The 57,671-nt window shown below is 37.2% G+C and carries 53 protein-coding genes and 1 riboswitch (2 of these 54 cut by a window edge); of the genes, 48 read left to right on the top strand and 5 right to left on the bottom strand.

The annotated features are described in order from the left end of the window. The 18 genes from dxr to AC1M36_RS17965 form a co-directional block, all read left to right on the top strand. On the top strand, positions 1-895 hold the 3' portion of the coding sequence (dxr, locus tag AC1M36_RS18050; RefSeq protein ID WP_336451998.1) for a 1-deoxy-D-xylulose-5-phosphate reductoisomerase. The gene continues 248 nt to the left of window position 1, outside the view; only the last 895 of its 1,143 coding nucleotides appear in the window; the start codon falls outside the window, past its left edge; it ends in the stop codon at positions 893-895. Between the two features lie 17 nt (positions 896-912). Further along, positions 913-2,169, top strand: coding sequence for an RIP metalloprotease RseP (gene rseP / locus AC1M36_RS18045; RefSeq protein ID WP_336451997.1), 1,257 nt, complete (start codon positions 913-915; stop codon positions 2,167-2,169). Positions 2,170-2,321: 152 nt separating this feature from the next. After that, positions 2,322-4,022, top strand: coding sequence for a proline--tRNA ligase (locus AC1M36_RS18040; protein ID WP_479846086.1), 1,701 nt, complete (start codon positions 2,322-2,324; stop codon positions 4,020-4,022). A 125-nt stretch (positions 4,023-4,147) separates the two neighbouring features. Then, positions 4,148-8,449 carry a PolC-type DNA polymerase III gene (locus tag AC1M36_RS18035; protein WP_336451995.1) on the top strand — a complete coding sequence of 1,434 codons (4,302 nt, stop codon included), beginning with the start codon at positions 4,148-4,150 and terminating at the stop codon, positions 8,447-8,449. Between the two features lie 335 nt (positions 8,450-8,784). Next, on the top strand, positions 8,785-9,255 hold the full coding sequence (gene rimP, locus AC1M36_RS18030; RefSeq protein WP_336451994.1) for a ribosome maturation factor RimP: 471 nt from the start codon (positions 8,785-8,787) through the stop codon (positions 9,253-9,255). A gap of 17 nt (positions 9,256-9,272) precedes the next feature. Further along, complete coding sequence (gene nusA, locus AC1M36_RS18025; protein ID WP_017151264.1) at positions 9,273-10,373, top strand: transcription termination factor NusA; 1,101 nt, start codon at positions 9,273-9,275, stop codon at positions 10,371-10,373. Between the two features lie 11 nt (positions 10,374-10,384). Next, positions 10,385-10,657 carry an RNase P modulator RnpM gene (gene rnpM / locus AC1M36_RS18020; protein WP_017151265.1) on the top strand — a complete coding sequence of 91 codons (273 nt, stop codon included), beginning with the start codon at positions 10,385-10,387 and terminating at the stop codon, positions 10,655-10,657. Further along, a complete protein-coding gene (locus AC1M36_RS18015) occupies positions 10,658-10,969 on the top strand; it encodes a YlxQ family RNA-binding protein (RefSeq protein WP_336451993.1) in 312 nt (103 codons plus the stop codon). A 4-nt stretch (positions 10,970-10,973) separates the two neighbouring features. Next, positions 10,974-13,040, top strand: a complete 2,067-nt coding sequence (infB, locus tag AC1M36_RS18010; protein WP_336451992.1) for a translation initiation factor IF-2 — start codon at positions 10,974-10,976, stop codon at positions 13,038-13,040. Further along, entirely contained in the window at positions 13,037-13,318 is a 282-nt protein-coding gene (locus AC1M36_RS18005; protein WP_017151268.1) for a DUF503 domain-containing protein, read from the top strand. Before infB ends, AC1M36_RS18005 begins: the two co-directional genes overlap by 4 nt. Before the next feature lie 15 nt (positions 13,319-13,333). Continuing rightward, positions 13,334-13,690, top strand: coding sequence for a 30S ribosome-binding factor RbfA (rbfA, locus tag AC1M36_RS18000; protein ID WP_002173084.1), 357 nt, complete (start codon positions 13,334-13,336; stop codon positions 13,688-13,690). 232 nt (positions 13,691-13,922) lie between these two features. Next, complete coding sequence (truB, locus tag AC1M36_RS17995) at positions 13,923-14,846, top strand: tRNA pseudouridine(55) synthase TruB (RefSeq protein ID WP_336451991.1); 924 nt, start codon at positions 13,923-13,925, stop codon at positions 14,844-14,846. Positions 14,847-14,889: 43 nt separating this feature from the next. Beyond that, positions 14,890-15,861, top strand: a complete 972-nt coding sequence (gene ribF, locus AC1M36_RS17990) for a bifunctional riboflavin kinase/FAD synthetase (RefSeq protein WP_336451990.1) — start codon at positions 14,890-14,892, stop codon at positions 15,859-15,861. A 100-nt stretch (positions 15,862-15,961) separates the two neighbouring features. Further along, positions 15,962-16,231 (top strand): 30S ribosomal protein S15, encoded by a 270-nt coding sequence (gene rpsO / locus AC1M36_RS17985; RefSeq protein ID WP_001229392.1) that lies wholly within the window; start codon positions 15,962-15,964, stop codon positions 16,229-16,231. A gap of 160 nt (positions 16,232-16,391) precedes the next feature. Then, the gene (gene pnp / locus AC1M36_RS17980; RefSeq protein ID WP_336451989.1) at positions 16,392-18,545 is read left to right on the top strand and encodes a polyribonucleotide nucleotidyltransferase; all 2,154 of its coding nucleotides are present in this window, start codon (positions 16,392-16,394) and stop codon (positions 18,543-18,545) included. Between the two features lie 161 nt (positions 18,546-18,706). Next, positions 18,707-19,606 carry a polysaccharide deacetylase family protein gene (locus AC1M36_RS17975; RefSeq protein ID WP_336451988.1) on the top strand — a complete coding sequence of 300 codons (900 nt, stop codon included), beginning with the start codon at positions 18,707-18,709 and terminating at the stop codon, positions 19,604-19,606. A gap of 86 nt (positions 19,607-19,692) precedes the next feature. Continuing rightward, complete coding sequence (locus AC1M36_RS17970; RefSeq protein WP_336451987.1) at positions 19,693-20,931, top strand: M16 family metallopeptidase; 1,239 nt, start codon at positions 19,693-19,695, stop codon at positions 20,929-20,931. Between the two features lie 192 nt (positions 20,932-21,123). Then, positions 21,124-21,357 (top strand): YlmC/YmxH family sporulation protein, encoded by a 234-nt coding sequence (locus AC1M36_RS17965; protein WP_174101866.1) that lies wholly within the window; start codon positions 21,124-21,126, stop codon positions 21,355-21,357. Between the two features lie 50 nt (positions 21,358-21,407). On the opposite strand, the gene AC1M36_RS17960 is transcribed toward AC1M36_RS17965, so the two are convergent. The 5 genes from AC1M36_RS17960 to AC1M36_RS17940 all read right to left on the bottom strand — a co-directional run bounded on the left by AC1M36_RS17960 (position 21,408) and on the right by AC1M36_RS17940 (position 22,576). Further along, the gene (locus AC1M36_RS17960; RefSeq protein WP_336452211.1) at positions 21,408-21,848 is read right to left on the bottom strand and encodes a hypothetical protein; all 441 of its coding nucleotides are present in this window, start codon (positions 21,846-21,848) and stop codon (positions 21,408-21,410) included. A gap of 134 nt (positions 21,849-21,982) precedes the next feature. Beyond that, positions 21,983-22,108, bottom strand: a complete 126-nt coding sequence (locus AC1M36_RS17955) for a YjcZ family sporulation protein (RefSeq protein ID WP_431613210.1) — start codon at positions 22,106-22,108, stop codon at positions 21,983-21,985. A gap of 40 nt (positions 22,109-22,148) precedes the next feature. Next, the gene (locus tag AC1M36_RS17950; RefSeq protein WP_431613426.1) at positions 22,149-22,274 is read right to left on the bottom strand and encodes a YjcZ family sporulation protein; all 126 of its coding nucleotides are present in this window, start codon (positions 22,272-22,274) and stop codon (positions 22,149-22,151) included. A 25-nt stretch (positions 22,275-22,299) separates the two neighbouring features. Next, entirely contained in the window at positions 22,300-22,425 is a 126-nt protein-coding gene (locus AC1M36_RS17945) for a YjcZ family sporulation protein (protein ID WP_479846112.1), read from the bottom strand. A gap of 25 nt (positions 22,426-22,450) precedes the next feature. Further along, on the bottom strand, positions 22,451-22,576 hold the full coding sequence (locus tag AC1M36_RS17940) for a YjcZ family sporulation protein (protein WP_479846111.1): 126 nt from the start codon (positions 22,574-22,576) through the stop codon (positions 22,451-22,453). Positions 22,577-22,931: 355 nt separating this feature from the next. Here AC1M36_RS17940 and dpaA point away from each other — a divergent pair, with 355 nt between their 5' ends. From dpaA to miaB, 30 genes are all read left to right on the top strand, one after another. Continuing rightward, a complete protein-coding gene (gene dpaA, locus AC1M36_RS17935; RefSeq protein WP_336453191.1) occupies positions 22,932-23,834 on the top strand; it encodes a dipicolinic acid synthetase subunit A in 903 nt (300 codons plus the stop codon). Next, complete coding sequence (gene dpaB / locus AC1M36_RS17930) at positions 23,831-24,430, top strand: dipicolinate synthase subunit B (RefSeq protein ID WP_336453190.1); 600 nt, start codon at positions 23,831-23,833, stop codon at positions 24,428-24,430. Before dpaA ends, dpaB begins: the two co-directional genes overlap by 4 nt. Before the next feature lie 149 nt (positions 24,431-24,579). Next, positions 24,580-25,626 carry an aspartate-semialdehyde dehydrogenase gene (gene asd, locus AC1M36_RS17925; RefSeq protein ID WP_336453189.1) on the top strand — a complete coding sequence of 349 codons (1,047 nt, stop codon included), beginning with the start codon at positions 24,580-24,582 and terminating at the stop codon, positions 25,624-25,626. 23 nt (positions 25,627-25,649) lie between these two features. Further along, positions 25,650-26,882 carry an aspartate kinase gene (gene dapG, locus AC1M36_RS17920; RefSeq protein WP_336453188.1) on the top strand — a complete coding sequence of 411 codons (1,233 nt, stop codon included), beginning with the start codon at positions 25,650-25,652 and terminating at the stop codon, positions 26,880-26,882. Between the two features lie 11 nt (positions 26,883-26,893). Further along, complete coding sequence (gene dapA / locus AC1M36_RS17915; RefSeq protein ID WP_336453187.1) at positions 26,894-27,772, top strand: 4-hydroxy-tetrahydrodipicolinate synthase; 879 nt, start codon at positions 26,894-26,896, stop codon at positions 27,770-27,772. Positions 27,773-28,182: 410 nt separating this feature from the next. Beyond that, entirely contained in the window at positions 28,183-29,853 is a 1,671-nt protein-coding gene (locus tag AC1M36_RS17910) for a ribonuclease J (protein WP_336453186.1), read from the top strand. Positions 29,854-29,953: 100 nt separating this feature from the next. Beyond that, positions 29,954-30,703, top strand: a complete 750-nt coding sequence (locus tag AC1M36_RS17905) for a ClpP family protease (RefSeq protein ID WP_479846085.1) — start codon at positions 29,954-29,956, stop codon at positions 30,701-30,703. Continuing rightward, complete coding sequence (locus AC1M36_RS17900; RefSeq protein WP_336453184.1) at positions 30,700-30,903, top strand: YlzJ-like family protein; 204 nt, start codon at positions 30,700-30,702, stop codon at positions 30,901-30,903. The genes AC1M36_RS17905 and AC1M36_RS17900 overlap by 4 nt, the downstream gene beginning before the upstream one ends. Before the next feature lie 212 nt (positions 30,904-31,115). Then, positions 31,116-33,509, top strand: coding sequence for a DNA translocase FtsK (locus tag AC1M36_RS17895; RefSeq protein ID WP_336453183.1), 2,394 nt, complete (start codon positions 31,116-31,118; stop codon positions 33,507-33,509). 203 nt (positions 33,510-33,712) lie between these two features. Next, positions 33,713-33,814: riboswitch (purine riboswitch) on the top strand. A gap of 222 nt (positions 33,815-34,036) precedes the next feature. Next, a complete protein-coding gene (locus AC1M36_RS17890) occupies positions 34,037-34,762 on the top strand; it encodes a GntR family transcriptional regulator (RefSeq protein ID WP_336453182.1) in 726 nt (241 codons plus the stop codon). Positions 34,763-34,850: 88 nt separating this feature from the next. Beyond that, entirely contained in the window at positions 34,851-35,927 is a 1,077-nt protein-coding gene (locus tag AC1M36_RS17885; RefSeq protein ID WP_336453181.1) for a BMP family lipoprotein, read from the top strand. A gap of 108 nt (positions 35,928-36,035) precedes the next feature. Beyond that, on the top strand, positions 36,036-37,568 hold the full coding sequence (locus AC1M36_RS17880; RefSeq protein WP_336453180.1) for an ABC transporter ATP-binding protein: 1,533 nt from the start codon (positions 36,036-36,038) through the stop codon (positions 37,566-37,568). Beyond that, positions 37,561-38,619, top strand: a complete 1,059-nt coding sequence (locus AC1M36_RS17875; protein ID WP_336453179.1) for an ABC transporter permease — start codon at positions 37,561-37,563, stop codon at positions 38,617-38,619. Before AC1M36_RS17880 ends, AC1M36_RS17875 begins: the two co-directional genes overlap by 8 nt. Next, a complete protein-coding gene (locus AC1M36_RS17870; protein WP_336453178.1) occupies positions 38,620-39,579 on the top strand; it encodes an ABC transporter permease in 960 nt (319 codons plus the stop codon). Between the two features lie 201 nt (positions 39,580-39,780). After that, complete coding sequence (yfmF, locus tag AC1M36_RS17865) at positions 39,781-41,055, top strand: EF-P 5-aminopentanol modification-associated protein YfmF (protein WP_336453177.1); 1,275 nt, start codon at positions 39,781-39,783, stop codon at positions 41,053-41,055. Next, positions 41,056-42,342, top strand: coding sequence for an EF-P 5-aminopentanol modification-associated protein YfmH (gene yfmH / locus AC1M36_RS17860; protein ID WP_336453176.1), 1,287 nt, complete (start codon positions 41,056-41,058; stop codon positions 42,340-42,342). Positions 42,343-42,528: 186 nt separating this feature from the next. After that, complete coding sequence (gene ymfI, locus AC1M36_RS17855; protein WP_336453175.1) at positions 42,529-43,242, top strand: elongation factor P 5-aminopentanone reductase; 714 nt, start codon at positions 42,529-42,531, stop codon at positions 43,240-43,242. A gap of 81 nt (positions 43,243-43,323) precedes the next feature. Continuing rightward, positions 43,324-43,572: a DUF3243 domain-containing protein gene (locus AC1M36_RS17850; RefSeq protein WP_000114454.1), complete on the top strand. Its 249-nt coding sequence runs from the start codon at positions 43,324-43,326 to the stop codon at positions 43,570-43,572. A 137-nt stretch (positions 43,573-43,709) separates the two neighbouring features. Continuing rightward, on the top strand, positions 43,710-44,495 hold the full coding sequence (locus AC1M36_RS17845) for a DUF3388 domain-containing protein (protein ID WP_336453174.1): 786 nt from the start codon (positions 43,710-43,712) through the stop codon (positions 44,493-44,495). A gap of 21 nt (positions 44,496-44,516) precedes the next feature. Further along, a complete protein-coding gene (locus tag AC1M36_RS17840; RefSeq protein WP_336453173.1) occupies positions 44,517-45,434 on the top strand; it encodes a helix-turn-helix domain-containing protein in 918 nt (305 codons plus the stop codon). Positions 45,435-45,498: 64 nt separating this feature from the next. After that, the gene (gene pgsA, locus AC1M36_RS17835) at positions 45,499-46,077 is read left to right on the top strand and encodes a CDP-diacylglycerol--glycerol-3-phosphate 3-phosphatidyltransferase (protein ID WP_336453172.1); all 579 of its coding nucleotides are present in this window, start codon (positions 45,499-45,501) and stop codon (positions 46,075-46,077) included. A gap of 20 nt (positions 46,078-46,097) precedes the next feature. Continuing rightward, on the top strand, positions 46,098-47,336 hold the full coding sequence (locus AC1M36_RS17830; RefSeq protein WP_336453171.1) for a competence/damage-inducible protein A: 1,239 nt from the start codon (positions 46,098-46,100) through the stop codon (positions 47,334-47,336). A 143-nt stretch (positions 47,337-47,479) separates the two neighbouring features. Continuing rightward, positions 47,480-48,511 carry a recombinase RecA gene (gene recA / locus AC1M36_RS17825; RefSeq protein WP_336453170.1) on the top strand — a complete coding sequence of 344 codons (1,032 nt, stop codon included), beginning with the start codon at positions 47,480-47,482 and terminating at the stop codon, positions 48,509-48,511. 432 nt (positions 48,512-48,943) lie between these two features. Then, positions 48,944-50,506: a ribonuclease Y gene (rny, locus tag AC1M36_RS17820; protein WP_336453169.1), complete on the top strand. Its 1,563-nt coding sequence runs from the start codon at positions 48,944-48,946 to the stop codon at positions 50,504-50,506. A 392-nt stretch (positions 50,507-50,898) separates the two neighbouring features. Continuing rightward, complete coding sequence (locus tag AC1M36_RS17815) at positions 50,899-51,693, top strand: TIGR00282 family metallophosphoesterase (RefSeq protein WP_003199419.1); 795 nt, start codon at positions 50,899-50,901, stop codon at positions 51,691-51,693. Between the two features lie 148 nt (positions 51,694-51,841). Then, positions 51,842-52,102 carry a stage V sporulation protein SpoVS gene (gene spoVS, locus AC1M36_RS17810; RefSeq protein ID WP_000404341.1) on the top strand — a complete coding sequence of 87 codons (261 nt, stop codon included), beginning with the start codon at positions 51,842-51,844 and terminating at the stop codon, positions 52,100-52,102. 23 nt (positions 52,103-52,125) lie between these two features. After that, entirely contained in the window at positions 52,126-53,088 is a 963-nt protein-coding gene (locus AC1M36_RS17805; protein ID WP_479846110.1) for a dipeptidase, read from the top strand. A 259-nt stretch (positions 53,089-53,347) separates the two neighbouring features. Then, positions 53,348-55,105, top strand: coding sequence for a 2-oxoacid:acceptor oxidoreductase subunit alpha (locus tag AC1M36_RS17800; protein ID WP_336453168.1), 1,758 nt, complete (start codon positions 53,348-53,350; stop codon positions 55,103-55,105). Continuing rightward, a complete protein-coding gene (locus AC1M36_RS17795) occupies positions 55,092-55,958 on the top strand; it encodes a 2-oxoacid:ferredoxin oxidoreductase subunit beta (RefSeq protein WP_018764680.1) in 867 nt (288 codons plus the stop codon). The genes AC1M36_RS17800 and AC1M36_RS17795 overlap by 14 nt, the downstream gene beginning before the upstream one ends. 401 nt (positions 55,959-56,359) lie before the next feature. Beyond that, positions 56,360-57,671 carry the 5' portion of a tRNA (N6-isopentenyl adenosine(37)-C2)-methylthiotransferase MiaB gene (gene miaB, locus AC1M36_RS17790; protein WP_336453167.1) on the top strand. It continues 218 nt past the right edge of the window, so only the first 1,312 of its 1,530 coding nucleotides appear in the window; it begins with the start codon at positions 56,360-56,362; its stop codon lies beyond the right edge, outside the window.

Genomic DNA, 57,671 nt, shown 5'->3' with positions numbered 1-57,671 from the left:
GGTAGCTCTTCACCCAGATGCAGAAGTTGTAATCACTGCTGTTGTAGGTAGTGTAGGCTTGTTACCTACACTTCGTGCGATTGAGGCGAAAAAGACAATTGGAATTGCAAATAAAGAAACATTAGTAACTGCGGGACATATTATTATGGAAGCTGCGCACAAACATAATGTGTCGTTACTTCCAGTAGATAGTGAGCATTCGGCTATTTTTCAATGTTTGAATGGAGAAAATGAAAAACGCATCTCTCGTTTAGTTATCACTGCTTCAGGCGGGAGTTTCCGTGATAAAACGAGAGATGAATTGCATCATGTGACAGTAGAGGATGCGCTTCGTCATCCTAACTGGTCAATGGGTTCGAAAATTACAATTGATTCTGCTACAATGATGAATAAGGGGCTGGAAGTGATTGAAGCGCATTGGCTTTTCGGCATACCTTATGAGCAAATCGATGTTGTTTTACATAAAGAAAGCATTATTCATTCTATGGTTGAATTTGAAGATCGTAGTGTAATGGCGCAGCTCGGCTCACCAGATATGCGTGTACCAATTCAATATGCACTTACATATCCTGACAGATTACCACTTTTAGATACAAAACAGTTAAATTTGTGGGAAATCGGAACACTGCATTTTGAAAAAATGGATCAAGAACGTTTTCGTTGCCTCCGTTTTGCGTACGAAGCTGGAAAAATGGGCGGAAGCATGCCAGCAGTAATGAATGCGGCGAATGAAGTAGCTGTAGCAGCCTTTTTACAAAAGAAAATTGGTTTCTTAACAGTAGAAGACCTCATTGAAAAAGCAATGCACCATCACAATGTCATTGCACGTCCGAGCTTAGAGGAAATTCAGGAAATTGATGCAGCCACAAGACGGTTTGTGATGGAACAAATTTAGCAAAGGTGGTTATGGAATTGAATACAGCGATTGCCTTTATATTAATTTTCGGTGCACTCGTATTTTTCCATGAGCTAGGGCATCTATATTTCGCAAAAAGAGCAGGTATTTTATGCCGTGAGTTTGCAATTGGTTTTGGACCAAAAATATTTTCATTTGAAAAGAATGAAACAGTTTATACAGTTCGGCTACTGCCCCTTGGAGGCTATGTTAGAATGGCTGGCGAGGATGCCGAAACGGTTGAATTAAAACCAGGAAAAAAAGTTGGACTTGTGTTAAATGAAAACGAAGAGGTTATGAAATTAGTTTTAGACGGGCGCGAAAAGTATCCGAATGTTCGAGTGATTGAAGTAGAACAAGCTGATTTAGAAAATAATCTTACAATTTCTGGTTACGAAGAGTATGAAGAGGAATTGCAAACATTCCGTGTGAGTGAAAAAGCTCGTATTGTTTCAGCAGGAGAAGAAATACAAATCGCTCCGTTTAACAGGCAATTTGGTTCTAAAACGTTAGGACAGCGAGCATTAACAATCTTTGCAGGTCCTGCTATGAACTTCATTCTTGCATTTGTTATTTTTGTTATTATTGGATTGGTACAAGGTATTCCTGTGGACAAACCAATGATTGGGAAAGTAATGAAGGATAGTGTGGCAGAACAAGCAGGCTTGAAACAAGATGATATGATTCAAGCAATTGATGGAAAAGACACGAACACATGGAAAGATGTTGTAACGATTGTACGGGAACACCCAAATAAAGAAATTACGCTTCATGTAAAACGTGATAGCGAACAGTTTAATGTAAAAGTAACGCCATCAACTGATACAGAAGGTAAAGAAAAGGTTGGTAGAATTGGTGTATACTCTCCTGTAGAGAAATCTATTTTTGGTTCTATTAAATCAGGTTTTGAGCAGACGTATACATGGACAAAACTAATTTTTGATTCCTTAGTAAAATTAGTAACGGGTCAGTTTTCTATTAATGATTTATCAGGTCCAGTAGGAATTTATAATTTAACAGACCAAGTAGTAGATTATGGTGTCATTCGTGTTCTTAGCTTGGCAGCTGTTTTAAGCATAAACCTTGGTTTATTTAACTTATTACCGGTTCCCGCTCTTGATGGAGGACGCTTGTTCTTCTTCTTAATTGAAGCACTGCGAGGGAAACCAATTGACCGTCAAAAAGAAGGAATGGTTCACTTTATTGGTTTTGCGTTATTAATGTTACTTATGTTAGTTGTCACGTGGAATGACATTCGCAAGTTTTTCTTGTAAAATGAAGTGAAACTTGTAGTAAGTGTGAAATTCCCAATGTTTTTTGTGGAAAGTGAATGAAATGAATAGAGCTCTGAGAGTTGTAATCCCTCACCTGATCTGAGGTGGGGGGTTTTACTGCGTATGAGAGTAAAATAAAGAGGTGCGAATAGATGAAACAAAGTATGGTATTTAGTCCTACATTACGTGAAGTGCCAGCAGATGCTGAGATTAAAAGTCATCAATTGCTACTTCGTGCAGGATTTATGCGTCAAAATGCTTCTGGAATTTATAGTTTTTTACCACTTGGTCTAAAAGTATTGCATAAAGTGGAGCGTATCGTTCGAGAAGAAATGGAACGAGCAGGAGCTGTAGAATTATTAATGCCAGCATTACAAGCTGCTGAATTATGGCAAGAATCAGGTCGTTGGTACTCTTACGGTTCTGAGTTAATGCGTATGAAAGATCGTAATGATCGTGAGTTTGCGCTAGGAGCAACGCATGAAGAAGTTATTACAGACCTTGTACGTGATGAGATTAAATCTTATAAAAAGCTGCCGTTAACATTATATCAAATCCAAACAAAATTCCGTGACGAGCAAAGACCACGTTTTGGTTTATTACGCGGAAGAGAGTTTTTAATGAAAGATGCATATTCTTTCCATGCAACACAAGAAAGTTTAGATGAAGTTTATAGCCGTTTATATCAAGCATATTCTAATATTTTTGCTCGTTGTGGTTTGAATTTCCGTGCGGTTATTGCCGATTCTGGAGCAATGGGTGGTAAAGATACACATGAATTTATGGCATTATCTGATGTAGGGGAAGATACAATTGCGTATTCTGATACGTCTGATTATGCAGCGAATATTGAAATGGCTCCTGTTGTTGCTTCTTATACAAAGAGCGATGAAATAGAAAAAGAACTTGAAAAAGTAGCAACACCAGATCAAAAGGCAATTGAAGAAGTATCTACATTTTTAAACATTGAAGCATCACATTGTATTAAATCTATGATCTTTAAAGTAGATGAGAAGTTTGTTGTTGTACTTGTTCGTGGAGACCACGAAGTAAATGATGTAAAAGTGAAGAACGTATATGGTGCTTCAGTTGTTGAACTTGCTTCACATGAAGAGGTAAGAAGTCTATTAAATTGTGAAGTAGGTTCTTTAGGTCCAATTGGTGTAACAGGTGATGTTGAAGTTATTGCTGATCACGCTGTAGCAGCGGTTGTAAATGGTTGCTGTGGTGCAAATGAAGAAGGGTTCCATTATGTAAATGTAAATCCAGAGCGCGACTTTAAAGTAAGTCAATATACAGATTTACGTTTCATCCAAGAAGGAGATCAATCTCCAGATGGAAATGGGACAATTCGTTTTGCGCGTGGAATTGAAGTTGGACATATATTTAAATTAGGTACACGTTATAGCGAGGCAATGAATGCTACATTCTTAGATGAGAATGGAAAAACGAAGCCGCTTATCATGGGATGCTACGGCATTGGGGTATCTCGTACAGTTGCGGCAATTGCTGAACAGTTTAATGATGAAAGTGGTTTGGTTTGGCCAAAAGCTGTAGCTCCATTCCATGTACATGTGATTCCAGTAAATATGAAGTCTGATGCACAGCGAGAAGTGGGCGAAACGATCTACAGTTCATTACAAGAACAAGGATATGAAGTACTGTTAGATGATCGTGCAGAGCGTGCAGGTGTTAAATTTGCTGATGCAGACTTATTCGGTCTTCCAGTTCGAGTAACAGTTGGTAAAAAGGCTGATGAAGGAATCGTTGAAGTAAAAGTACGTGCTACAAATGAATCTGCAGAAGTGAAAGTTGAAGAACTTAGCACATATATCAATAATATTTTAAAATAAGAAGAGGTACCTCGTTATGAGGTACCTTCTCTTTCTTTGGAGAATAATCTTTGTAAGTGAAGAAGGGAGAAATCTTTCTTTGCTGGAAGTTTCATTTTATAATAGCAAATGGAAGGAGGTTGCTTATGTCGTTAACAAATGAACAACAAGAGCGATTTCAAATTTTGCTCCAGCAGTTGCAAATGCCTGAAGACCTTATAAATCAATATTTACAAGGTGGTGGCATACAAAGACTAGTTGTCGATAAAGCAAATAAAAGTTGGCATTTTGATTTGCAGGTGCCACGTATTTTGCCAACAGAATTATACGAATTGCTAGAAACGCAGATAAAGCAGTCATTTTCACATATTGCAAAAACGTCATTTGCACTAGAAACAGAGAATAAACAATTTACAGAGGAAGAGGTTAGGGCATATTGGCCTCTTTGCACAGATCGAATCACATTCTCTCCGATGTTTGCCTATTTAAAAACACAGCTTCCACGTGTGAACGGAGTGAGGTTGTTACTGGATGTGAATAATGAGCTAGAATCTACTGCGTTAAAGAAAAATCTTGTGAAGCCAGTAGGAGATCAATATGAGATCTTTGGATTCCCACGTTTTCAGCTTGACACAAATATAAAACAAAATGATGAGGAAGTTCAAAAGTTTCGTGAGCAAACGCAACAAGAGGATCGTCAGCGTGTTATACAAGCTATGGAAGAGATGGCGAAAAAACAGGCTGAAGAAAGCGATATTGTACATGAAGGACCAGTTGTACTTGGGTATCTTATTAAGCCTGATGAAGAAATCACTCCGATGCGTGAGATCCAAGACGAAGAAAGACGAAAAACCGTTCAAGGTTATGTCTTCCATGTGGAAACGAAAGAACTTCGTAGTGGACGTACGTTATTAACTTTAAAAATAACTGACTATACGGATTCCATTATGATTAAAATGTTCTCACGTGATAAAGAGGATCTTCCGCTTCTACAATCATTGAAAAAAGGAATGTGGGTAAAAGCGCGAGGTTCTGTTCAAAATGATACGTTTGTCCGTGATTTAGTCATGATTGCGAATGATATAAACGAAATAACAGGACCTTCTCGTAAAGATAAAGCACCTGAAGGGGAAAAACGAGTAGAGCTACATTTGCATACACCAATGAGTCAAATGGATGCTGTTACCGGAGTATCTAAGCTTGTTGCACAAGCTGGGAAATGGGGACATGAAGCGATTGCGGTTACAGACCATGCTGTTGCGCAGTCTTTCCCCGAAGCATATTCTGCTGGTAAAAAAGCTGGTATAAAAGTGATTTATGGTGTGGAAGCCAACTTAGTTAACGACGGTGTTCCAATTGCTTATAATGAGTCACATCGATTACTGGCAGACGAAATATATGTTGTTTTTGACGTTGAGACGACAGGGTTATCTGCTGTATATGATACGGTCATTGAGTTAGCCGCTGTAAAAGTGAAGGGCGGAGAAATTATTGATCGCTTTGAATCTTTTGCCAATCCGCATCAACCGCTATCAGCTACAATTATTGAATTAACTGGTATTACAGACGATATGTTAACTGATGCACCGGAAGTAGGAGAAGTATTTAAAAAGTTTGAAGCATGGATGGGTGATCATACACTTGTTGCCCATAACGCAAGCTTTGATATGGGATTCTTAAATGTAGGCTTTAAGAAATGTGGCTTAGATAAGCCGAAGAACCCAGTTATTGATACATTGGAATTAGCTAGATTCTTATTCCCAGAGATGAAGAACCACCGCTTAAATACGATGTGTAAAAAGCTCGACATTGAATTAACACAGCATCACCGTGCAATTTATGATACAGAAGCAACGGGATATTTACTAGTTAAGATGCTAAAGGATGTAATTGAAAAAGGTTTTGAATATCATGATCAATTAAATGAAAGTATGGGGCAAGGAGATGCATATAAACGCGGGAGACCGAGCCATGTAACTTTACTTGCAACATCCGATGAAGGCTTGAAAAACTTATACAAACTTGTTTCATATTCACATATCAATTATTTTTACCGCGTACCACGAATACCACGATCATTATTAAAAAAATATCGTGAAGGTTTATTAGTAGGTACTGCTTGTGATAAAGGTGAAGTATTTGAAGCGATGATGCAAAAGGCTCCTGAAGAGGTAGAAGAGATTGCGCAATTTTATGATTACATTGAGGTAATGCCTCCAGAAGTGTTACGTCATTTAGTAGAGCTTGAGTTAGTTCGAGATGAAGGACAATTAAAAACGATCATTTCCAACTTAGTAAAATTAGGGGAAACATTAGATAAACCAGTTGTTGCGACAGGGAATGTACATTATCTAGATCCAGAAGATGCAATGTATCGTAAAATCTTAGTAAGTTCGCAAGGTGGGGCAAATCCATTAAATCGTCATTCATTACCACCTGTATATTTCCGCACAACAGATGAAATGTTAGATTGCTTCTCATTCCTAGGAGAAGAGAAAGCAAAAGAAATTGTTGTGACAAATACACAAAAGATTGCATCATTGATTGGTGACGTTCATCCAGTAAAAGATGACCTATACACACCGAAAATTGAAGGTGCAGACGATGAAACACGTGATATGAGTTATAAAATGGCACGTAGCATCTATGGTGAAGAACTACCAGAAATTGTAGAAGCCCGTTTGGAAAAAGAATTAAAAAGTATTATTGGACATGGATTTGCCGTTATCTATTTAATTTCACATAAGCTCGTGAAAAAATCACTTGTAGACGGTTATCTTGTAGGTTCACGTGGATCGGTAGGATCATCATTTGTTGCGACGATGATGGAAATTACCGAAGTAAACCCATTACCACCACATTATGTATGTCCGAAGTGTAAGCAATCAGAATTCTTTAATGATGGTTCTGTAGGTTCTGGTTTTGACTTACCAGATAAAGATTGTCCGGCATGTAATGTTCCATATGTAAAAGATGGACATGATATTCCGTTTGAAACGTTCCTTGGTTTTAAAGGAGATAAGGTACCCGACATTGATTTGAACTTCTCCGGAGAATACCAACCACGAGCACATAACTATACGAAAGTACTGTTCGGTGAGGACTATGTATATCGTGCTGGAACAATTGGTACAGTTGCAGAGAAAACGGCTTACGGTTATGTAAAAGGTTATGCCAATGATCATAATTTAACGATTCGAAACGCTGAGATTGATCGTCTTGTTTCAGGTTGTACAGGTGTAAAACGTACCACGGGGCAGCATCCAGGTGGTATTATCGTTGTGCCAGACTACATGGATATTTTTGATTTTTCACCAATTCAGTTCCCTGCCGATTCAGTAGGGGCGGAGTGGAGAACAACGCACTTTGATTTCCATTCGATTCATGACAATTTGTTGAAACTAGATATACTGGGACACGATGATCCGACCGTTATTCGTATGTTGCAAGATTTAAGTGGTGTGGATCCGAAAACAATCCCGACCGATGATCCAGAAGTAATGAAAATCTTCTCTGGTCCAGAGTCTTTAGGTGTAACAGAAGAACAAATTAATTGTAAAACAGGTACACTTGGTATTCCTGAGTTTGGTACGAAGTTCGTAAGACAGATGTTAGAAGAGACGAAGCCAACGACATTCTCAGAACTAGTCCAAATTTCTGGACTATCCCATGGTACAGACGTATGGCTTGGTAATGCGAATGAACTGATTTATAACGGTACATGTACACTGAGCGAAGTTATCGGTTGTCGTGATGATATTATGGTCTATCTAATTTATCAAGGATTAGATCCATCGTTAGCGTTTAAAATTATGGAATCCGTGCGTAAAGGTAAAGGTGTACCAGAAGAGTGGGAAGAGGAAATGCGCAATAACAATGTACCTGGTTGGTATATTGATTCTTGTAAAAAGATTAAGTACATGTTCCCTAAGGCCCATGCGGCTGCTTATGTACTTATGGCTGTACGTATCGCTTATTTCAAAGTGCATTTTGCACTCCTGTTCTACGCAGCATACTTTACAGTACGTGCCGATGACTTTGATGTAGAGGCGATGGCAAAAGGTTCGGCATCAATCAGGGCGCGGATTGATGAGATTGCACAAAAAGGGTTAGATGCAGCACCGAAAGAAAAAAGTTTACTAACTGTATTAGAAATGACACTTGAAATGTGTGAACGTGGTTATTCATTCCAAAAGGTTGATTTATATCGTTCACACGCGACTGACTTTATTATTGATGGAGAGACGTTAATTCCTCCGTTTAATGCAATACCTGGTCTTGGTACGAACGCTGCCATAAGTATCGTTGAAGCACGTGAAAATGGTGAATTCTTATCAAAAGAAGATTTGCAACAACGTAGTAAGATTTCCAAAACAATTATTGAATATTTAGATAGCCAAGGTTGTTTAGGAGATTTGCCAGACAAAAACCAATTGTCACTGTTCTAGCAGGCAGGAAAAGTCTTTGCAAATCAGTATTTGCTATGTTATACTATTAACCGAGATAACCATGTCATGTATATTTTATGAAAAAAAAGAGTGGGGAAACCCACTCTTTCGTGTTACTATCTATGTTTTACCTATGTATGTAGGTGAGATATTTCTGTCGTATATACATATTTTGTTACAAGTTTTACTTCTTAAATTTGGTAATACTAAGACAGATATTCCCTGCTTAACGGCAGGGGCTTTTGTTAGCTAACGAGAAAGAATAAGATAGACCGTCTGTATGAGCGGATTCTTTTTCTTTCAAATGGTACATGGCGGCAGGAAGGAGGCTGTTTATGGATAAGAAAGTCACAGAAGTTGTTGAAGCATTTGCGCAGCCGATTGTTGAAGAGTTAAATCTTGAACTTGTAGATGTAGAATATGTGAAAGAAGGAAAAGACTGGTTCCTACGCGTATTCATCGATTCTGAGACAGGAGTAGACATTGAAGAATGCGGTGCGGTAAGTGAACGTTTAAGCGAAGCTTTAGATAAAGAGGACCCAATTCCTCATCTTTACTTTTTGGATGTATCATCTCCTGGAGCAGAACGCCCATTAAAGAAAGAAAAAGACTTCCAGCAAGCGGTAGGAAGACAAGTGGCAGTTAAAACATATGAGCCGATTGATGGTGAAAAGATGTTTGAAGGCAAGCTACTGTCCTATGATGGTACAACAATTACACTATTATTAACAATTAAAACACGTAAAAAAGAAATCCAAATTCCAATGGATAAAGTTGCGAATGCGCGACTTGCTGTTACGTTTTAGTAAGAAGGGGGATCTTCATGAGCACTGAGTTGTTAGATGCTTTGCTCGTATTAGAATCAGAAAAAGGTATTAGCAAAGATATTATTATTGATGCAATTGAGGCAGCTTTAATCTCTGCTTATAAACGCAATTTTAACCAAGCACAAAACGTACGTGTTAGCTTTAACCCAGAAGTGGGGACAATTCAAGTTTTAGCACGTAAAGACGTTGTAGATAATGTGTTTGATCCACGTCTTGAAATTTCTGTAGAAGAAGCAAGACACATCAATCCGAACTATCAAGATGGTGATGTATTAGAGATTGAAGTAACACCAAAAGATTTCGGACGTATTGCAGCGCAAACTGCAAAACAAGTTGTGACACAACGTGTACGTGAGGCAGAACGCGGTGTCATTTATTCAGAATTTAGTGACCGCGAAGAAGACATCATGGTTGGTATTGTACAACGTCAAGATGCTCGTTTTATTTATGTAAGCTTAGGAAAAGTAGAAGCTTTACTACCAGTAAGTGAGCAAATGCCGAATGAACAATATAAACCACATGATCGAATTCGTGTGTTCATTACAAAAGTAGAAAAAACAACAAAAGGACCACAAATTTACGTATCACGTACACATCCAGGTCTTTTAAAACGTTTATTCGAAATTGAAGTGCCGGAAATTTATGATGGAACTGTAGAAATTCGTTCTGTAGCACGTGAAGCAGGCGACCGTTCTAAAATTTCTGTATATGCAGAGAATATCGATGTTGATCCAGTAGGTTCTTGCGTAGGTCCAAAAGGGCAACGTGTACAACGCATTGTTGATGAACTAAAAGGTGAAAAAATTGATATTGTTCGCTGGTCAAACGATCCAGTTGAATATGTAGCAAATGCGTTAAGTCCGTCACAAGTTGTAAAAGTACTTGTGAATGAAGAGGAAAAAGCAACAACTGTTGTTGTTCCAGATCATCAGCTTTCATTAGCAATTGGAAAACGCGGGCAAAATGCACGTCTTGCAGCCAAATTAACTGGCTGGAAAATTGATATTAAAAGCGAGTCTGATGCGAAGCAACTTGGCATTGTAACAGAAGAAGACAACATGATCGCATTCGATTCAGTTGAAGACGAAATCGAATAGAGGTGATGATTGTGAGCAATCGAAAAGTTCCGTTACGAAAATGTATTGCAACACAAGAAATGAAATCAAAACGCGAGCTCGTTCGCATTGTTCGTTCCAAAGAGGGCGAAGTGTCCATTGATTTAACTGGAAAGAAATCAGGACGTGGTGCATACTTGTCAAAAGATAAAGAGTGCATTATCCAAGCGCAGAAGAAAAACATTTTGGAACATCATCTAAAAGCGAAAGTCGACAGTTCCCTTTATGAAGAACTTCTCGAGCTTGTTGAGAAGGAGTCGAAATAAGTGTCCGATTGGAAATCGTTTTTAGGACTAGCAAACCGTGCTCGAAAAATAATTTCGGGTGAAGAACTCGTTTTAAAAGAAGTACGAAGTGGCAAAGCAAAGCTTGTATTGCTTTCTGAAGATGCGTCAGTGAACACTACAAAGCGCATCATAGATAAAACCACGTACTACAACATACCAATGAGAAAAGTCGAAAATCGACAACAATTAGGGCATGCGATTGGGAGAGACGAGCGAGTCGTTGTAGCTGTGTTAGATGAGGGCTTTGCGAAAAAGCTGCGTAGCATGCTCGATACAACTTACCGGGGGTGAAGGTATGAGTAAAATTCGAGTGTATGAATATGCAAAGAAACACAATATCTCAAGTAAAGATATTATTACAAAACTAAAAGAAATGAATATCGAGGTTTCGAATCATATGACAATGTTAGACGATGAAGTAGTAAACAAATTAGATAATCAATACAATACTGGAGCAGAAAAGCCTTCTGTTGCAGATGAGTTTGAGGTAGAAGAAAAAGTTGTTCGTAGTAAAAAGAACAGTAATAAGAAGAAGAAAAAAGGCAAAGGAAATGAAGACAAACGTCAAGAAAACTTTGCTGGAAGACAGCAAACACAAACGGTAGAAACACCGGATAAAATCACTTTCTCTGGTACACTTACAGTAGGTGATCTTGCAAAGAAACTAAGCAAAGAGCCATCTGAAATTATTAAAAAGCTCTTTATGCTAGGCATTATGGCAACAATTAACCAAGATTTAGATAAAGATACAATTGAGTTAATCGCTGCTGATTATGGCATTGAAGTAGAAGAAGAAGTAATCGTAAGTGAAACAGAGTTTGAAACATTTATCGACGAGCAAGACGCTGAAGAAAACTTAAAAGAACGTCCTGCTGTAGTTACAATTATGGGACACGTTGACCACGGTAAAACAACGTTGCTTGACTCGATCCGTCATTCAAAAGTAACTGCTGGTGAAGCTGGTGGAATTACGCAGCATATTGGTGCATACCAAGTTGAAGTAAATGACAAGAAAATTACGTTCTTAGATACACCGGGTCACGCAGCGTTTACAACGATGCGCGCACGTGGTGCACAAGTAACGGATATTACAATTCTTGTTGTTGCAGCGGATGACGGTGTTATGCCACAAACAGTTGAAGCAATTAACCATGCAAAAGCAGCTGGAGTACCAATTATTGTAGCTGTGAATAAAATGGATAAACCAGCTGCAAATCCAGACCGTGTAATGCAAGAATTAACAGAATACGAATTAGTTCCAGAAGCTTGGGGCGGAGATACAATTTTTGTACCAATTTCTGCAATTCAAGGTGAAGGAATTGACAACTTACTAGAAATGATTCTACTTGTAAGTGAAGTAGAAGAATATAAAGCAAATCCAAACCGCTATGCAACTGGTACTGTAATTGAAGCACAGCTTGATAAAGGAAAAGGAACAATTGCAACATTACTTGTTCAAAATGGTACACTTCGAGTTGGAGATCCAATTGTAGTTGGAACAACATTTGGACGTGTTCGTGCAATGGTAAATGACATTGGACGTCGCGTGAAAGTTGCTGGTCCATCTACCCCTGTTGAAATTACAGGTTTAAATGAAGTGCCACAAGCGGGCGATCGTTTCATGGCATTTGCTGATGAAAAGAAAGCACGCCAAATTGGTGAATCACGTGCACAACAAGCATTGCTTGCGCAGCGTGGTGAGAAATCTAAATTAAGCCTTGAAGATTTATTCCAACAAATCCAAGAAGGCGATGTAAAAGAGATTAACCTAATTGTAAAAGCAGACGTACAAGGTTCTGTGGAAGCAATGGCAGCATCACTTCGTAAAATTGATGTTGAAGGTGTAAAAGTAAAAATTATCCACACAGGCGTAGGTGCGATTACAGAGTCTGATATTATTTTAGCGTCTGCATCTAATGCGATTGTAATCGGATTTAACGTACGTCCTGATGTGAATGCGAAACGTACAGCTGAGTTAGAAAATGTTGATATTCGTCTGCATCGTATTATTTACAAAGTAATCGAAGAGATTGAAGCAGCAATGCAAGGTATGCTTGATCCTGAATTCGAAGAAAAAGTAATTGGTCAAGCGGAAGTTCGTCAAACATTTAAAGTAACAAAAGTTGGAACAATTGCAGGATGTTACGTAACAGACGGTAAAATCACGCGTGACAGCGGTGTTCGTATTATCCGTGATGGTGTAGTAATTTACGAAGGACAACTTGATACGCTAAAACGTTTCAAAGACGACGTAAAAGAAGTTGCGCAAAACTACGAGTGTGGTATTACAATTGAGAAATACAACGATCTTAAAGAAGGAGACATCATTGAAGCATACATTATGGAAGAAGTGAAGCGATGATTATCGCTTCACTCTCATTCGAGTGTATGATTTATGATGTGCATTCTTTAAAAGAGAAACGAGCAATTTTACAGCGTGTGCTAACTCGTGTGAAACAGCGTTACAATGTAGCTGTTTCTGAAGTAGGACACCAAGATGTATGGCAACGCACAGAAATTGCGATTGTTTCCGTATCCTCAAATCGTGTTGTCTGTGAAAAAGAAATGAATCGTGTACTTGAGTATATCGATTCATTTCCTGAAATTGAACGTACGATAACACAATTGGAATGGTATTGAATGAGGTGAGTGGTTATGAAATTACGTGCAAACCGTGTGGGCGAGCAGATGAAAAAAGAATTAGGCGATATTATTAGTCGTAAAATTAAAGACCCACGTATTGGATTTGTTACAGTAACAGATGTACAAGTGAGTGGAGATTTACAAATTGCCAAAGTATATATTTCTGTTTTAGGAGACGAAGAACAGAAAGAAAATACATTAAAAGGCTTAGCGAAGGCAAAAGGCTTTATTCGTTCAGAAATCGGCCAACGTATTCGTCTTCGTAAAACACCGGAGATTTCTTTTGAATTTGATGAATCTATCGGATATGGTCATCGAATTGATACACTTTTACATGAAATTAATAAAGACGGTAAACGTGAAGAATAATGGATAGACATTTGTCTATCCATTTTTTCAATGGAAAGTAAGTATTGCATACAAGTGAGTGTTCAAAAGGAAGGATAAAGAGAGTGGAGCATTTCGAGGTGAAGAGACCAGAAGGAGACAGCGTATAACTGAGACTTACATGAGGACTGGTGACGAAATGAAGAAATGCGATTGCAATTTGTACCGGATTTCTTGAACATCCTCTACAAAAGTATAACGATGAGGTGAACATATGGAAGGTGTATTACTATTACATAAACCAAAAGGAATGACATCACACGATTGTGTATTTAAGTTAAGAAAGATATTGCGTGAAAAGAGAATTGGCCATACAGGAACATTAGATCCAGATGTGACAGGCGTATTACCGATTTGTGTAGGGCGTGCAACGAAAATTGCGCAATTTTTAACAAGTGAAACGAAAACATATGAAGGTGAAGTTACACTAGGATTTTCGACAACGACTGAAGATGCTTCTGGTGAGGTAGTAGAAAAACAAGATGTAAATCGCGTTATTACACGTGCGGAAGTGGAAGTTGTACTAGCAGAATTAACAGGTACAATCGAGCAAGTACCTCCCATGTATTCAGCTGTAAAAGTAAATGGAAAGAAACTGTATGAATATGCAAGAGCCGGACAAGAAGTAGAACGTCCAGTTCGTACGATAACAATTCATGAATTTGTGTTACTTGATGATCGTGAAGTATTTGAAGGGAAAAACATTTCATTCCGCTTCCGTGTTACATGTAGCAAAGGGACATATGTCAGAACATTAGCGGTTATGATTGGTGAAAAATTAGGATTTCCAGCACATATGTCACATCTTGTGCGAACAGCTTCAGGAGAATTTTTGCTAGAAGATTGCATATCATTTGAAGAAATTGAAGAAAACATGCAAAATGGAACAGTAGAGTCTATTTTTATCTCAATTGATGAGGCGTTAAGTAAATTTCCAAAAATGGTTGTAGATGAAAAACAAGCAGAAAAAATAAAAAATGGGATGTTTTTAAAGAACGAATTACAAGTGACAGCGCCATTTATTACAGTGTTTGATAAAAACGAACGTTGTCTAGCAATTTATGAACATCATCCAAAACACTCTGGTATGTTAAAGCCAATGAAAGTACTTGTGAATAATCAGGAACTAAAGCTATAATGGATTATTGGAAGGATTATTACAGAAAAAGGTGAATTCAAGCGTGAAACTTATTCATTTAACTCATCCACATAAACAAAATAAAATAGAATTACCACCTACTGTAATGGCATTAGGATTTTTTGATGGCATTCATTTAGGACATCAACGTGTGATTCGAACAGCAAAAAAAATAGCGGATGAAAGAGGATGTAAAAGTGCTGTTATAACATTTCATCCACATCCATCTGTTGTATTAGGAAAAAAGGAAGCGCATGTGGAGTATATTACACCACTATCCGTTAAAGAAAAAGTAATTGCAGATTTAGGGATTGATATGTTATATGTGGTGAAATTCGATGAATCATTTGCTGGATTACTGCCACAACAGTTTGTAGATGAATATATTATTGGTCTAAATGTAAAGCATGTAGTAGCAGGTTTTGATTATTCATATGGACGTTTAGGAAAAGGGACGATGGAGACTTTACCATTTCATGCAAGAGGGGAGTTTACACAAACCGTGATTGAAAAAGTTGAATTCCAAGAAGAAAAAGTAAGTTCCACAGTATTACGAAAACTAATCCGAAATGGAGAAATGGAACAGATTCCATCTATTTTAGGTAGAGCTTATACAGTAGAAGGAACGGTTGTTCACGGGGATAAACGTGGACGTCAAATCGGCTTTCCGACAGCTAATGTAGGTTTAAGTGAGGAATATCTTCTGCCACCTGTTGGTGTGTATGCAGTAAGGTTAAAAGTCCATGATGAGTGGCATGATGGCGTATGTAATATTGGTTATAAACCAACTTTTAAAGAAGATGAGCGTAAACTGTCTATTGAAGTACATTTATTTCATTTCAATGAGGACATATATGATCAGGTTGTTACCGTGGAGTGGCATATGCGCATTCGAGAAGAGAAGAAATTTAATGGCATAGACGAACTAGTTGCTCAAATTGCAAAAGATAAAAAAACAGCACAAGAATATTTTAGCACAGCAAAGAATATGCTTGCTTTTTCCAATGAAAAGTAGTATTCTATGTTATGTACTTTATGACAACCATTGCTTGGCATTGCGACTCACCGACGCTTGCTAGGTAATTGGGGGTTTAATTATTAGGAGGTGAAATAGGATGGCTTTAACACAAGAGCGTAAAAATGAAATCATTGCACAATTTAGAACTCATGAGACTGATACTGGTTCTCCAGAGGTTCAAATTGCTGTCCTAACAGAGCAAATTAACACTCTAAACGAGCACTTACGTACTCACAAGAAAGATCATCATTCACGTCGTGGTCTATTAAAGATGGTTGGTAAACGTCGTAATTTACTTACTTACCTTCGTAATAGCGATATCACACGCTACCGTGAATTAATCACAAAGCTTGGCTTACGTCGATAGTCAAAGAAGCGGGAATATTCCCGCTTTTTTGTTAGGTAAAAATATATCTTCTACTCTTAATAGCTTACTTAAATTTCGGTAATACTAGAGGAAGAATATTGTGATATATCATCCATTTACATAGAAGAATTGAATATTTTAAATTGAGAGGGGTACTTAAATGAGTCAAGAAAAGCAAGTCTTCTCGATAGATTTAGCTGGTCGCCAGCTAACAATTGAAACAGGCCAACTTGCAAAACAAGCAAACGGCGCGGTACTAGTAAGATATGGCGACACAGCAGTTCTATCTACAGCAACTGCATCAAAAGAGCCAAAAAATGTAGATTTCTTCCCGCTTACAGTAAACTATGAAGAGCGTTTATATGCAGTCGGAAAAATCCCAGGCGGTTTTATTAAACGTGAAGGCCGTCCAAGTGAAAAAGCAATTTTAGCGAGTCGCTTAATTGACCGACCAATTCGTCCACTTTTCGCAGATGGTTTCCGTAATGAAGTGCAAGTTGTCAGCATCGTTATGAGTGTTGACCAAGATTGTTCTTCTGAGATGGCGGCTATGCTGGGGTCTTCATTAGCGTTATCGATTTCAGATGTTCCATTTGAAGGTCCAATTGCTGGTGCGACAGTTGGTCGTATCGACGGCGAATTTATTATTAATCCAACAGTAGAACAACAGGAACAAAGTGATATTCACCTTGTTGTAGCTGGGACAAAAGATGCAATTAACATGGTAGAGGCAGGTGCAGACCAAGTACCTGAAGAAACAATGTTAGAAGCAATTATGTTCGGTCATGAAGAAATTAAACGTCTAATTGCTTTCCAAGAAGAGATTGTACAAGCTGTCGGAAAAGAAAAGACAGAAGTAAAGCTTTATGAAGTCGATGCTGATCTTGAAAGAGCTATTCGTGAAATGGCAGAGAAAGATATGCATGCAGCAATTCAAGTACATGAAAAGCATGCACGTGAAGAAGCAATTAATGAAGTAAAGCAACGTGTCATTGCACATTATGAAGAGCAAGAAGTTGAAGCTGAAGTATTAGGACAAGTACATGAGATTTTATATAAAATTGTAAAAGAAGAAGTACGTCGTCTTATTACAGTTGAAAAAATCCGCCCAGACGGACGTAAAAGTGACGAAATCCGTCCTTTAGCATCAGAGGTAGGTATTTTATCTCGTACGCACGGTTCTGGTTTATTCACTCGTGGACAAACACAAGCGTTAAGTATTTGTACATTAGGTGCATTAGGTGATGTGCAAATTTTAGATGGTCTTGGTGTAGAGGAATCAAAACGTTTTATGCACCATTACAATTTCCCATCTTTTAGTGTTGGTGAAACAAGACCAATGCGTGGACCAGGTCGTCGTGAAATCGGTCACGGTGCATTAGGTGAACGTGCTCTTGAACCTGTTATTCCATCTGAGCAAGACTTCCCGTATACAGTTCGTCTTGTATCTGAAGTTTTAGAATCAAATGGTTCTACTTCACAAGCAAGTATTTGTGGTAGTACTTTAGCCATGATGGATGCTGGTGTACCATTAAAAGCACCGGTTGCTGGTATTGCTATGGGACTAGTGAAATCTGGTGAGCACTACACAATTTTAACGGATATCCAAGGTATGGAAGATCACTTAGGTGATATGGACTTTAAAGTAGCAGGTACGGCGAATGGTGTAACTGCATTGCAAATGGATATTAAAATCGATGGGTTATCTCGTGAAATTTTAGAAGAAGCATTGCAACAAGCTAAGATTGGTCGTATGCATATTCTAGATCACATGTTAACTGCTATCGCTGAGCCTCGCAAAGAGCTATCTGCATATGCTCCGAAAATCATTACAATGACAATCAATCCGGATAAAATCCGTGATGTTATTGGGCCAAGTGGTAAACAAATTAACAAAATTATTGAAGAAACTGGCGTGAAAATTGATATTGAGCAAGATGGTACAGTCTTTATTTCATCCGTTGATCAAGAAATGAATGAAAAGGCGAAGAAAATTATCGAAGATATCGTTCGCGAAGTACAAGTAGGCGAAATCTACTTAGGAAAAGTAAAACGTATCGAGAAATTCGGTGCTTTCGTTGGATTATTTAGTGGTAAAGATGGTCTTGTTCATATTTCTGAGCTTGCGCTTGAGCGTGTAGGTAAAGTAGAAGACGTTGTAAAAATTGGCGACGAGATTTCAGTAAAAGTTATCGAGATTGACAAACAAGGTCGTGTAAACTTATCTAGAAAAGTATTGCTAAAAGAAGAGCAAGAAAAAGAAGCGGCAAAAGAAGAAGCTTCAAAACAAGAAAATACACAAGAACAAAAATAAGTAAAAAAGCCAGGTTTCCTGGCTTTTTTTGTTAAACAAAATATATTTGATGCATCGATTTTTATTGATAAAAAGGTATAGTTTTCATGATAACGCTCAAATTAACAAGGATAATAGGAAAAAGGATTTTTCTTATTTGTATAGTTAATGGGAGGGTTTATATGAGAACTCGTATAGTTATATTCATATCCGTATTCTTTCTTTGTATAAGTTTATGCTCATATTCAGCGCTAGCAAATGATAATCTTTATGAGGAAATTCAGAAACATGCCAAACAATATTCAATTGCACCGCAAAATGCAATAATTGATAAGATTTGGAAGGCTACGCCAGGATATAATGGTAAAGAGGTTGATATTGAAGCGTCATATAATAACATGAAGAAAATAGGGAAATTTGATGAGAAGCAATTTGTATATCGGGAAGTTTCACCAAACACGCATTTAGAAGATTTATCGCCTTCTCCTATTTATCGGGGGCATCCACATAAAAAAATGGTAGGATTAACGATAAATGTGGCATGGGGAAATGAGTATCTTCCGCGTATATTAGAAACGTTGAAAAAGCATGATGTAAAGGCAACCTTTTTTTTAGAAGGACGCTGGGTAAAAGAAAATTTAAGATTCGCAAAAATGATTGTAGATGCAAAGCAAGAAGTAGGAAATCATTCTTATACACATCCGGATATGAAAACGCTGTCTAAAAGTCAAATACTAGAGCAATTACAAAAGACAAATCAAATTATTGAGGCAGCTACAAATCAAAAAGTACGATGGTTTGCACCACCAAGTGGAAGTTTCCGTGATGAAGTTGTAGAAGTGGCGGATGGATTAAAGATGGGGACTATTATGTGGACAGTAGATACAATCGATTGGAAACGCCCGGAGCCTGAAGTGATTCTCCAGCGTGTGATGGGGAAAGTACACCCAGGTGCAATTGTATTGATGCATCCGACATCTCCAACAGCTGAGGCGCTAGATACGATGATTTCACAGTTAAAAAAACAAGGGTATAAAGTAGGGAATATTACAGAATTACTAGATGAAAAACGTATTGATTAAATACATTTGCATGACATTCATGTGCAAACTTGTTATCATTAAATAATAGCAATTATTTAGAGAAACTGGCATTAGGAGGAAAGTTTTTGATTAAAAAATATACTTGTAAAAATGGTGTAAGAATTGTTATGGAGAATATACCAACTGTTCGTTCTGTTGCAATTGGTATATGGATTCATGCAGGTTCAAGAAATGAAAATGAAAAAAATAATGGCGTTTCACACTTTTTAGAACACATGTTTTTTAAGGGAACAGAGACACGTAGTGCAAGAGAAATTGCAGAGTCATTTGATAGCATTGGTGGTCAAGTGAATGCATTTACCTCAAAAGAATACACGTGCTATTATGCAAAGGTACTTGATGAACATGCAAAATATGCGCTTGATGTGTTAGCTGATATGTTCTTTAACTCCACATTTGATGAGGAAGAATTGAAAAAAGAGAAGAACGTTGTATTTGAAGAAATTAAAATGTACGAGGACACACCAGATGATATCGTACATGACATGTTAACAAAAGCGACCTATGAAACGCATCCACTGGGATACCCAATTTTAGGTACAGAAGAAACGCTTGAAACATTTACAGGGGATACACTACGTCAATATATAAAAGATCATTATACACCTGAAAATGTTGTCGTTTCGATTGCTGGAAATATTGATGAAGCATTTGTGCAAACAGTGGAACAATATTTTGGTAACTACGAGGGAACAACAAATCGTGAACAAGTACATAGCCCGATTTTTCATTTTAATAAAGTGGCTCGCAAAAAGGAAACAGAACAAGCTCATTTATGTTTAGGATTCCAAGGTTTGCAAATGGGTCATGATGATATTTATAACTTAATTGTATTAAATAATATATTAGGTGGTAGTATGAGTAGCCGTTTGTTCCAAGAAGTGCGTGAACAACGTGGTTTAGCATACTCAGTGTTCTCTTATCATTCTTCTTATGAAGATACAGGAATGCTAACACTTTATGGTGGTACAGGAAGCCAACAATTGGATACTCTATATGATACAATGCAAGAAACTCTAGAGACGTTAAAAAATACAGGTATTACAGAGAAGGAACTTGTGAATAGTAAAGAGCAGCTTAAAGGAAATCTGATGTTAAGTTTAGAAAGTACGAATAGTCGTATGAGCCGTAATGGTAAAAATGAATTGCTTCTAAGAAAGCATCGTTCACTTGATGAAATCATTGAGAGTGTGAACAATGTTACGAAAACAGATGTGGATCAATTGATTCGCAACATGTTTACAAATGAGTTTTCTGCTGCGCTAATTAGTCCGAATGGAGAGCTTCCAAAAGGAATGAAATAAGGAGAAAAAACCGTATCTCTTACGAGGAGATGCGGTTTTTTGTGTACAAAGCTTTTGTAATTATAAAACTTTTGAATGGGGGGGAGTGGAGCGCATTTTTTGGTATTTTTTACAGACATGTAGAATACGTACTTATTATAGGATGGGATTTGAGGATACTGTATGAAAGATGTTTAGAAAGGAGAGAGTCATATGCGTTTAAGTGAATTAAGTGGAAAAGAAATTGTGGACCTAGAGCGGGCAGAAAAAATGGGGGTTTTAGGTCACGCTGATTTAGAAATTAATGAAAAAGATGGGAAGATTCAAGCCCTCATCATACCAGTTGGAAAATGGGGTGGATTCAAAAGAGAACAGCAAGAAGTAAAGGTAGAGTGGAGCAGGATTAAGAAGGTTGGGCATGATATGATTATTTTTGATTTGGAATAGTAGCAAATACAATAGAAATTTATAATTTAAGGTAACGTAAATGATTAAAATTATTTCTCATTGGTATTTTCTCCTGTTGTTTTATTGCTATCATTCAAAAAGTTACCTGCTAAATTAAGTAACTTATTTCCACCTTCACTATTTAAAATATTGATTAAAAATTCAGGATCCTTAATTTTCCTCAATAGCGTTTCTATAAGTACAGATTTGGCGATACTTAGCAGTTCTGTCGAATCTAAGTGTATATTGAAATAAGGAATATTAATTTGAAATGGGAAAGGGGTATTAGATTTAAAATCTTGCTTTTGCGTTTTATTTACTTTACTCGTTGTTTGTTTAGAAGGTTGATTTGGCGGAAGATGGATGTATTTCTTTGTTTTTGCTATCTGTTCGATAATTTCTTTTTGTGATGAATTTTTTATTTTTGATTCCTCATTCTTTGTCATAGATGATGACAATTGATATGAAGCGTTTTTAGGGAAATAGGGCATAGATTTCACTTTTTCTCCTCCTTTCACAATGAACATATAGATTATCTTAAACATATGATATATGAGTTAAGGATTGCTTCACATAATGTGAAGCAATCCATTATTTGACTTTAAAGAGATGCGAAAGGTGTTACTTAACCACCATATCCGCCACCCCAACAGCTTGCTCCAATAATAATAAGCAGAATAAACAACACGACTAGTAAAGCAAATCCTCCATGACCACCGCAGCCATATCCATATCCTTTTTGTTCAGTCAAGAAATCTCCCTCCATTCTATACAAAAATAAAATTCACAAATTAATAAAAACAGCTTGCTCCAATAATAATAAGCAGAATAAACAACACGACTAGTAAAGCAAATCCTCCATGACCACCACAGCCATATCCATATCCTTTTTGTCCAGTCAAGAAATCTCCCTCCATTCTATATAAAAATAAAATTCACAGATTAATAAAAACAGCTTGCTCCAATAATAATAAGCAGAATAAACAACACGACTAGTAAAGCAAATCCTCCATGACCACCGCAGCCATATCCATATCCTTTTTGTTCAGTCAAGAAATCTCCCTCCATTCTATACAAAAATAAAATTCACAAATTAATAAAAACAAGTTGCTCCGATAATAATAAGCAGAATAAACAACACGACTAGTAAAGCAAATCCTCCATGACCACCGCAGCCATATCCATATCCTTTTTGTTCAGTCAAGAAATCTCCCTCCATTCGACACAAAAATAAAATTCATAATACTACCAAAAGTTCTAACAATACAGCTAGTAATGAAAGCAAGCTAACATGAGAACTAATTTCTTCAGTACAATCAGCTCGTACTTGCTTGTCAATACATTGATACTATATGTCGAATCTAGTGGATAGTAATGTGCTTTTATATTAATTTTTCCATTTTTGGACAAGTGTCATCAATCAATTTTAATATCTAAATATTATAATTGTTAATATTGTAGCTTTCTGTGTGAATTCAATCACCCAAAGCTTATACAGTACATATGATGTGGAGGAAAAAGAAAAAGTAGGCACTTTTCTTATAAATGAAAGAAAAAAGAAGGTGAAGTAGGGAATGTTGACTGAGATGCACATTGCTGTCATAGGAGGAGATGCAAGGCAGCTAGAAGTGATTCGTAAGTTGGTTGAACTTGATGCGAAACTTTCATTAGTAGGATTTGATCAACTGGATCATGGTTTTACAGGGGCAGCAAAAGAGAGTATGCAAAATCTAGATTTCACTTCTTTAGATGCGATTATTTTGCCGGTAGCAGGAACAAATGCAAAAGGAGAAGTAGATACTATTTTTTCAAATGAAAAAGTTACGCTTACGAAAGAACAGATTGAAAAAACACCAGTAAACTTTACTATATATTCAGGAATTGGTACACCGTATTTAGAGAGTATTATATCTACCACAAATCGAAAACTTGTGAAACTATTCGATCGTGATGATGTGGCGATCTACAATTCTATCCCAACGGTAGAAGGAACATTAATGATGGTTATTCAACATACAGATTATACAATTCATGGTTCAAATGTAATGGTTTTAGGATTTGGTAGAACAGGAATGAGTGTAGCGAGAGCTTTTCAATCACTAGGAGCTCATGTCAAAGTAGGAGCACGGCGTTCAGAACATATCGCTCGTATTTCGGAAATGATGTTCTCTCCTTTTTATATGCAGGATATTGAGAAAGAAGCAAGTGATGTTGATATTGTCATTAATACAATTCCACACCTTGTTGTAACGGCAAGTGTTATTTCGCGGATGCCAGCTCATACATTAATCATTGACTTGGCTTCTAAGCCTGGTGGTACGGATTTTCGTTATGCAGAGAAGCGAGGGATTAAAGCTTTGTTAGCACCTGGTCTTCCGGGAATCGTTGCTCCAAAAACAGCAGGACAAATTTTAGCAAATGTTCTTTCTCAGTTATTAACAGCAGATATGATTGCAAAGGAGGAGAATGAAAAATGAGTTTAAAAGGGAAGCGAATTGGGTTTGGGTTTACAGGTTCTCATTGTACGTATGAAGAAGTTATGCCACATTTAGAAAAGTTAGTTGCAGAAGGGGCGGAAGTGAGACCAGTTGTTTCCTATACTGTACAATCGACAAATACTAGATTTGGTGAAGGTGCAGAGTGGATTAAAAAGATTGAAGAAGTAACAGGACATAAAGTAATCAATTCGATCGTTGGGGCAGAACCTCTTGGTCCAAAGATTCCGCTAGACTGTATGGTTATCGCCCCTTTAACAGGAAATTCAATGAGTAAATTTGCAAATGCAATGACAGATTCTCCTGTATTAATGGCAGCGAAAGCGACGCTCCGAAACGGAAAACCAGTTGTATTAGCTGTTTCGACAAATGATGCCCTTGGCCTTAATGGCGTAAACCTCATGCGTTTAATGGCCACCAAACATATTTATTTTGTGCCATTTGGGCAAGATGCACCAGAGAAAAAACCAAATTCAATGGTAGCTCGTATGGAACTTCTTGAAGATACAATTGTAGAAGCGATAGAAGGGAAACAATTACAACCTGTTGTTGTAGAAAAATTCAGATATATGAATTAAAAAACGAAAAAAAACAGACAATTTTTTATGAAACCATCATTCTTATCGCAGAATATGATAAAATTAACGTTATTAAGGTTAGAAGGGGTACTTTATACTCCTTCTAATTCTAAGTATAGAAGGATTGGTATCTAGAAAGGGGCATAGTGATGGAAAAGCAAAAAACTTTTCATGTCGCTGTAGTTGGAGCAACCGGCGCAGTTGGTGAACAAATGTTAAATACTTTAGAGAAACGAGAATTTCCAATTGGGAAGTTAACGTTACTTTCATCTAAACGTTCTGCAGGCAAGAAGCTTGTATTTAAAGGAGAAGAATTCACAGTGCAAGAAGCAACTCCTGATAGCTTTGAAGGAGTCGATATTGCCCTGTTTAGTGCAGGTGGATCTGTATCGAAACAATTAGCACCAGAAGCAGCAAAACGCGGTGCAATTGTTGTTGACAATACAAGTGCATTCCGTATGACAGAAAATGTACCACTTGTTGTACCTGAAGTGAATGAAAATGACTTAAAAGAACATAGTGGTATTATTGCAAATCCGAACTGTTCTACAATTCAAATGGTAGTTGCTCTTGAGCCAATTCGTCAGCAGTTTGGTTTAAAACGAGTAATCGTTTCCACATATCAAGCTGTATCAGGTGCAGGTGCTGCTGCAATTGAGGAACTTCATGAACAATCACAAGCAATCTTAAATGGGGAAGAAGTAAAAGCGAATGTTTTACCTGTATCAGGTGATAAAAAACATTTCCAAATTGCTTTTAATGCGATTCCACAAATTGATAAGTTTCAAGATAATGGATTTACATTTGAAGAAATGAAAATGATTAATGAAACGAAAAAAATTATGCATATGCCTGAATTAGAAGTAGCAGCGACATGTGTACGTTTGCCAGTTGTATCGGGTCATTCTGAGTCTGTTTACATTGAAGTGGAAAAAGAAGGCGTAACTGTGGCAGAACTGAAAAACTTACTTGCGGATGCAGAAGGAATTGTACTGCAAGATGATCCAGCAGAGCAATTATATCCAATGCCATCTACTGCAGTAGGCAAAAACGAAGTGTTCGTTGGTCGTATTCGTAAAGATTTAAATAATGAAAAAGGATTCCATCTTTGGGTCGTATCTGATAACTTATTAAAAGGTGCTGCATGGAACTCTGTTCAAATTGCAGAACGATTAGTAAAATTACAATTAGTGTAAACGGCTAAGAGAAGGTGCAAAACATGAAAATTATTGTTCAAAAATTTGGTGGTACATCAGTACGTGATGAAAACGGGCGTAAGCATGCACTTCACCACATTAAAAAATCATTAGATGCTGGTTATAAAGTAGTTACGGTTGTATCCGCTATGGGACGTAAAGGTGAGCCATACGCAACGGACACATTATTAAGTCTTGTGAATCAAAAGGAAGCTAGTATTTCCAAACGTGAACAAGATTTGTTATTATCATGCGGAGAGTTAATCTCGGCAATTGTTTTCTCGAATATGTTAAATGAAAATGGAGTAAAAGCAGCAGCGTTAAATGGTGCACAAGCTGGTTTTGTAACAAATGATGATTTTACGAATGCGAAGATTATTGAAATGAATTGTGATCGTATACATGAGGAGTTACAAAATGTAGATGTTGTTGTTGTTACAGGATTCCAAGGACAAACGAAAGCTGGCGATACAACAACACTTGGACGTGGGGGTAGTGATACTTCAGCTTCAGCACTAGGCGTCGCGCTTCATGCTGAATATATCGATATTTTTACTGATGTAGAAGGCGTGATGACTGCTGATCCACGTATTGTAAAGGATGCACGTCATCTTCAAAATGTAACATATAATGAGATTTGTAACATGGCTTATCAAGGGGCGAAGGTTGTCCATCCGCGTGCAGTTGAAATTGCAATGCATGCAAAAGTACCTCTTCGTGTACGTTCTACGTATTCGGATAGCGAAGGTACACTGATTGCGGCATATGATGGTGCTACAAAAGGCCGTGATGTAGAGGAACGGCCAGTTACAGGTATTGCTCATGTATCGAACGTGACGCAAATTAAAGTGCTTGCGAAAGACGGATCGTACGATTTACAACAACATGTTTTCAAAGAAATGGCAAATGAAGGGATTAGTGTTGACTTAATTAACATTTCGCCTACAGGTGTGGCTTATACAGTAGGTGATCATGTATCAAGTCATGCTGTTGATGTACTTGGAAAACTTGGATATGATCCAATTGTGACGGAGCATTGTGCGAAAGTATCTATCGTTGGAGCTGGAATGGCGGGTATTCCAGGGGTTACTGCGAAAATCGTTACAGCTTTAGCAGAAAAAGGTGTTCAAATTTTACAATCAGCTGATAGTCATACAACAATTTGGGTGCTTGTAAAAGAAGTAGATTTAGTGGAAGCTGTAAATGCATTGCATAGTGCATTTGAACTTTCAAAAGAAAAGCAACTGGAACAATAAGGAGTGAGACCATGGTAGATTTTGGGACAATTGCAACAGCGATGGTAACGCCGTTTGATAAAAATGGAAACATCGATTTTGCAAAGACAACTAAATTGGTAAATTATTTAATTGATAACGGTACAACAGCAATCGTGGTAGGAGGAACAACTGGAGAGTCTCCTACATTGTCATCTGAAGAAAAAGTAGCGTTATATCGCCATGTCGTATCTGTTGTCGATAAAAGGGTGCCCGTAATCGCTGGAACAGGTAGCAATAATACACATGCTTCTATCGAGTTAACGAAAAAAGCAACAGAAGTTGGTGTCGATGCAATTATGTTAGTGGCACCGTATTATAATAAACCAAGTCAAGAAGGAATGTATCAGCATTTTAAAACAATTGCTGAAAGTACAGAACTTCCGGTTATGCTATACAATGTTCCAGGACGATCTATTGTACAAATCTCCGTTGATACAGTTGTTCGTTTATCAGAAATACCAAACATTGTTGCAATTAAAGATGCTGGCGGCGATGTATTAACAATGACGGAAATTATTGGAAAAACAGCGGACGACTTTGCTGTATACAGCGGTGATGATGGTTTAACGTTACCAGCTATGGCAGTTGGAGCTAAAGGTATTATTTCTGTTGCCTCTCATGTAATTGGAAATGAAATGCAAGAAATGATTGCGGCATTCCAAGCAGGAGATTTCAAAAAAGCACAGAAATTACATCAATTACTTGTTAAAGTAACGAATGCGTTATTTATGGCACCGAGCCCAACGCCAGTGAAAACAGCGTTACAAATGGTTGGATTAGATGTAGGATCTGTGCGTTTACCACTTCTTCCATTAACAGAAGAAGAGAGATTAACATTGCAGGGTGTAATGCAATCGATCCCTCGTTAATAAAAATGACCTAGTGTAAAAACTAGGTCATTTTTATTTTGAAAGAAACCTTTTTACAGGTAATTCCTCTTGAAATTTATATACTTCGCCCTTCTTTCTCACGATTTAACTTGTGTTCTATTTCTTGTATCAGTTATAATATGGCTAAGTAGCTTAGTACGGGTATGCTTAGCAAAATTGGAAAAAATTATGGTTTAACGGAATTATCATATCATATCGCATAAGATATTTGATTTATATAATGAAAGAGAGGTGAAACCTGGTTTAAAAAACGAACGAGAACATGATATCGCATAACGGTAAGGACATTCGTCTTGGACGGTGAATATATGGTGGTTGTAGAGTTTCCCTGGTGTCTCTGCGATTTTAGTGAAATCAGTGTTTGCAAGATTTTTAAACCAGGCAACAACATGAAGAGAAAAGAGATTGATTCTGTAAAAGTATTTGCTCTTGGTGGAGTAGGTGAAATCGGGAAAAATATGTATTGTGTGGAAATTGATTCTGAGATTTTTATTGTGGATGCAGGATTGATGTTCCCAGGAGACGAAATGTTTGGAATTGATATTGTTATCCCTGACATTACATATTTAGTAGAAAATCAAGAGCGAGTAAAAGGTTTATTTATTACACATGGTCATGAGGATCACATTGGTGGAATTGTTTATGTGCTGCGTAAACTTTCAATCCCGGTATATGCAACAAAGTTAACAGTAGGTTTAATCCAAGAAAAACTTGGTGAAGCAGGAATGCTTGGTCGTGTAGATTTAAAAACAATTGATTCTAATTCAGAAGTGGAATTCAATACGACAACGGTTTCATTCTTTGGAACCACACATAGTATTCCAGATTCTGTAGGTGTATGTTTCCATACATCAAAAGGTGCTATCGTATATACAGGAGATTTTAAATTCGATCAAACACCAATTGGTAACAGTGGAGCAGATCTTGGGAAGATGGCGCAAATTGGAAATGAAGGTGTTCTTTGTTTGTTATCGGATAGTACGAATGCTGAGCGCCCTGGTTACACGGGTTCTGAAAAAGAAGTTGGGATAGAAATTTCAAAAGTATTTTATGGGGCAGAAGGACGTATCATTGTTGCTTCTTTCGCATCTAATGTACACCGTATTCAGCAAGTATTTGATGCAGCTGCTGAAACAGGACGTAAAGTGGCTGTTGTAGGTCGTAGTATGGTGAAAGTAGTGGATATTGCAAGACGTCTTGGCTATTTAGATGTTCCAGATGGTATGGTTATTTCATTGCAAGAAGTAGATAACTTCCCAGAGAAAAAGGTAGCAATTTTAACAACTGGCAGCCAAGGGGAACCGATGGCAGCTCTTTCAAGAATGGCGAAGCAAGCGCATAAACAAATTTCGATTCGTAAAGGTGATACAGTTATTATTGCGGCATCTCCAATTCCTGGTAATGAAATATCAGTATCGAAAATCATTGATTTGCTATTTAGAGCCGGTGCAGAAGTTGTCTATTATGGAGAAAGAAAGGTTCATGTTTCTGGTCATGGTAGTCAAGAAGAATTGAAATTGATGTTGAATTTAATGAAACCGAAATATTTTATACCCGTACATGGTGAATTTCGTATGCAAAAGGCACATGCGTATTTGGCGGAAGATGTTGGTGTCTTGAAAGACAATATATTTATTGTGGAAAAGGGCGATGTAATTGCTTTTGAAGGAGAAGAGGCAAAACCAGCTGGTAAAGTACAAGCGGGAAATGTTCTTATTGATGGACTAGGTGTAGGTGATGTCGGGAATATTGTCTTGCGTGATCGTAAGATGTTATCACAAGACGGAATTTTAGTTGTTGTTGTAACACTTGGGAAAGAGGAGAAGAAAATTATCTCTGGCCCAGAAATTATTTCACGTGGTTTTGTGTATGTTCGTGAATCTGAAGCGTTAATCGAAAGATCTACAGATATTGTGCGTACAATTGTTGAACAATCCATCAAAGAGTATTCTATTGAATGGTCCATGTTAAAACAAAATATTCGTGAATTGTTAGGACAGTTCTTGTATGAGGAAACGAAGAGAAAACCAATGATTTTACCAATTATCATGGAAGTATAAGAAAGCCACCTTTACGGGTGGTTTTTTCTTTTTCATCCCTATCGCATGAAATTTACAACTTAAGAAATAATAGTTGTATAAGAGTGAAAGGGGATGCGATATGACAGAACGTGATGGTTTAACAAATGAGGAAAAAGAAGTCGAACCGAAAGAGGATGCAAAAGAGGCGTCAGTAATAGAAAAAATTCAACAGCTTGGTCAAACGAACGTTCCGCAAATGAATGAATCGCGTATTCATTGTTTAACGATTGTTGGGCAAGTAGAAGGGCATATGCAGCTTCCACCACAAAATAAAACAACGAAATACGAGCATGTGATTCCACAAATTGTGGCAATTGAGCAGAATCCGAAAATTGAAGGGTTACTTTTATTGTTAAATACCGTTGGTGGTGATGTTGAGGCTGGATTGGCAATCTCTGAAATGGTAGCTTCATTATCGAAACCAACTGTATCTTTGGTTCTAGGTGGAGGGCACTCAATAGGTGTGCCGATTGCTGTGTCAACAGATTATTCATTTATCGCTGAAACGGCAACGATGACAATTCATCCAGTTCGTCTGACTGGTCTTGTTATTGGTGTACCGCAAACATTTGAGTATTTGGATAAAATGCAAGAACGCGTGATTCGATTTGTAACAAAGCATTCAAAAGTGACGGAAGATCGTTTTAAAGAGCTTATGTTTGCTAAGGGGAATTTAACGCGAGATATTGGAACGAATGTAATTGGAATAGATGCAGTGAAGTATGGGCTTATTGATGATGTTGGTGGTATTGGGGATGCGATTCGAAAGTTAAATGAATTAATAGATATGAAAGTAGATGGGGATCAAGACGGGAAGTTACTACAATGATTTTATATACGATTATGCCAGAACAACTTGTTTATCAAGCTGATTATTCACAGTACGAACAACAAAAAATAGTGAATGTAAACGGAGTGGAAATGGTTGTATCTGAAGAGAATAGTCAATACTACTCTGTTGTTCGTGTACTAAGTACAAATCCATCCCACTACTTGCAGTATGAGCCAGGCCAGAAAATAACCTTTTAGCAAAAAACAGGATTTTGTTTAGAAGCTATGGTATAATATAAAAAACAAGACGGTTGAGCAGCCATGATTAGGCTGCTTTCTTCTGTTTACGTGAAATTTTACAAGATGTGTAAAATTTCACGTAAACAGATCTAAAAATGTGACGAATGATATGCAAAAAATGCTTTCAATAAATGAAAGTTCCACTTAATTTTTGGACTTGGGGTGAAGAAATGGTAAAACAAAAGCAAAGAGGGACGAAATCAAAAGCAAGACGTACGATAAAGCCAACTTTGTATTACGAAATCGTCGGGTTGACTCTTTTTGCACTTTCAATCATTACAATCTTACAGCTAGGTATTGTAGGAAAATCGTTTGTGTTATTTTTTCGCTTTTTCTTTGGCGAATGGTACATAATTGGTGTATTAGGTGTAATAGCTTTATCTATTGTGTTTGTTATAAGACGTGGTTGGCCCAATCTTTTAAATAAACGATTAATCGGTGTCTATTTAATTGTGTTAGCAATATTAATGTTCAGTCATATTACATTATTTAACCTTCTTACAAAGGACGGAGCGGTAGAAAACACATCTGTAATTGTGAGTACAAAAGATATGTTCTTTCTTGAGATGAAGAAAGGTGCAGAAACGGTTCATTTAGGTGGAGGTATGTTTGGAGCGCTTATGTTTGCAACATTTTACTTTTTGTTTGATGAAGTAGGTGCTTACATTATTGGGATTATTTTAGTTATTCTTGGCATACTTTGCATTACAAACAAACATATCGGGGAAGTACTAGCCCCAGTTGGACGCATACTTAGAAGTCAATTTCAAGTAATGCAAGGTGATTATAAGGACTGGAGAGCAAAACGCACTGCTGAACAAACAGAAAAGAAAAAAACGACAAGACGCACGCGTAGTGAACGTCATGATACACAAGAAGAGGTGGTTGAACCAGTAGAAGAAATAGAAATTGGGCCACCAATCATTTCAAATTTCACAGAGAATTACCCAGTAAGTGAAGAAAGGGATAAAAATAGTGAAGATGGAGTTGGTGATGGTTTGATTGCATCGCCTGTAATGGAAGATGAAATTCCATCTACTTCAAAAGAGCAGCCACAAAAGAAACGAGGAGAAAAAATTGTTGAATCTCTAGAAGGGGAAGCGAAAGCTCCTCCAATGCAATTTTCAAATGTGGAAAACAAAGATTATAAGCTTCCTGCTATCGATATATTGAAGTTCCCAAAAAACAAACAGGTGACAAACGAAAATGAGAAAATTTATGAAAATGCTCGTAAATTGGAGCGGACGTTCCAAAGTTTTGGTGTAAAAGCAAAAGTAACGAAAGTACATAAAGGACCTGCAGTTACGAAATATGAAGTGTATCCTGATATGGGAGTGAAAGTAAGTAAAATTGTGAGTTTGAGTGATGATTTAGCACTCGCATTAGCTGCGAAAGATATTCGTATTGAAGCTCCTATTCCGGGGAAATCCGCAGTAGGAATCGAAGTTCCAAATTCAGAGGTTTCGATGGTAACGCTTAGAGAAGTACTTGATTCGAAAGCGAACAATCATCCGGAAGAAAAATTATTAATCGGTCTTGGGCGTGATATTACTGGTGAAGCAGTATTAGCACGTTTAAATAAGATGCCCCATCTATTAGTAGCTGGAGCAACTGGTAGCGGAAAGAGTGTGTGTATTAACGGTATTATTGTTAGTATTTTGATGCGTGCTAAACCACATGAAGTAAAATTAATGATGATTGATCCAAAAATGGTAGAGTTGAATGTATACAATGGTGTCCCGCATTTATTAACACCTGTTGTAACAGATCCGAAAAAAGCATCACAAGCTTTGAAAAAAGTTGTGAGTGAGATGGAGCGCCGTTATGAATTGTTTGCTCATAGTGGAACGCGTAATATTGAAGGCTATAATGAATACATTAGACAACATAATGACCAATCAGAAGCAAAGCAGCCTGAGCTTCCATACATTGTTGTAATTGTGGACGAGTTGGCCGATTTAATGATGGTTGCCTCCTCAGATGTAGAAGATGCAATTATGCGTTTAGCGCAGATGGCACGTGCTGCTGGTATTCATTTGATTATTGCGACGCAACGTCCATCGGTTGATGTTATTACAGGTGTTATTAAAGCGAATATCCCATCTCGAATTGCGTTTGCTGTGTCTTCACAAACTGATTCTCGGACAATTCTTGATAGCGGAGGCGCTGAGAAATTACTAGGACGAGGGGATATGCTATTCATACCAATTGGTGCATCAAAACCAGTTCGTGTACAAGGGGCGTTTCTATCAGATGATGAAGTGGAAAGAGTTGTAGAATATGTGATTGGACAACAAAAAGCCCAATATCAAGAAGATATGATACCGCAAGATGTACCGGAAACAAAGCAAGAAGTAGAAGATGAATTATATGATGAAGCGGTTCAGCTCGTTGTAGAAATGCAAACAGCTTCTGTTTCTATGTTGCAACGTAGATTCCGAGTAGGATATACACGTGCAGCACGTCTTATTGATGCAATGGAAATGAATGGTGTAGTTGGACCTTATGAAGGTAGTAAGCCGAGAGAAGTGTTAATTAAAGATATTCAAGAAAAGAGTTCTTAATAAAAAAGCCCAATTGTTTGCAATTGGGCTTTTTTATATAGTGTTTTTGTTATATACTATAGTCAACAAAAAGAAAGGGCTTTCATTTTTGAATATAATTTAAAATGCGAATGCTTTTAATGTTATTTTTGAAAAACGTTCGACATTATCTGTAAAAAAGTGTTGAATTGTGTTGACACGTATGGGAGCAAGTGTTACGATTACTTCGAAAAGAATCACTGCCTCATATAATCTTGGAGATAAGGTCCATAAGTTTCTACCTGGCAACCATGAATTGCTAGACTATGAGGGGGAAAGTGTGTAACAAAGGATGTAAGGAATCTTTGTATCTAACTTTTTCTCTATATGAGGAATGTTGTGGTGCAAAGTTTTTTTTATGAAATAAAGATAGAAAATTTCATTTTGAAAAATTATTAACATTTATTCGACAAATCTCATTTTATTGTAGCGTTACTATGTTGTTGGTTGAAAAAAGAGAACAGAAGTCTTACATCAGAGGTCGAATAATTGGAATGCGGGGGAGTCTTATGTCAGTTAAATCCGATAGTCGACACTTATATTTACGAGTGATCGATCACATTAAAGAAAAAATCAAAAGTGGGGCATATAAAGAAAAACAAAAGCTGCCTTCAGAGTTTGATTTAGCGAAAGAACTTGGCGTAAGTAGAGCAACTTTACGAGAAGCGTTACGTATTTTAGAAGAGGAGAACGTTGTGATTCGCAGACATGGTGTTGGTACTTTTGTGAATTCAAAACCGCTGTTTTCTTCTGGAATTGAACAGCTTTCTAGTATTACAGATATGATTTCTAGTGTGGGGAAAACACCGGGAACAATCTTTCTATCATCATCTACTACAAGTTTAACAGAGGAAGAAAAAGAGAAGTTTAATAGTGATGAAGGTTTTGAGGCTGTAATGATTGAGCGTGTACGTACAGCAGATGGGGAACCTGTTGTCTACTGTATTGACAAGTTAGCGAAAGAAATATTGCCGGATTTATCTGATTATAACGAAGAATCACTACTTACTGTAATTCATAATAACACGCATAAACGTATTACGTATGCGGTTGCTCATATTGAACCAATTGGTTATCATCCGAAAATATCACCAATCCTGCAATGCGAGCCAGAGACGGCGTTACTAATTTTAAAGCAAATGCATTATGATCAAAATGATGAGCCAATCTTATATTCTATTAATTATTTTCGAGCAGATAAATTTAGCTTCCATGTATTACGAAAACGTATGTAATCCGTTCCTTTTTAGGGAGGTGACAGCAAGAAGAAAGGGACACTAGCATATGAATAGATACATATATCATTTAGGAGGGGTTTCTAGTATGAAGAAAAAAACAGGTGTTTTATTATCCTTAACGTTGGCAGCGAGCGCGGTGTTAGGTGCATGTGGTAATTCGGATAAGGCAAGTGGGGACAAGAAAGATGGAAAGAGCATTAAAGTAGGTATGGTTACAGACGTTGGGGGCGTTGATGATAAATCGTTTAACCAGTCTTCTTGGGAAGGTTTGAAAAAATTTGGTAAAGATAATGGGTTAAAAGAGAAAACAAACTATCGTTACCTTCAGTCTGAAAAAGAAGCGGACTATATTCCAAACTTAAAGAAATTTGCAAAAGACAAATATGATTTATCTTTTGGTATTGGATATAAATTAGAAAAAGCAATCGGGGAAGTTGCAAAAGAATTTCCAAAACAACAGTTTGCAATTGTAGATACTGTCGTAAAAGAACCGAACGTAACTAGCATTACATTTAAGGATCATGAAGGGTCATTTCTTGTAGGTGCAGTAGCAGCGATGTCAACAAAAACGAATAAGGTTGGTTTTGTTGGCGGAATGAAGAGTGATTTAATTAGTAAGTTTGAGAACGGATTTAAAGCTGGTGCTAAAGCTGTTAATCCAAACATCGAGATTGTATCTGAATATGCAGAAGCGTTTGATAAACCTGAAAAAGGTACAGTTCTTGCATCAGCGATGTACGGACAGGGAGTAGATGTGATTTATCACGCTGCTGGCGGTACGGGTAACGGTGTATTTACTGAAGCGAAAAACCGTAAGAAAAAAGGTGAAAATGTTTGGGTAATCGGTGTTGACCGTGACCAACATCAAGAAGGTATGCCTGAAAATGTAACATTAACTTCTATGGTAAAACGTGTTGACGTTGCAGTTCAAAAAGTAGCAGAAGAAGCAAAAGACGGTAAACTAAAAGGTGGAAAAGTAGAAGAGTTTGGTTTAAAAGATGATGGTATCGGTATTGCAAAAACAACTGACAACGTGAAAAAAGTAAACCCAGAAATTCTAACAAAAGTAGAAGAATTCGAGAAGAAAATTACTGCTGGTGAAATTAAAGTACCTGCGACTGATGATGAGTACAAGCAATATGAGGCTTCTCTTAAGAAATAACGATAGAGAAATAGCAAAGGTTAGTTCTTAGAACTAACCTTTGTATATATAAAAGTACTGTTAATAGAGTGTAATAGGGGACTGTTCCCTGTTAAAAGGAGGAACAATATGGAATACGTAATTGAGATGAATAATATTACAAAAGTATTCCCAGGCATTGTAGCGAATGATGATATTACGCTACAAGTAAAACAAGGAGAGATACATGCTCTACTTGGAGAAAATGGTGCAGGGAAATCAACGCTCATGAATGTATTATTTGGTTTGTATCAACCAGAGCAAGGGGAAATTAAAATTAAAGGTAACCCTGTAAAAATTACCAATCCTAACATTGCAAATGATCTTGGTATTGGGATGGTTCATCAACATTTTATGCTCGTTCATAATTTTACAGTTACAGAGAATATTATTCTTGGAAATGAACCGAAGAAAAAAGGAAAGATTGCTATTGAAGATGCTGCAAAAGAAATAAAGCAGTTATCTGAACAATATGGTTTAGCGGTAGATCCGTATGCAAAGATAGAAGATATTTCTGTAGGTATGCAGCAACGTGTTGAGATATTAAAAACTCTCTATAGAGGCGCAGAAATTTTAATATTCGATGAACCGACGGCAGTGTTAACTCCTCAAGAAATTTATGAACTCATTCAAATTATGAAAAAGCTTGTACAAGAAGGTAAATCTATTATTCTCATTACACATAAGTTAAAAGAAATTATGGAAGTATGTGATCGCTGTACAATCATTCGAAAAGGAAAAGGGATTGGAACTGTTGACGTTGCAAATACAAATGAACATAAACTTGCAGAATTAATGGTCGGACGTCAAGTGAATTTTAAAACAGAAAAATTAGACGCCCAACCTAAGGAAGCTGTACTTTCCATTGCAAATCTTGTGGTTCATGATGCGCGCCAATTACCTGCTGTAAAAGGCCTTGACTTAACTGTTCGTGCAGGAGAAATTGTCGGTATTGCAGGGATTGATGGAAATGGACAAAGTGAATTGATAGAAGCAATTACTGGTTTACGAAAAGTTGAGTCAGGTTCTATTGCAATTAAAGGGAAAGAAATAACAAACTGGCCAGTTAGACGTATCACTGAAGAAGGAATTGGTCATATTCCAGAAGATCGTCATAAACACGGACTCGTTCTTGATTTTTCTGTTAGAGATAATATTGTATTACAAACGTATTATAAGAACCCGTTTTCAAATAAAGGAATTTTGAATTTTAGCGAAATTACTAAAAAAGCCAAAGCGCTTATTCAACAATTTGATGTGCGTACACCAGGGGAGCAAACATTAGCTCGCGCGCTTTCCGGTGGAAATCAGCAAAAAGCGATTATTGCACGGGAAGTGGATCGCGATCCTGATTTATTAATTGCAGCGCAACCAACACGTGGTTTAGATGTTGGGGCAATTGAATTTATCCATAAAAAATTAATTGAGCAGAGAGATAAAGGAAAAGCGGTGCTTCTTTTATCTTTAGAACTTGATGAAATTTTAAATGTGAGTGACCGTGTCGCGGTTATTTATGAAGGGAAAATCGTAGCAATAGTTGATGCGAAAGAAACAACTGAACAACAGCTTGGTCTTTTAATGGCTGGGGGAACGGAGAAAGAGCAGGTGGGTACAAATGGCTAAAAAAATATTAACCGAACGAACGATTAATATTTTAGTTCCTGTATTATCAGTTATCTTTGGATTACTTGTAGGCGCTATTGTAATGCTAGTAAGTGGATATGATCCAATTGTTGGATACGGTGCACTTTGGACTGGTATGTTTGGTAGTTCAAGTGCAATCGGAGAAACACTACGTACAATGATACCGCTTGTTCTTGCTGGATTGTCAGTAGCATTTGCGTTTCGTACAGGGTTATTTAATATCGGTGTAGAAGGCCAGTTACTGGTTGGGTGGCTTGCGGCAGTTTGGTTTGGTTATGCCGTATCACTCCCTGCATTTATTCATATTCCGTTATCTATTTTGGTAGCGGCGGTTGTAGGTGGATTATGGGGATTTATTCCGGGATATTTAAAAGGGAAATTTAAAGTTAACGAAGTTATTGTCACAATTATGATGAACTATATTGCGTTATATGTTACATATGACATCATTAAACGTTTTTTACATGAAGGAAACGATAAAACATATGATGTTAAATCAAGTGCGTCTTTAGCTTCGGATTGGTTATCTTCTTTGACAGATGGATCACGTCTTCATTGGGGGATTATTGTTGCGATTCTTATTGCAATTTTTATGTGGTTTTTACTAGATAGAACAACTTTAGGTTATGAATTAAAATCAGTTGGATTTAACCAACATGCGTCACAATATGCAGGGATGAAAGTTTCACGTAATGTTATCCTTTCTATGACAATTGCTGGTGCGTTTGCAGGGATTGGCGGTGCAATGGAAGGGCTTGGTACATTCCAAAGCATGACAGCAATGTCTACATTCACGGGAATTGGATTTGATGGAATCGCAGTAGCTCTTCTTGGGGGGAATAATCCATTCGGTATTTTACTTGCAGCTTTACTATTTGGTGGGTTAAAAAGTGCAGCGCCGCAAATGAACTTTGAAGCAGATGTTCCATCAGAGCTGATTAACGTAATTATTGCATGTATAATCTTCTTTGTTGCATGTAGTTATGTTTTAAGATGGGCACTTACTCGCATGAGCAAGGAGGGGAAATAAATGAGTTTCCTAGATATTTTAGCGATTCTTGTAACAGGGACATTATATACGGCGGCACCGCTTATTTTTACAGCGTTAGGTGGAGTGTTTAGTGAGCGTTCAGGTGTTGTAAATATTGCGTTAGAAGGATTAATGTTATTCGGTGCGTTTATTGGTGTTGTTACAACGCTATTAATGGGTGATACTTGGGGAGCAATGACTCCTTGGATTGCGCTTATCTTTGCTGCAATTGGTGGCGGATTATTTGCACTTCTTCATGCGCTTGCATCAATTACGTTCCGGGCTGATCAAGTTGTCAGTGGAGTTGCTATCAACTTTTTAGCACTTGGTTTAACGGTGTTTGCAATTAAGAAGATCTTTGGCAAAGGACAAACTGACTTTATTCAATACCGTATTGAAAAGATTGATGTTCCAGGACTTTCGGATATTCCGGTTATCGGAAAAATCTTTTTCTCAAATGTACCATTAACATCATATGTTGCCATTATTTTAGCATTTGTTGTTTGGTACATTATTTATAAAACGCCATTTGGTCTTCGTCTTCGCGCTGTCGGTGAACACCCAATGGCAGCAGATACAATGGGGATTAATGTGTATAAAATGCGTTATGTTGCTGTTTGTATTTCAGGGATGTTTGCAGGGGTTGGTGGTGCAATTTTTGCAATGTCAATCTCTAATAACTTCTCAGGTGCCACGATTACAGGGCAAGGTTTCTTGGCGTTAGCTGCAATGATTTTCGGGAAATGGAATCCACTTGGTGCGCTTGGTGCTGCATTGTTTTTCGGTTTTGCGCAATCACTTAGTGTAACAGGCGGTACAATTCCGGTATTAGATCAAATTCCAAGTGTTTTATTAACGATATTACCATATGTGTTCACGATTTTAGCGCTGGTTGGTTTTGTAGGGCGTTCAGAAGCTCCTAAAGCGCTTGGAACACCATATGAAAAAGGAAAACGATAAGTACGGATAAAGTATTGATAAAGCTCGCACATTAGTGCGGGCTTTTTTACATAGAATATGCTTAATACAGAAATTTTCTTTCTCTCTTTAATTGGTAAACTGTTTGAGGAAAAGATATATAAGGGAGAAAATTTGATTTTTTGTTTCTAAAAACTGTATATTGAAAAGGAATATTCCTACATACGTAAAGGAGGGCTATTAATGAAACTGATGGAACAGCAAATGCATGAATTAGGTGGTTTGCGTGTACATATCATTCCGACAGATAAATATAAAACAAATACATTTGTATTTCGTTTTAAAGCACCATTGAATGAAGAAACGGTGACAGAGCGTGCTTTATTACCATATGTATTACAAAGTGCAACAGAAAAATTCCCATCCGTAATTCGTCTTCGTCAATATTTAGAGGAATTGTACGGTTCTTCCCTAGCCGTAGATGTAAGTAAAAAAGGGGAAGATCATATTGTCTCTATTTATGTCGATATTGCCAATGAAACATATTTACAGGATGCACCGCCGCTCTTTGAAAAAGCGCTGTCTATGCTGTCTGATATTGTATTGCATCCAGCAACAGAAGGAAACGGTTTTTTACAATCAATTGTAGAAAGTGAAAAAAGAGCGCTCGTGCAAAGAATTGAGGCTACATATGATGATAAAATGCGCTATGCAAATGAACGATTAATTGAAGAAATGTGTAAAGTAGAAGCATATCGTTTAAGTGCAAATGGTCAAAAAGAGCGTGTTGCTTCCATTACGAATGAAACTTTATACCGCTATTATCAAAAGATGTTGGCAGAAGATGAAATGGATCTATATATCATAGGTGACATAGCTGATGATGCGATTGACCTAGTAGGTAAATACTTTTCAATCGCACCTCGTGCAGCAAAGGAGAAGAATGTCGTTCTGCATAAGCGAAATAATGAAGAACAAGAAATTGTCGAAAAACAAGAGTTAAAGCAAAGTAAATTAAATATTGGATATCGTACATTTATTACGTACCGTGATGAAGATTATTTTGCATTGCAGCTGTTTAATGGATTATTTGGTGGATTCTCACACTCAAAATTATTTGTGAATGTGCGCGAAAAAAATAGTTTAGCGTATTATGCAGCATCGCGTTTTGAAAGCCATAAAGGTCTTCTTTTTGTTATGTCAGGAATTGAGGCGAAAAATTATGAAAAAGCGGTCGAGATTATTAAAGAGCAGATGAAAGCGATGCAAAGCGGTGATTTTTCAGAAGAAGAGATGCATCAAACAAAGAGTGTCATTCAAAATCAAATTTTAGAGGCGATTGATACACCGCGTGGGTTCGTAGAAATGCTTTATCATGGCGTCATTGCAGGGCACACGCGTCCGGTAGAGGAATGGTTAAGTGGGATTGAACGTGTTACGAAAGAGGAGATTGTAAAAGTTGCCAATAACATTGAGTTAGATACGATTTACTTTTTACACGGAACGGAGGGAGAATAGATGGAGAAAATTTCTTATGAACAATTAAAAGAAACGCTTTATTATGAAAAGCTTCCAAATGGGTTAGATGTATATATATTGCCAAAGCAAGGGTTTAACAAAACTTTTGCCACATTTACAACAAAATATGGCTCCGTTGATAATATATTTGTTCCACTGGGAAAAGAAGAAATGGTTCGGGTACCAGATGGGATTGCTCATTTTCTTGAACATAAATTGTTTGAAAAAGAAGATCATGATGCATTTCAACTGTTTAGTAAGCAAGGTGCTTCTGCGAATGCTTTTACGTCATTTACGAGAACAGCGTACTTGTTTTCTTGTACATCAAATGTAGAACAAAATTTAAATACATTATTAAATTTCGTTCAAGAGCCATATTTTTCTGAAAAAACAGTTGAAAAAGAAAAAGGTATTATTGGCCAAGAAATTCAAATGTATCAGGATAATCCAGATTGGCGTTTGTATTTTGGTTTAATCGATAGTTTATTTATTAAACATCCAATTAAAATTGATATTGCAGGAACGATTGAATCCATTAGTAAAATTACAAAAGACTTATTGTATGAATGTTATGAAACATTTTATCATCCGAGTAACATGTTGTTATTTGTTGTAGGTGCAATTGACCCAGAAAAAACAATGAATTTGGTACGTGAAAACCAGGCGAAAAAAGATTATAAAAATCAACCAGAAATCGTACGTTCATTTGAAGATGAACCAGAAGCAGTAAATGAAAAGAAAAAAATTATTTCTATGCCTGTTCAGACGCCGAAATGTTTAGTCGGTATTAAAGCGACTGGCCTTAAAGAAAAAGGGCAAGAACTTTTAAAACAAGAGATTGCGCTTACATTACTTTTAGATTATTTATTTGGGAAGGGATCAGCGCATTATGAGTCATTATATAATGAAGGGCTCATTGATGATTCATTCTCTTATGATTATACAGAAGAAAGCAACTTTGGTTTTGCAATGGTTGGTGGCGATACGAAACAGCCAGATGAGCTAGCCGATCGCTTGAAAGGTATTTTATTACAGACTGATTATAATGAGTTAGATGAGAAAACGCTAGAGCGTGTGAAGAAAAAGAAAATTGGTGGCTTCTTACGCTCGCTTAACTCACCTGAATACATTGCAAATCAATTCACAAGGTATGCGTTTAATGAATCTAGTTTATTTGATGCTCTTTCCGTTTTAGAGGGCTTAACTGTTCAAGATTTACAAGAAGCAGCAAAAGTATTTTTATCTGAAGAAAGAATGAGTATTTGTCAAGTTTTGCCGAAGAAATAAAATGAAACGTGAATAAGTGGGGCTTCAGCCTTACGATTTAGAACTTTATGGACAGTGTATCCCCTCATCTAACTTTTTGGCTATTGCTGAATTGTAAGGTGAGGGGTATTATTTGTTTGTGAATACACGACAAGATTAGTGATTTGAAAGAGTTTTTCTGTAGAGGAAAGATAAGAGAGGGTATATATGACGAAGTTTGCATTAGTGACTGGAGGAAGCGGAGGAATCGGCTCTGCAATTTCAAAACAATTAGTTAAAGATGGTTATACGGTGTATGTTCATTACAACAAGAGTGAAGAAAAAATAAATGGATTAAAGCGTGAGCTAGGTGTCATTATTCCAGTTCAAGCTAATTTAGCTACGCCAGATGGTGTGCAAAAGCTCTGGGCACAAATTCATCATCCTCTTGATGTTATTGTGTATGCAGCTGGAAAAAGTATATTTGGTTTAGTAACAGATGTGACGAATGAGCAATTGAATGAGATGGTGGAATTGCAAGTGAAGAGTGTCTATAATCTTTTTTCACTTGCGCTGCCATCGATGATTCGCCTGCGAAGAGGAAATATCGTTGTTATTTCCTCTATATGGGGACAAGTAGGAGCTTCTTGTGAGGTGCTATATTCTATGGTAAAAGGTGCACAAAATTCATATGTAAAAGCACTTGCAAAAGAGGTTGCGCTAAGTGGTATACGTGTAAATGCAGTGGCACCAGGAGCAATAGAGACGGAAATGTTAAGTGTGTTTTCAGAAGAGGACAAGAAAGGAATTGCAGAAGAGATTCCAATTGGAAGGATTGGATTTTCAGAAGAAGTAGCAAAAACTGTTTCCTTCCTTGTATCACCAGGGTCTTCGTATATAACAGGACAAATTATTGGAGTGAATGGCGGCTGGCATTGTTAAAATAAAAAATTGTACATAAAAAATGAGGAATTGCACAAATTAAGCATGATTCGATTACTTATAATAGTGAGGTGCTTAATCATGTCAGTACTAGATAATTTTGACCAGTGGAAAAGCTTTTTAGGAGAGCGCTTAGAACAGGCCCAAGGAAAAGGACTTGATGGTGGTGCAGTTTCAGATATGGCCTTCCGTGTAGGGGATTATTTGGCAAATGAAGTAGAGGCACGAAATGATCAAGAAAAATTATTGGCGGAGCTTTGGAAAGTCGCTGATGAACAAGAACAACATACAATTGCTAATCTAATGGTAAAGTTTGTACAGCATAAGTAAAAAAGAGAGGAGAAAATCCTCTCTTTTTTTTAGGTATTGAAAATACCACGCTTCAATTATACATTTATCTTCCCTATTAACGTAAAATCATATAATATAGTACATAGGTGTAAAGTAAGCAAGGGGAGTGACGTCTGATGATTGAATGGTATTTTGAGTATGAAATACATAAAAACCGACCTGGCTTGCTTGGTGACGTTTCTTCGTTAATCGGTATGCTTGGCATTAATATTGTCACAATTAATGGTGTAGATAATGCTCGGCGTGGATTGTTGCTTATGTGTGATAATCAAGAGCAAATCTCTAGGCTTGAATCAATTTTGAATACGATGGATAATATAACGGTAACGAAATATCGTCCGCCAAAGCTCAGAGATAGGTTGGCAGTTAGGCACGGTAGGTACATACAGCGAGATGCAGATGATAAGAAAACATTTCGTTTTGTGCGTGATGAACTCGGGTTACTCGTTGATTTTATGGCAGAACTCATGAAAAAAGAAGGACATAAACTTATCGGGATAAGAGGAATGCCTCGTGTTGGAAAAACAGAATCTATCGTTGCTGCAAGCGTTTGTGCAAATAAGCGTTGGCTTTTTGTTTCGTCTACGCTTATTAAACAAACTGTACGTAGTCAATTAATTGAAGATGAGTATAGTGACGATAATATTTTTATATTAGACGGCATTGTTTCAACAAAGCGTGCGAATGAAAGGCATTGGCAGCTCGTTCGTGAAATTATGAGATTACCCGCAACTAAAGTTGTCGAACATCCAGATGTATTTGTGAGTCAATCAGAATATACACTTGATGATTTTGATTATATTATTGAATTGCGTAACGATTATGATGAAGAAATTCAATATAATTTAGTAGATGAAATTGAGCAAGGAGCGCAAAGTAATTTCTCTATGTTTGACTTTTAAAGAAATATTGAGGTGTTAGTAGTGACGGAATTAGGACAAAAGCTGAAGGAAGCAAGAGAAGCGAAAGGCTTGTCTATTGATCAGCTACATGAGGTTACGAAAATTCAAAAACGTTATTTAATAACAATTGAAGAGGGCGATTATAGTATATTGCCTGGTGCATTTTATGCACGTGCATTTATTAAACAATATGCGGATGCGGTTGGTCTAAACGGAGAAGAGTTACTTGTAGAGTATCAAAGTGTAATACCACAATCCGAATCTCATGATGTACCGCAAGTATCAAAAAGTCAAAAGACGCAAGAAACGATGCAAAAAGCAGCATCGCTTCCAATAGCAGATCATATGCCTAAAATATTGATTGCATTATTGGTAATTACATTAGGCGTAGCTGTGTGGTTTGTTTTCCAATGGTTAAATGGAAAAGACGAAGGGCAAGCAAAGCAAACGAAAAGTGAACAGATAGAAGTACAAAAGGCGAAAAATTCTCCGCTTGATGAAAAGAAAGATGAAGTAAAAGCAGAAGAGCCTAAAAAAGAAGAGCCTAAAAAAGAAGAACCGAAGAAAGAAGAACCACCAGCACAGCAACCGCCTGCTGGACAAGAAGAAGTGAAGGTTGTTGGAACAAGTGGAAAGGTATCTACTTTGGAAGTTCATAATAATAAAGCACTTGAGTTAGAGATTACAGCGAAGGGTGCAAGTTATGTAGATATTAAAAATGAGGATGGAAATGCCATTTTTAATGGTACACTTCAAGAGGGACAAACAGAAAAACATGATTTAACAACAGCGAAAGAAGTACATCTTAACATTGGAAGTGCACCAAATGTTGATGTTAAACTGAATGGCCAAGTTGTTGCTTTCCCATTAGATCCAGAAAAGGAATATCACCAAAGATTAGTGTTTAAAAATCTAGGGGTAGGGCAACCTGCACAATAACAGTCATCGCCTCGATGACTTTTTTTCAATGAACAAATGTTTTTGACATGATGGAGGAATAGCTGTGAATTTACCAAATAAAATTACAATATCTCGAATCTGCCTAATTCCAATTTTTTTAGTAATTATGTTAGCTCCTTTTAACTGGGGAACATATACAGTTGGAAATGTAGATTTACCAATTCAACATTTAGTAGGGGCAATCATTTTTATTGTTGCTTCAGCTACAGACTGGATTGATGGACATTATGCAAGAAAGTATGATCTCGTAACAAATCTAGGGAAGTTTCTTGATCCGTTAGCTGATAAGTTACTTGTTTCAGCTGCGCTTATTGCATTAGTAGAAATGCAATATGTACCAGCTTGGATTGTTATTGTAATCATTAGTCGTGAGTTTGCTATAACGGGATTACGTCTTGTTCTGGCTGGAACTGGTGAGGTTGTTGCGGCAAATATGTTAGGGAAAATTAAAACATGGACGCAAATTATTGCGATTTCAGCGTATTTATTGCATGATGTACCGTTAAATTTAATCCATATTCCGGTTGCGGATATTTTCATATGGATCGCACTTTTCTTTACAGTTATTTCTGGCTGGGACTATTTCTGGAAAAATAGAGCTGCTTTTGTAAATTCAAAATAACAGCTTATGGGGGAATCGGAATGAATGCCGAAATTATTGCGGTTGGAACAGAATTGTTGCTCGGACAAATTACAAATACAAATGCGAAGTTTTTATCTGAAAAGTTAGCTTCCATCGGAATTAATGTGTATTATCATACTGTTGTGGGTGATAATAATCATCGTTTACAAGAGGCGATTCAAATTGCTGAAAAGCGTGCAGATATCCTCATTTTTACTGGTGGATTAGGACCGACAAAAGATGATTTAACGAAAGAAACCATTGCTTCAACCTTACAAGAAGAACTTGTTTATGATGAAGTGGCATTAACGTCAATTGGCGAGTATTTTAAACGCACAGGACGTGAATTCACAGAAAATAATAAGAAACAAGCACTTGTTTTAAAAGGCTCGACTGTATTTGCAAATGATCATGGTATGGCACCAGGTATGGGCTTAGCTAAGAACGAAAAAGTGTATGTTTTGTTACCTGGTCCACCAAAAGAAATGCAACCGATGTATACAAGTTATGTAGAGCCATTTTTACGTAACTTTACAACTGAAGAGCATATATATTCCCGTGTTCTTCGTTTTTTCGGCATTGGAGAATCCCAACTGGAAGTGAAAGTTCAAGACTTAATTGACGGGCAAACAAATCCAACAATTGCTCCGCTAGCTTCAGATGGAGAAGTAACGCTTCGCTTGACCGCTAAACATCATGATGTAAAGCAAGCAGAAGTACTTATTCAACATGTAGAAGATTTGATTTTAGAACGAGTAGGGGAATTTTTCTACGGATATAACCAAGATTTTCTTCATACTAAAGCAATTGATTTATTGAAGAAAAAAGGTTTAACTTTAGCGTGTGCGGAAAGTTTAACAGGTGGTCTGTTTGGAAATCAAGTAACAGAAAATGCTGGTGTATCTTCTGTATTTAAGGGCGGCGTAATTTGTTATCATAACGATGTAAAGCAACATATATTACATGTACCTGAAGAAACATTACAAACACTTGGTGCTGTTAGTGAACAATGCGCTCATTATCTTGCTGAAAATGTAAAGGCATTGCTGAAGGCAGATGTTGGGATTAGCTTCACGGGAGTAGCAGGACCGGATTTTTCAGAAAATAAAGAACCAGGAACTGTATTTATTGGGTTAGCAATAAAGGATGAGCCGACAGTGGTATTCCCTCTTAAATTAAGTGGAAGTCGTCAGCAAGTCCGAGAACGCTCTGTAAAATATGGATTTTATCATTTGTATAAAAAGCTAGAAGAGATTTAATCTCTTCTAGCTTTTTTGTAATGAAAAATCATACATTCTTCTATAGAAAATAAAAAAATCGAATAAATGTTCGATTTTTGTTGGCAAATTAATATGAAAATAGGTATAATAAGATTAGCAATTCAGTTAAGGAGGAATTTTGAATGAGTGATCGTCAAGCGGCATTAGATATGGCGTTAAAACAAATAGAGAAGCAATTCGGTAAAGGTTCCATTATGAAGTTAGGAGAACAGGCAGAACGTAGAGTTTCTACAGTACCAAGTGGTTCGTTAGCACTTGATGTAGCTTTAGGTGTTGGTGGTTATCCGCGAGGCCGTATTATTGAAATCTACGGACCTGAAAGCTCAGGTAAAACAACGGTTTCCTTACATGCGATTGCAGAAGTGCAACGTCAAGGTGGACAAGCGGCATTTATTGATGCAGAACATGCGATGGATCCGGTATATGCACAAAAGTTAGGTGTTAATATTGATGAGTTATTATTATCACAGCCTGATACAGGAGAACAAGGTTTAGAAATCGCAGAAGCATTAGTACGAAGCGGTGCAATTGATATCATCGTAATTGACTCTGTAGCAGCTCTTGTACCAAAAGCAGAAATCGAAGGAGAAATGGGTGACTCTCACGTCGGTTTACAAGCACGTTTAATGTCACAAGCACTTCGTAAGCTTTCTGGTGCAATCAACAAGTCAAAAACAATTGCAATCTTTATTAACCAAATTCGTGAAAAAGTTGGGGTTATGTTCGGGAACCCAGAAACAACTCCAGGTGGTCGTGCGTTGAAATTCTATTCAACAGTTCGTCTAGAAGTGCGTCGCGCTGAGCAATTAAAACAAGGTAATGACATTGTTGGTAACAAAACGAAAGTAAAAGTAGTGAAAAATAAAGTAGCACCTCCTTTCCGTGTTGCTGAAGTGGATATTATGTACGGAGAAGGTATTTCACGAGAAGGTGAGATTTTAGATATGGCTTCTGAACTTGATATCGTTCAAAAAAGCGGTGCTTGGTATTCTTATAATGAAGAACGTTTAGGACAAGGACGCGAAAATGCGAAACAGTTCTTAAAAGAAAATCAAGATATAAGGGAGGAAATTGCCTTCTTTATTCGTGAACATCATGGGATTGGTGAAGATTCTGCACCTGAGAGCACAGAAGAAGGAACTCTTCTTGACTAATAAAAGACACGATTTCGTGTCTTTTATTTTTTATCCCAAAATAATATGTAATGTGGTTGTTCGTTAAGGTACTCTCGTTTGTGAAAATTGATTTGGTAGGAGCTGGTATCATTAGTGAATATAAACTTTCTTCGTTAAAAGAAGATTTTCATGACAAAGGTAAAGAAAGTAAAAGTAGACAACGCTTGACAATGAAAAATGCGATAGATACAATGAGAATGTATATTTTTTCTTATATACGATACACTCTTCTCTAGAAGAGAAGTAACATTCGGAGTAGGTCCTATACCTTTTCGAAATAATAATATGACATTTTAATTGTGAAATGAAGAAAGTCCCTTAAAAAAGCGGGGCGACGGTCTTTGCTGTACGTTGCAAATCAATGTACATGCCGACAGTCTTTTTTCATTCATAGCAAGGGGAGGTGAAATCATGAGTAGTACAGTTTGGGTACTCATCTCCATTTTGCTTGCAACAGTCGGTGCAGTTGTTGGCTTTTTTGTTCGAAAGTCTATTGCAGAAGCGAAGATTAATGGTGCAGCAAACGAAGCGAAACGCATTTTAGAAGATGCAAATCGCGAAGCAGAGGCACTTAAGAAAGAAGCGCTTTTAGAAGCAAAGGATGAAATTCATACACTTCGTACAGAAGCTGAATTAGAAATTCGTGATCGTAGAAGCGAATTACAAAAACAAGAAAATCGTTTAATGCAAAAAGAAGAGAACCTTGATCGTAAAGACGAAACGCTCGATAAGCGCGAGCAAATGTTAGAAAAGAAAGAGGAATCTCTTGTAGCGAGACAACAACAGATTGAAGAGTTGGAAAGCAAAGTGGGAGAGTTAGTTCAAAAGCAACAAACGGAATTAGAGCGCATTTCCAATCTGACACGCGAACAAGCGAAAGCAATCATTTTAGGGAAAGTGGAAAGTGAAATTTCTCATGAAATTGCCGTTATGGTAAAAGAAAGTGAAGTTCGTGCGAAAGAAGAGGCGGATAAGAAAGCAAAAGAGATTTTATCTCTTGCAATGCAAAGATGTGCAGCTGATCATGTTGCTGAAACAACCGTTTCGGTTGTAAATCTTCCAAATGACGAAATGAAGGGACGTATCATCGGACGAGAAGGGCGTAATATTCGTACGTTAGAAACGTTAACGGGTATTGACCTTATTATTGATGATACGCCAGAAGCGGTAATCCTATCAGGGTTTGATCCGATTCGTCGTGAAACAGCTCGTATCGCTCTTGATAAGCTCGTTCAGGATGGACGTATTCACCCAGCGCGTATTGAGGAAATGGTTGAGAAATCAAGACGTGAAGTGGATGAGTATATTCGTGAAGTGGGAGAACAAACGACATTTGAAGTGGGTGTACACGGATTACATCCGGATTTAATCAAGATTTTAGGTCGTTTGAAATTCCGTACAAGTTATGGTCAAAACGTGTTAAAACACTCTATGGAAGTAGCGTATTTAGCAGGACTTATGGCAGCGGAGCTTGGCGAGGACGAAAAGTTAGCGAGACGTGCAGGTCTATTGCATGATATCGGAAAAGCAATTGACCATGAAGTAGAAGGCAGTCACGTTGAAATTGGTGTTGAACTCGCAACGAAATATAAAGAGCATCCAGTTGTTATTAACAGTATCGCATCTCACCATGGTGATACAGAGCCAACTTCCATTATTGCAGTTTTAGTTGCAGCAGCGGATGCGCTATCAGCTGCAAGACCAGGAGCTCGTAGTGAGACATTGGAAAACTATATTCGCCGTCTTGAAAAGTTAGAAGAGATTTCAGAATCCTATGAAGGAGTGGAGAAATCCTTTGCAATTCAAGCGGGACGCGAAGTTCGCATCTTGGTAAAACCAGATACAATCGATGATTTAGAAGCTCATCGTTTAGCGCGTGATATTCGAAAACGTATTGAAAATGAACTGGATTATCCAGGACATATTAAAGTAACAGTTATTCGTGAAACACGTGCAGTGGAATACGCAAAATAAAGTGGTGAAATACCACTTTATTTTTTTGTGCTGGGATTGGGTAATATAAAATAAAGTGTTTGTAAATCACCTTTATTCGATTTCAATTCTAATTGGCTAGAATAGAAGAAAAGTTTAAATGAGCAGTTTGTTTTTCTTATAAGTAAACAACTTGTAAGGTAGTAATAAAATAAGTATATAAATCCATTTTGATTTTTCGACGTATAAGCCACGGCTATGGATAACAAAAGGTAATCTGTACTCGTTTTTTCTTTTTGTTTTCACTTGGCATGAGGCAAGAAAAGGATCTGACCGCTTCTATGCATAGTTGGATGCGCTCTCCCATCTAAAAAGAAGGATTTTATGTTGTTTTTTCATTTGTATTTATATAGTACATAGAAAGGGTAATAAATATGAGAATATTATTTGTTGGAGATGTAGTAGGATCCCCTGGAAGAGGTATGATTCAACAATACGTACCAGCGTTAAAGAAAAAATATACACCTACAGTAACAATTATTAATGGAGAAAATGCTGCGGGTGGTCGCGGTATTACAGAGAAAATTTACCGAAACTTTTTAGAGTGTGGTGCACAAGCAGTTACGCTTGGGAATCATGCTTGGGATAATCGTGAAGTATTTGAATTTATTGATGATGCAAAATATCTTGCAAGACCAGCTAACTTCCCAGAGGGGACACCAGGAAAAGGACTTATTTTTGTAAATTGTAACGGTACAGAAGTAGCGGTAATTAACTTACAAGGGCGTACGTTCCTTCCCCCAATTGATTGTCCATTCCGAAAAGTGGATGAATTAATTAATATTGCAAAAAAGCGCACGAATATTATCTTTATTGATTTTCATGCTGAGACAACAAGTGAAAAACAAGCACTTGGTTGGTACGTAGACGGACGTGCTACAGCAGTAGTAGGGACACATACACATGTTCCAACAGCAGATAATCGTATTTTACCAAGTGGAACAGCTTACATTACAGATGTTGGAATGACTGGTCCATACGATGGGATTTTAGGTATGGATCGTGAAGCTGTACTGAAGAAGTTTTTAACGAATTTACCTGTACGTTTTGAAGTAACAAACGGAAGAACACAGTTAAGTGCAGTATTAATTGATGTGGATCCAAATACAGGAAAAGCGAAGAAGATTGAACGTATTTTAATTAATGATGATCAGCCATTTTTCGAATAATACCTTTTAAAAGTTAGAAAAAACATTATATTTTAATTTTTTAGAAAAATTACAGAAATTTAGCAGGAATACATGTCTTTCCTCGTGAATATAAGTTAAAGTGAAATAATCGCTAATACTTTTTAAAGAAACGAGGAGGAAACGAGGAATGGAAATATTAAAAGTTAAAGCAACTTCGGTCCCTAACTCTGTAGCCGGTGCACTTGCTGGAGTTATTCGCGAACGCGGAACAGCAGAAATCCAAGCTATTGGCGCAGGTGCATTAAATCAAGCCGTGAAGGCAGTAGCAATTGCAAGAGGGTTTGTAGCGCCTAGTGGTTTGGATTTGATTTGTATCCCAGCTTTTACAGACATTATGATTGATGGTGAAGAACGTACAGCAATAAAATTAATTGTAGAACCTCGTTAAGTTTGAACAACCTGTTTGCTTCCATGCAAACAGGTTGTTTTTATGGGGAAGGGGGAATAAAAGTGAAAGTGTTTGATGCACACTGTGATGTACTATGGCAATTGTGGAATGCAAAAGGAAAGAAGAATTTTCAAAACGATCCGTCTCTACATATTACGTTTGAACAATTGGAAAAAAGAAAAGGAAGCATACAATGCTTTGCGATATACGTACCTGAAAGCGTTTCATATGAGCGGCGTTTTGAAGCTGCGTTATCTATGATAGATATATTTTATAACCAGATTTTATCGTTGCCGAGCATGAGATTGATTCAGACAAAAAAAGATATAGAGCAGTTAGAAGCAAGTGAAATTGGTGCTATTTTAACATTAGAAGGTGGCGAAGCGATTGGAAAAGAAATGATTAAATTACGCACGCTCTATCGTTTAGGAGTTCGATCTATGGGACTTACGTGGAATCATGCGAATTTATTAGCTGATGGAGCGCTGGAAACAAGAGGAGCGGGACTTACTACGTTTGGTAAGAAAGTTGTAGAAGAATTGAATGCGTTTCGTTTATGGACAGATGTCTCTCACTTAAATGAAAAAGGTTTTTGGGATGTGATGGAAATTGCTCAATATCCAATTGCATCACATTCAAATTGCTATGGGCTTTGTCAACACCCGCGTAATCTGAAAGATGAACAAGTACAAGCACTTATTCAAAAAGATGGTGTAATTGGTGTAACATTTGTTCCAGAGTTTTTAACTAATCATAGGCCTGCTTATATGGATGACATATTACGGCATGTGGAACGCATTTGTGCACTTGGAGGAGAGCATAATATAGGATTTGGTTCGGATTTTGATGGTATCACAGAAACGGTTGTCGGTGTGGAAGCATATCGGCGATATGAATATGTAATCAATGAACTGAGTAAGCGATACAGTGAAACGCATGTTCAAAGCTTTTTATATGATAATTTCATTAATCATATTTCTTTCTAGGTACCTATTTTATAATGTATTTTTAATTTAAAAACAAAATTTTGAAAAGTTAAAAAATTTGAATAAAAAATCAAGCCAAATTATTGCATTTTCTTCATGGTAAGGCTAGAATTGTAGACGAATTAAGATTACGCAAAACATTCAGGGAAATCTGAAGAGGTATAATTTGCGTCCATTGTAGTTTCTTTGCATAAAAAATGCTACACTATTACTGTAAAAAAATACACTACAATGAATGCAGCCAAAAGGGGTGTAGGAGATGATTAGTCAACTTTCATGGAAAGTTGGAGGACAACAAGGTGAAGGAATTGAAAGTACAGGTGAAATCTTCTGTATTGCATTAAACCGCTTAGGATATTATCTATACGGTTACCGCCACTTTTCATCACGAATTAAGGGTGGTCATACCAATAATAAAATTCGCGTAAGTACAACTGAAGTACGCGCGATATCAGATGATTTAGATATTTTAATTGCTTTTGATCAAGAAACAATTGATTTTAACTTCCATGAGCTACGACCAGGTGGAATTGTCGTTGCAGATGCAAAATTTAATCCAACTATACCGGAAAGCGCAGATGTAAATCTATATGCAATACCGTTTACAGATATTGCTTCTGAGCTAGGTACATCATTAATGAAAAATATGGTTGCTGTCGGAGCATCTAGTGCAGTATTAGGATTAGATGAAACTGTATACTTAGAAGTTGTTGATGAAATTTTCGGCCGCAAAGGAGAGCAAGTTGTTGCGAAGAATATGGAAGCAATTAAACGTGGCTCTCAATATATGAAAGAATTGCTTGGTGAGAAAGTAAACATGATGCAGCTTGAAAAAGCTGATGGCCAAAAACGTATGTTTATGATTGGTAACGATGCAATTGCATTTGGAGCAGTAGCTGGTGGTGCACGCTTTATGTCAGCATACCCAATTACACCTGCATCTGAAATTATGGAATATTTAATTAAAAAACTTCCCAAAGTAGGCGGAACAGTTATCCAAACAGAGGATGAAATCGCTGCTTGTACAATGGCGATTGGTGCGAACTATGCTGGTGTACGTACGCTTACTGCGTCAGCAGGACCGGGTCTATCTTTAATGATGGAAGCAATCGGCTTAGCTGGGATTACAGAAACACCTCTTGTTATCGTAGATACACAACGTGGTGGTCCAAGTACTGGTTTACCAACAAAGCAAGAGCAATCAGATTTAATGGCAATGATTTACGGTACACATGGTGAAATTCCAAAAATCGTAATGGCACCAAGTACTGTTGAAGAAGCGTTTTATGACATTGTCGAAGCATTTAACTTAGCGGAAGAATATCAAGTTCCTGTTATTTTCTTAACAGACTTACAGCTTTCTTTAGGAAAGCAAACAGTAGAACCGTTGCAGTTAGACAGAGTAGAGATTCGCCGCGGTAAGCTTGATTTACAAGCAGAGTTACCAGAGCGTGAAAATAAAGCGTATTTTAAACGTTATGAAGTGACAGAAGATGGTATTTCACCACGCGTGTTACCTGGTATGAAGAATGGTGTTCACCATGTTACAGGCGTAGAACATGATGAAACTGGTAAACCATCTGAATCAGCATTGAATCGTAAATCGCAAATGGACAAACGTTTCCGTAAAATGGAGAATTTGAAGTTTAATACCCCTGTATACAAAAATGCCAAGCATGATGACGCTGATGTATTATTAGTAGGTTTTAACTCTACTCGCGGTGCAATTGAAGAAGCGATGGAGCGTTTAGAGCAAGAAGGATTGAAAGTAAATCATGCTCACGTTCGGTTAATTCATCCGTTCCCAACACATGAAATCCTTCCCCTTGTGAAGGGTGCAAAGCGCGTTGTTGTTGTGGAAAATAATGCAACTGGTCAGCTTGCTAACATTATGAAGATGAATCTTGGTAATGGAGAGAAAATTTCTAGTCTGTTAAAATACGACGGAAATCCATTTTTACCAAAAGAAATTTACAACGAATGCAAAAAAGGGGTTGTATTAAATGGCAACATTTAAGGACTTTCGTAACAGCGTAAAACCAAACTGGTGTCCAGGTTGCGGTGACTTCTCAGTGCAAGCAGCAATTCAACGTGCAGCTGCGAACGTTGGTTTAAATCCAGATGAGTTAGCTGTTATTTCAGGTATCGGGTGCTCAGGTCGTATTTCAGGTTATATTAATTCATATGGCGTTCATAGTATTCATGGACGTGCACTTCCAATTGCACAAGGTGTAAAAATGGCAAACCGTGATTTAACAGTTATTGCATCTGGTGGTGACGGAGATGGTTTTGCAATCGGTATGGGACATACCATTCATTCCATTCGTCGTAACATTGACATTACGTACATCGTTATGGATAACCAAATTTACGGTTTAACAAAAGGTCAAACTTCACCACGTAGTGAAGCTGGATTTAAAACGAAAAGTACACCGCAAGGTTCAATTGAACCAGCATTATCTGTAATGGAAATGGCATTAACAGCTGGTGCGACTTTTGTGGCACAAAGCTTCTCTAGTGATCTAAAAGAATTAACACAGCTTATCGAAGCTGGTATTCAGCATAAAGGGTTCTCTTTAATTAACGTATTTAGCCCATGTGTCACTTATAATAAAGTGAATACGTATGATTGGTTTAAAGAAAATTTAACAAAACTAAGCACAGTAGAAGGATACGATCCATCTAATCGTATGATTGCTATGCAAACGTTAATGGAAAACAAAGGTTTAGTAACGGGCTTAATTTATCAAAACACAGAGCAGCCTTCTTACCAAGAGCTTGTAAAGGGATATAGCGAAAAACCTTTAGTGCAAGCTGATTTACAAATGGATCAAAAAATGTTTGATGAACTCGTTGCTGAATTTATGTAATCATAATAAAAAAGCTGCTTAACAGCAGCTTTTTTATTTACCTATAAAATTCAGAATGTTAAAATAATAGATGTATCGTCTTGTTAGAAAAATTGGTTTGTGCGCTGTAGTACGTGGGTATGATACGGTCTCTTTGTTGTTAAATTTGGCTAAACACTTTATACTATGGTAGTGTGTATAGGAATAAAGCAATATGCTTTTTAAAAGGACAAGGTTAAAACAATAAAAAGGGAATGTCTATTCGTGTCGGGAAGACTCTATTCTTATGGATGGTTAGATCGATTGCTTGAATTTTCAAGGGGCAAGCTATCTCTCAAACTATTCTAATCTTTAAGATGGGTCTCATTGTCATTAAAATGGACTACAAAGTGTGTATAGTTAAGGTTGAAAGGAGATTACCCATGAACGAGCAACAACGATTAGCAAGTCAACAAGCGAATTCTTCTATAAAAAAAGGAGAAAAAGATTACAGTAAATACTTTGAAAGTGTATATCAGCCACCTTCCTTGAAGGATGCGAAAAAACGCGGGAAAGAAGAAGTGAAAATCGAGCGTGATTTTGGTTTACCAGAAGAGTTTCGTAACTTTGGTGCCGGAAGGAAGTTTTATATCCGTACTTACGGATGTCAAATGAATGAGCATGATACAGAAGTAATGGCTGGTATTTTTACAGCGCTTGGATATGAACCAACATTTTCGACAGAAGATGCAGACGTGATTCTATTAAATACTTGTGCCATTCGTGAAAACGCTGAGAATAAAGTATTTGGGGAACTTGGTCATTTAAAACCATTAAAACAAAGAAACCCTGATCTTTTAATCGGTGTGTGTGGTTGTATGTCTCAGGAAGAATCTGTTGTAAACAAAATTATGCAAAAAAACCAGCATGTAGATATGGTATTTGGTACACATAATATTCATCGTTTGCCGTACATTTTAAAAGATGCGATGTTTTCAAAAGCGACGGTTGTTGAAGTATGGTCTAAAGAAGGAGATGTAATTGAAAACCTTCCGAAAGTACGTCGTGGCGATATCAAAGCATGGGTAAATATTATGTATGGATGCGACAAATTTTGTACATATTGCATCGTACCATATACACGTGGGAAAGAACGTAGTCGTCGCCCAGAAGATATTATTAATGAAATTCGTCATTTAGCGGCAAATGGATATAAAGAAATTACGCTGCTGGGTCAAAACGTAAACGCATATGGTAAAGACTTTGAAGATTTAGAATATGGCCTTGGCGATTTAATGGATGAACTTCGTAAGATTGATATAGCACGTGTTCGCTTTACAACAAGTCACCCACGTGATTTCGATGATCACTTAATTGAAGTGCTTGGAAAAGGCGGAAATTTAGTTGAACACATCCACTTACCGGTACAATCGGGAAGTACAGATATGCTAAAAATTATGGCACGTAAATATTCAAGAGAACATTATTTAGAACTTGTACGTAAAATTAAAGAAACGATTCCGAATGCAGTATTAACAACTGATATTATCGTTGGTTTCCCTAATGAAACAGACGAGCAATTTGAAGAAACGATGTCGTTATATCGTGAAGTAGGGTTTGATAGTGCATTTACATTTATTTATTCTCCGCGTGAAGGTACACCTGCTGCAAAAATGAAGGATAATGTACCGATGGAAGTAAAAAAAGAGCGTTTGCAACGCTTAAATGCATTAGTGAATGAATATTCGATAGAAA

The organism is Bacillus sp. Medicinal_06 (genome assembly GCF_056711665.1).
The sequence above is the reverse complement of the archived record's forward strand: the minus strand, read 5'-3'. Positions and strand labels throughout refer to the sequence as shown.

Coding starts and splice junctions, on each gene's coding strand:
- AC1M36_RS18040 (WP_479846086.1), top strand. CDS start 2,322: ATGAAACAAAGTATGGTATTTAGTCCTACATTACGTGAAGTGCCAGCA.
- AC1M36_RS18035 (WP_336451995.1), top strand. CDS start 4,148: ATGTCGTTAACAAATGAACAACAAGAGCGATTTCAAATTTTGCTCCAG.
- rimP (WP_336451994.1), top strand. CDS start 8,785: ATGGATAAGAAAGTCACAGAAGTTGTTGAAGCATTTGCGCAGCCGATT.
- nusA (WP_017151264.1), top strand. CDS start 9,273: ATGAGCACTGAGTTGTTAGATGCTTTGCTCGTATTAGAATCAGAAAAA.
- infB (WP_336451992.1), top strand. CDS start 10,974: ATGAGTAAAATTCGAGTGTATGAATATGCAAAGAAACACAATATCTCA.
- AC1M36_RS18005 (WP_017151268.1), top strand. CDS start 13,037: ATGATTATCGCTTCACTCTCATTCGAGTGTATGATTTATGATGTGCAT.
- rbfA (WP_002173084.1), top strand. CDS start 13,334: ATGAAATTACGTGCAAACCGTGTGGGCGAGCAGATGAAAAAAGAATTA.
- truB (WP_336451991.1), top strand. CDS start 13,923: ATGGAAGGTGTATTACTATTACATAAACCAAAAGGAATGACATCACAC.
- rpsO (WP_001229392.1), top strand. CDS start 15,962: ATGGCTTTAACACAAGAGCGTAAAAATGAAATCATTGCACAATTTAGA.
- pnp (WP_336451989.1), top strand. CDS start 16,392: ATGAGTCAAGAAAAGCAAGTCTTCTCGATAGATTTAGCTGGTCGCCAG.
- AC1M36_RS17975 (WP_336451988.1), top strand. CDS start 18,707: ATGAGAACTCGTATAGTTATATTCATATCCGTATTCTTTCTTTGTATA.
- AC1M36_RS17965 (WP_174101866.1), top strand. CDS start 21,124: ATGCGTTTAAGTGAATTAAGTGGAAAAGAAATTGTGGACCTAGAGCGG.
- AC1M36_RS17960 (WP_336452211.1), bottom strand. CDS start 21,848: ATGCCCTATTTCCCTAAAAACGCTTCATATCAATTGTCATCATCTATG.
- AC1M36_RS17950 (WP_431613426.1), bottom strand. CDS start 22,274: ATGGAGGGAGATTTCTTGACTGGACAAAAAGGATATGGATATGGCTGT.
- AC1M36_RS17945 (WP_479846112.1), bottom strand. CDS start 22,425: ATGGAGGGAGATTTCTTGACTGAACAAAAAGGATATGGATATGGCTGC.
- AC1M36_RS17940 (WP_479846111.1), bottom strand. CDS start 22,576: ATGGAGGGAGATTTCTTGACTGAACAAAAAGGATATGGATATGGCTGC.
- dpaA (WP_336453191.1), top strand. CDS start 22,932: ATGTTGACTGAGATGCACATTGCTGTCATAGGAGGAGATGCAAGGCAG.
- dpaB (WP_336453190.1), top strand. CDS start 23,831: ATGAGTTTAAAAGGGAAGCGAATTGGGTTTGGGTTTACAGGTTCTCAT.
- asd (WP_336453189.1), top strand. CDS start 24,580: ATGGAAAAGCAAAAAACTTTTCATGTCGCTGTAGTTGGAGCAACCGGC.
- dapG (WP_336453188.1), top strand. CDS start 25,650: ATGAAAATTATTGTTCAAAAATTTGGTGGTACATCAGTACGTGATGAA.
- dapA (WP_336453187.1), top strand. CDS start 26,894: ATGGTAGATTTTGGGACAATTGCAACAGCGATGGTAACGCCGTTTGAT.
- AC1M36_RS17910 (WP_336453186.1), top strand. CDS start 28,183: ATGAAGAGAAAAGAGATTGATTCTGTAAAAGTATTTGCTCTTGGTGGA.
- AC1M36_RS17905 (WP_479846085.1), top strand. CDS start 29,954: ATGACAGAACGTGATGGTTTAACAAATGAGGAAAAAGAAGTCGAACCG.
- AC1M36_RS17900 (WP_336453184.1), top strand. CDS start 30,700: ATGATTTTATATACGATTATGCCAGAACAACTTGTTTATCAAGCTGAT.
- AC1M36_RS17895 (WP_336453183.1), top strand. CDS start 31,116: ATGGTAAAACAAAAGCAAAGAGGGACGAAATCAAAAGCAAGACGTACG.
- AC1M36_RS17890 (WP_336453182.1), top strand. CDS start 34,037: ATGTCAGTTAAATCCGATAGTCGACACTTATATTTACGAGTGATCGAT.
- AC1M36_RS17885 (WP_336453181.1), top strand. CDS start 34,851: ATGAAGAAAAAAACAGGTGTTTTATTATCCTTAACGTTGGCAGCGAGC.
- AC1M36_RS17880 (WP_336453180.1), top strand. CDS start 36,036: ATGGAATACGTAATTGAGATGAATAATATTACAAAAGTATTCCCAGGC.
- AC1M36_RS17875 (WP_336453179.1), top strand. CDS start 37,561: ATGGCTAAAAAAATATTAACCGAACGAACGATTAATATTTTAGTTCCT.
- AC1M36_RS17870 (WP_336453178.1), top strand. CDS start 38,620: ATGAGTTTCCTAGATATTTTAGCGATTCTTGTAACAGGGACATTATAT.
- yfmF (WP_336453177.1), top strand. CDS start 39,781: ATGAAACTGATGGAACAGCAAATGCATGAATTAGGTGGTTTGCGTGTA.
- yfmH (WP_336453176.1), top strand. CDS start 41,056: ATGGAGAAAATTTCTTATGAACAATTAAAAGAAACGCTTTATTATGAA.
- ymfI (WP_336453175.1), top strand. CDS start 42,529: ATGACGAAGTTTGCATTAGTGACTGGAGGAAGCGGAGGAATCGGCTCT.
- AC1M36_RS17850 (WP_000114454.1), top strand. CDS start 43,324: ATGTCAGTACTAGATAATTTTGACCAGTGGAAAAGCTTTTTAGGAGAG.
- AC1M36_RS17845 (WP_336453174.1), top strand. CDS start 43,710: ATGATTGAATGGTATTTTGAGTATGAAATACATAAAAACCGACCTGGC.
- AC1M36_RS17830 (WP_336453171.1), top strand. CDS start 46,098: ATGAATGCCGAAATTATTGCGGTTGGAACAGAATTGTTGCTCGGACAA.
- recA (WP_336453170.1), top strand. CDS start 47,480: ATGAGTGATCGTCAAGCGGCATTAGATATGGCGTTAAAACAAATAGAG.
- rny (WP_336453169.1), top strand. CDS start 48,944: ATGAGTAGTACAGTTTGGGTACTCATCTCCATTTTGCTTGCAACAGTC.
- AC1M36_RS17815 (WP_003199419.1), top strand. CDS start 50,899: ATGAGAATATTATTTGTTGGAGATGTAGTAGGATCCCCTGGAAGAGGT.
- spoVS (WP_000404341.1), top strand. CDS start 51,842: ATGGAAATATTAAAAGTTAAAGCAACTTCGGTCCCTAACTCTGTAGCC.
- AC1M36_RS17805 (WP_479846110.1), top strand. CDS start 52,126: ATGCAAACAGGTTGTTTTTATGGGGAAGGGGGAATAAAAGTGAAAGTG.
- AC1M36_RS17800 (WP_336453168.1), top strand. CDS start 53,348: ATGATTAGTCAACTTTCATGGAAAGTTGGAGGACAACAAGGTGAAGGA.
- AC1M36_RS17795 (WP_018764680.1), top strand. CDS start 55,092: ATGGCAACATTTAAGGACTTTCGTAACAGCGTAAAACCAAACTGGTGT.